Consider the following 55,782-nt stretch of genomic DNA (forward strand, 5'->3'; position numbering starts at 1 on the left):
ACAGAATGCTCCTCCGACCTGGTATCTCCCAAGATCGCGTCAAGTCGTGGACGCTTGCGACATCGCTGGTGCAGACTGATCCGGCAACGGCCTGGCTCCGCACGGTCCTTGGACGGCCGGCCGACGGCACGGGAACGCCACACCGACCTTTCCGCCCAGCGACGGAGGAGATTCCCCATGCCCCACCTCGACTTCGACCACGAGGACGTCGAGGCGAAGGCGCGCAGGAAGCCCTGGAAGCGGCGCGCCGACTTCCGCGAGGAGATCAAACCCGACGACATGGCCGACCTGGCGGTGGCGTACGCGCGCGCCGCGCCCGAAGCGCACCACGCGGGCGCCCTCGCGAAGCAGGCGACGGAGGTCGCGAGCGAGGCGGGCGAGCTGGACGGTTCCTCCCTGATCGCCCCCGAGAAGCGGATCGACGAGACGGCAGGGGCACTCCACGGCAACGGCGAAGGCATCGACGAAGCCGTCCGCCACATCGTGCAGAGCATGAACCGCGCCATCGACGCCGTCGACGCCGTGGACCGGGTCATCGACGAGTCCGGGATCGGCCTCGACACCACGCTGCGGAGACATCAGCAGGACGTCGTGACCGAGTGGAACGAGTGGCAGGAACTGCGCGAACGGGAAGTCGCCGCCGCGATCGCCGGCATCGATCCGACGGTGCTGCTCTTCCCCCAGCTGCGCCCTCTCACCCTCACGTACCGCGACGACAGCGTGACCCTCGCACCCCTGCCGACGCTGGGCGGCATCAGCACCGCCTTCGCCTGGGAGGACCTGCCCGACTCCCTCGCCGACCGCATCAGGAAGCGCCACATCGCCTCCGTCGCCGAGGCCGCCAAGGCGGCCGACGACCGGATCACGCACGAGCTGGAGGACTACCGCGCGGACCTGCTGCGCTACGCCCTCAGGCTCGGCGAGGAGGGCTACGACCTCGACGGCGGCCCGCTCGCGCTCTTCACCAGTCCCGAGATGGCCGATTTCGTGGCCGCCCGGCTGCACGAGGAACTCAGTGGGGAGAACCCGAGCGTGGACGCCGTCAAGATGTACACCGAGGGGCTGGCCGCGATCCTCGACGGCATCGTGGAACAGGACGGCAGCATCGTCCCCGGAGCGCAGCTGACCGACGGCCAGCGCTCCTACCTGTCCACGGTCCTCGGCGCGCTCACCGCCAAGGACTGGGAGACACTGGGCAGCTTCGAACCCCTGCCGTCCACGGCCGGTTTTCCGGTGGCGGTGACCCAGCACGAGGTGCTCGAACGGATCGCCAACGCGCTCAACGTCTTCACCGACCCGTCGCTCGGTGGCTACGACGTCTGGTTCGACGAGGGCCGGCAGAAGCTGCCCGAGAGCATACGGGACCTGCTGGCACTGACGTCGAACGCCCCGGCCGATCCGCTCATCAACCACATCGGGGCATGGAACGGCTTCGGTACCGTCATGTCGTACGCCGACGTCCGACCGCACGACTCGTGGGCGGAGCTGGTCGGCAGGGCGGCGCTTGAGGCGCAGCACGGGGCGATGGGCCAGTACCGCCAGTCCATCACCGCGAATCTCGTGCCCGCCACGGGAAGCGGCGATCTGCTGGGCATGGTGGCGCTCAACTCCGAGGTGAGCGCGCGCCTGATCAACGACGACGGCTTCCGCGCCGCTCTCCTGACCTCCTACTGGGAGGACAGCAAGGGGGTCGCCCGCTTGATCGACAGCGGCACGACCGTCCCGGCCGGCGTGGACTGGAACGACTGGGAGGCGAGGCAGTACATCGACGCGGCCTACCACTTCCTGGTCGACGCCGCCGAGCACCCCGACTACATCAACGGTGAGAGCAACAAGTTCAACACGGCGCGGTTCGACCACACCGCCTTCAAGTGGGCGCTCGGCGACACCATGCTCAACTACATGGACCTCATCTCCCAGGTGTCGGAGCACAACCAGCTCGGGGGGCAGGACATGAAGCTGTTCGGCACCGACTACGAGTACTCCTTCGACATCGGAAGGGACACGCGGAAGAAGCTGTTCTTGACCATGATCCGCGGAGGGGAGGACAGCTGGCTCTCCTTCACCGACGGCGTCACGGAGTGGGAGACGACCCGAGCGGCCGAGTCGTTCGAGCGGACCGACGGCAAGCTGAGGGAGACCGCCAACTTCGAGAACATCGGCAGTGTCGCGGGCTCGATCGCCGAGGTGCAGGGCATGGACGGTGTGAAGAGCGAGCGGCTGCAGCAGATGACCGCCATGCGAGGGATCGGTTCCGCGTTCGCCGTCACGTCCATGCTGATCTCGGGGCCACGGCCGATCGGTATCACCGCCAACCTGGCCACCTGGGGACTGCAGGACCTGGTCTACCGCCAGATGGGCGATCCGAACGAGGCCATCAACGAAGCGCAGTGGAAGCTGGACAACGACGGGGACATCCCGCTGCGCGTCGCCGTGGCGGACGGGGCGCTGCACGCCAACTTCCGCGGGGCCGACGACGAAGTGGAGCAGCTGACACGCGACATGATGCACGATCCGGTGCGGTACGGCTGGGACGACGCGGAGACGGCCGCCAAGGACATCGGCGGCGAGTACTTCGAGTCCTATGTCAACGCCATGGAGAGGGGCTACGACCTCTCGACGCACAACAAGGTCGAAGCGAAGTGAGGCACGTGCGCCGCCTGGGCGGGACGGCCTGACGACGGGGACGGGCAGGGGGTCCGGCCGTCCCCGTCACTCCCCGCGCCGCGGGTCGAGAGCGGCCGCCGTGCCGCACTCGCGTGCCCCTCCTCCGGCTCCCGGACCGTGCGGACGAACCGCGGTGCATGCCCCGTCCGGGAGCCGTGCGTACCCCCGCCCGATGTCGGCGGCGCACTCAGAGCGTTGCTCAAGCACACTTTCACTCCTCCCTCCCCGCATGGGCAAGTCCGCTTCTCCACTTGGCGTTTCTCATGTCGCACGGAAAGATGACGTGACACACATCGCTAGTGCAGACTGACTGCGCGACTGGAGTTCTCCGTGCAGCTGTCGGGCGAGCGGTCCGTGACGCCAGCGCATCACCCTGTGCCAGGCCGAGCGTCGAGGGAGACCTCCCATGCCCCATCTTGACTTCGACCACAAGGACGTCGAGGCCAAGGGCAGGAAGCCGTGGAAACAGCGCGCCGCGTTCCGTGCGGAGATCGAACCCGACGACATGGGCGACCTGGCGGCCCAGTACGTCCGTGCCGCACCCGGCGCGCACGACGCGGGTGATCTCGCCGAGCGCGCCACGGAGATGTCCGCCGGAGCGGGAGAGCTGGACGGCCGGTCCCTGATCGTGTCCGAAGAGCGGATCGACGAGACAGCCAGGGGGCTGCAGGGCAACGGCAACGGCATCGACGAGACGGTCCGGCTGATCCTGGAAAGCATGCACGAGGCCAACGACGCGCTCGACGCCGTCAACCTGGTCATCGACGAGCCCCTCATCGGCCTGGACGCCACTCTCCGTGCGCACCAGCGGGACGCGGTGACCGAATGGAACGAGTGGGTGGAGCTGAGACAGGACGCCGTCGCCGACCGGATGGCCGCCCTCCGCGGGAACCCCGGCACCCTCGGTCCACCGACGCCCCTCACCCTCTGGCGTCGCGGCGACCACGTCACCCTCTCCGCCCTGCCGACGCTGAACGGCGACCTCTACACATGGAGCCAACTGCCCGACTCCCTCGCCGAACGGATCAGGCAGCGGCACATCGCCGCCGTCGCCGAGGCCGCCGAAGCGGCGGACGACCGGATCACCCGCGAGAAGGACGACTACCGCGCGGCGATGATGCACAAAGCCCTTCGGCTGGGCGAGCAGGACTACGACCTGGACGCCGGCCCGTTCACCCTGTTCACCACCCCGGAGATGGGCGACTTCGCGGGCGCCCGGCTGCACGAGGAACTGGGCAGGCAGAACCCGGACATGCTCACCGTCAAGCTGTACACCGAGGGGCTCGCCGCGCTTCTCGACGGCATCGTCGAAGAGGACGGCGACCCCATCCCGTTCGCGGCACTGGATCCGGACCAGCGCGCCTACCTGACGGCGGCCCTCGGGTCGCTCACCACCGAGGACCTGACCGTGCTGGGACGATTCGCCTCCGTGCCCGGTGCGGGCCTCCCGGGGACGGTCGCGCTCCAGGACGAGGTCCTGGAACGGATCGCCAACGGGCTCAACGTGCTGACCGATCCGTCACTCGGCGGCTACTCGGTCTCGGACGACGCCGGATGGCGGAAACTGCCCCCCGGGGTCCGGGACGTACTGGCCCTGGCGGAGACCGACGACCCGGCGTTCATGTTCGTCGACCACCTCGGCGAGTGGAACGGCTTCGGCGCCCTGATGTCCCACGCGGACGTCCCGCCCTCCGACGCCTGGGCGAAGCGCCTCGCGAGGGCGGCGATGGACGCGCAGCTCATGTCGATGGACCAGTACCTGCAGTCCGACGTGACGACGCTCCAGGCCAACACGGGCAGCAGCGATCTCCTGGGCATGGTCGCGCTTAACTCCGAGGCGAGTGCCCGCCTCATCAAGGACGACGACTTCCGTGCCGACCTGCTGACCGCCTACTGGGAGGACAGCGTCGGGGTCGCCCGCTTCATCGACAGCGGCACGACCGTCCCGGACGGTGTGAGCTGGAACGAGCCGGAGGCGAGGCAGTACATCGACGCGGCCTTCCACTTCATGGTCGACGCCGCCGAGCGCCACGACGTCATCGTCGGCGACCACGACATGCTCAACACGGGGCGGTTCGACCACCGCGGACTCCAGTGGGCCCTCGGCGACACCATGCTCAACTACATGGACTTCATCTCGCAGATGTCGGAGGACAACCAGCTCGGGGCGAAGGACATGAAGCTCTTCGGCTTCGACTACGCGTACTCCTTCGACATGGCGGGGGACACCCGGCGGAAGCTGATCGAGATCATGCTCCACTCCGGCGAGGGGAGCTGGCTCAACTTCGCCGGAGGTGCCGCGGAGTGGCAGACCACCCGTGCGGCCGAATCGTTCGCCAGGACAGGCGGCGAGCTCACGGAGACGGCCAACTTCGAGAACATCGGCAGCATCGCGGGGTCGATCGCCCATGCGACGGGGATGGACGAGGTGGAGAGCGAGCGCCTGCAGCAGATGACCGCCATGCGCGGGATCGGCTCGGCCTTCGGCATCACGGCCATGATGGTGCAGCCACCGGCCTGGGGCGGTGCCCTCTTCAACCTGTCGACCTGGATGGCGCAGGACATCGTGTTCCGCGCGATGGGCGACCCCAACGAGCATGTGGTCGAAGCGCAGTGGAAGCTGGACAACGACGGGGACATCCCGCTGCGCGTCGCCGTGGCGGACGCGGCACTGCGCGCCAACTTCCGCGGGGCCGGCGATGAAGTGGACCAGCTGGCACGCGACATGATGCACGAGATAGCGGTCTACGGCTGGGACGACGCCGAGGCCGCCGCGAAGGACATCGGCGGCAAGTACTACGCGGCGTATGTCACCGCCATGGAGCGCGGCTACGACCTCGCGACGCACAACATCGTGAAGGCCGACTGAGCCGTGCGGGACACCCCATGAAGGTGGGGCCCGGTCGTCCGGGCCCCACCACCTGTCAGCGTGATCCCCGCTGCCGCGGGTCAGTAGCGCCCGCCGCGCAGCCTGCCGAGAAGGCGGCGTGCCTGCATGCGCCTCCTGGGGTCCGCGCTCGCGCGCCGCGCCGAACTCATCGTCCGCCGCCCCTGCGGCGAACGGCTGAACCGCTTGATACGGCTGATCAATCGGGACATGGTGTGCCTCCTCGCAGCCCGTTCCTGCCCTGGCCCTGCGGCTACCCCGGCCCGCGGATGCCATGCCGCCCGGGCGACGGCGCGGCCGCGGGCGAGGTGGCAGGAAAGCGACCGTGAATTGCCTTCGCAGACGGTTTGCGCTTCCGTCCATACGGGGCGGCCGTGCCGCGCCGACCAGCCTTTCTCATGATTCGGTCAACTCATGGACGGCACGATCGTCGCTGATGCAGACTGAGCGAGCAAATGGACCACTCCGTACGGTCGTTCGGCAGGCAGCCCCACTGACGGAGACCATCACCCCGCGGCCTCCGGCCGACCGACGAGGGAGTCTCCCATGATCGATCTGAGCTTCACCGTCCACGACGTGGTGGCCAGGGCGGGTGTGGACCCGTGGCAGGCGCGGGCGGACTTCGTCGAGAAGATCGACACGGAGCAGATCGCCGACCTGGCCGCCCAGTACACGCGCAGCGGGGAAGAGGCGAACGGCGCCGACGAGATGTCCCGGCGTGCGTCGGAGCACGCGGCCGAGGCGGGCGAGGCGGACGGTTCCCCGCTCGCCGACGGCGAGGAACGGTCCGGCGAGACGGCCAGGAACCTCCAGGACGGCGGCGAGGAGATGTACGACGTCGCCTACTGGATCAGGAGGAGCGCGGACGGCGCCGTCCGGGCCGTCGACGCGGTGAAATGGGTCATCGACGAGCCGCAGAACGGCCTGGACGCCATAGTGCGGGCACACGAGGCGGACGCGACGAGCGCCTGGCAGAAGCTGGAGCAGCAGCGGACGGACGCTGTCGCCGAGCAGGAGAAGAAGCGCGAGTCACGGCGCCAGACCATCACCCTGTCGGCCGGCGGGCACCTGGTGAAGCTCGAACCCCGGCACTACTCCACCGGCACCGTGTACCCGCACCTGAACCAGTCGGCCGCCGACGGCATCGTGGAGCAGCAGATCGCCGCCCTCGCCAGGGCGGCCCGCGCGGCATACACGCGGATCAAGGAGGTGATCGACGCCTACCACGCCGAACTGGCGCGCTACGCCGGTGAGCTGGGCAAGCGGGGGTACGACCTCGACGGGGGGTCGTTCAAGCTGTTCACGGACCCGGGGATGGCCGAGTTCCTGGGCAGGAAGCTGCACGAGGAGCTGTCGAGCGGCAGTGCGGACCCCAACATCGTCAAGTTGTACACCGAGGGACTGGCCGCCATCCTCGGCGGCATCGTGGACGGGAACGGCGTCCCCGGCGCACGCCTGACCGGGGACCAGCGCGACTACCTCTCCACGCTGCTGGGCGCGCTCACCATGAGTGATCTGGCCGCGCTGGGACGGTTCGAGCCGGGCACGGGTCTGGGCAACTCCTCGGCGGCGGGGGTGCAGAACGCGGTCATGGCGCGCGTCGCCGACGCGATCAACCTGCTCATGGACCCGGGCGCGGGCGGCTATGACGTCTCGGACAAGAACGGGATGAGCCACGTGCCCTCCGGTGTGCGGAGCATGCTGGAAGTCGCCAGGCACACCGACGGCCTGCATCCGCTCGTCGACTACCTGCCCGGCTGGGACGCCTTCGGCAAGCTCATGTCGCACGCGAGCGTCGTGCCCGGCGACTCCTGGGGGCGGTACGTCGCGGAGAACGCCCTGGACGTGCAGCAGGCCGTGATGAACCAGTACCTCAGATCCATCGTGCACAACGTCGAGCCGAGCACGGGGAGCAGCGATCTGCTCGGCATGGTCGCGCGCAACGGCGGGCTGAGCGCGGACCTCCTGAACGACGCCGACTTCTTCGACCGCCTCGCGGAGACCCGCTGGACGGACGCCACGGGGGCGGGCAAGCTGCTCACCAGCGGGACGACGATCCCACCGGGCATGAGCGCGAACAGTCCGGCCGCCAAGGAGTACATCGACGCCGCCTACCACGTCCTGACCTACTCCGCCGACCACCCCGATTTCATGCTCGGCAGGAGCGACAGGTTCACGGACGAGCAGTTCGACCACACCGCTCTGCGCGCCGCGCTGGGCGGCGTCATGGGCGACTACATGGATGCCATCTCCCAGGTCGGGACGGAGAACAGGCTCGGGTCGGACGACCGCGACCTGTTCGGCAAGAACTTCGCCTATTCGTTCGACATAGACATGTCCACGCGGAACACCCTCTTCGCCCTGATGCGGGCCGGGGACGAGACGACCTGGGGGAATTTCGTCGACGAGACCACACAGTGGGCACACCGGCGCGCCGCGGAGTCATTCGGCCGGACGGAGGGCGAGCTGACCGAGACCGCCGACTTCGAGTACATCGGCAGCGTCATGGGCTCGCTCGCCAACACGGAGGCCTTCCACGGCGCGCAGGACTTCGCCAAGCCGCAGTACACCGCCGAGCGGTCCATCGCCGCGGCGCTGGGCACCGCGGCCACCGCCCTGCGGTACGGGACGCCTGCCGGGGTCGCCACGAACGTCGTCGTCTTCGGCATAGGGCAGGTGGCCCACCACATGCTGTCGGACGAGAAGAAGGACCTCTTCTCCGAGCAGTGGGACGTCAACGAGTTCGGGCGCTCCCCGATGCTCATCACCCTCGCGGACGCGGTGGTGGAGTCCGACTTCCGTGGTGCGGGAACCAGTGTGCCCACCGACCGGCGCGAGAACCTGCACATGGAGCACGGCCTGGAGAACGCCAAACACGCGGCGGTCAACATCGGCGGCCGGTACGCGGAGCCCTACTTCCGCGCGGCCGAGCGCGCCTTCGACCGGGCCAGCCAGTACGAGTCCCTGAAAGACTGACCCGGGCGGACGGCGGCCGGACCGGGTGTGCCCGCGCGGGGGCCGGGCGGTGTGTCAGCCCATCGTGCGGTCGAGGTTGGTCGCGGCGCTGATGAGGGCCAGGTGGGTGAACGCCTGGGGGAAGTTGCCGAGGTGTTCGCCGGTGAGGCTGATCTGCTCCGCGTACTGGCCGACGTGGTTGGCGTAGGTGAACATCTTCTCCAGCGCCAGCCGCGCCTGGCCGATCCTGCCGGTGCGGGTCAGCGCCTCCACCCACCAGAAGGAGCAGATGGAGAACGTGCCCTCCGCGCCGCCGAGTCCGTCCGGCGCGAGGGCCGGGTCGTAGCGGAACACCAGCGTGTCGGCGACCAGTCCCTCCGTGATGGCCTCCAGCGTCGAGCGGAAGCGCGGGTCGGTCGGCGAGACCAGCTTGACCATCGGCATCAGCAGCAGCGACGCGTCCAGCAGCGGACGCCAGGAGCCGTCCTCGCTGTCGCGCAGGCGCTGGACGAACGCGCCGGTGTCCGGGTCCCAGCCGCGGTCCATGATCTGGCGGTAGATGCGGTCGCGGACCGCCATCCAGCGGCTGAGGTCGCCCGGCAGGCCGCGCTGGCGGGCCATCCGGACCATGCGCTCGACGGCGACCCAGGACATGACGCGCGAGTAGGTGTGGTCCTGCTTGCCCGCGCGGGTCTCCCAGATGCTCTCGTCCGGCTGGTCCCAGTGGCCGAGGAGCCATTCGAGGACGCCGCACAGGTCCGTCCAGCTGTCGTGCGAGATGCCGGTGCCGTACTTGTTGAACAGGTAGATGGAGTCGACGAGTTCGCCGTAGATGTCGAGCTGCAGCTGGCCGGCGGCGCTGTTGCCCGTGCGGACGGGGCGTGAGCCGCGGTAGCCGGCGAGGTGGTCCAGCTCCTCCTCGGGCAGGTCGGCGTGGCCGTCGATGGTGTACATCACGCGCAGCGGGCCGCCGTCCTCGCCCGCGCCGGTCTGCCGCAGGCAGCGGGTCAGCCAGCCGATGAACGCGCCCGCCTCGTTGGTGAAGCCCAGCCGCAGCAGCGCGTACAGGGAGAAGGCCGCGTCCCTGATCCAGACGTGGCGGTAGTCCCAGTTGCGCTCGCCGCCGAGGCGCTCCGGCAGGCCGAGGGTGGGGGCGGCCACGAGGGCGCCGCTCGGCTCGTGGGTGAGGAGTTTGAGGGTGAGCGCCGAGCGGTTCACCATCTCGCGCCAGCGCCCGGTGTAGCGCGACTGGCTCAGCCACTTGCGCCAGAACGCGACGGTCGCCTCGAACAGTTCCTCGGCGTCCTTCTCGTCCACGGCGGCCTCGGCGGGATCGCCCGCCGTGTCGAGCACGAACAGCGCCGACTGCCCCTCTCCCAGCGAGAACTCGCCCCAGGCGTCGGTGTCCCGCAGGTGCAGCGGGATGTCGCTGAGGAGGGTGAGGGTCTGGGAGTCGCCGACGAAGCGGAGGCCGCCGGGACGGGTCTCGACGCGGTGCCGGCCGCGCCCGTAGTCCATGCGCGGTGCGATCTCGACGCGCATGCGCATCCCGCCGCGCACGCTGACGACGCGGCGGACGAGCCGCTGGCGGTGGCCGGTGTCCCGCTCGCGCAGGACGGGCATGAAGTCCTGCACCTCCACCATGCCGTCCTCGGTGAGCATGCGGGTGATGAGGATGTTGGTGTCCGGGAAGTAGAACTGCTGCCGCGACGCCACGTCGCACTGGGGCGCGATCACCCAGTGGCCGCCCTTGTCCGGGTCGAGGAGCGCGCCGAAGACGCTGGGCGAGTCGAAGCGCGGCGCGCAGAACCAGTCGATCCTGCCGTCGGTGCCCACCAGGGCGGCGGTGCGCAGGTCGCCGATCACGCCGTGCTCGGCGATCGGCAGGTACGGGGGGTCGAGGGGCCTCACGCGTCCCCCACCGCCCAGCCGCGTCCGCCCGGCAGCCGCAGCGCCGCGTCGGGGCCCCACGAGCCGCGGGCGTACGGGAGCGGGTCGGGGCGGTGGCGCAGCACCGGGTCGCACACCTCCCACAGCCGCTCGATCTCGGCGGCACCGGTGAAGAGCGTCTGGTCGCCGCGCATCGCGTCGAGCAGGAGCTTCTCGTAGGCCTCCAGCGGGACCGCGCCGCCGAAGTCGTCGTCGGAGCGGAAGGTGAACGTGCCGCGTCCCAGGCGCAGTTCGGGTCCGGGGCGTTTGGCGCGGAGGTGGAGGGCGACGACGGGCTCGTCGCTGAGTTCGAGGGACAGCTCGTCGGGGCACTCGGGGCGTGGCGCGTCGCCGAAGAGGGCGTGCGGCGGGCTGTGGAAGCCGACCGTGACGACGCGTTCCGACCTGGCCATGTGCTTGCCGGTGCGCAGGAGGAAGGGGACGCCCTGCCAGCGCCAGTTGTCGACCCAGGCGCGCAGGGCGACGAAGGTCTCGACGTCCGAGTCGTCCGCGACGCCGTCCTCGTCGCGGTAGCCCTCGTACTGGCCGAAGACGGTCTCGGCCGGGTCGAACGGGCGCAGCGCGCGGTAGACCTTCAGCTTCTCGTCGCGCAGCTCCTCGGCGGCGATCCTGGCGGGCGGTTCGAGGGCGACGAAGCCGAGGATCTGGCACAGGTGGGTGGAGACCATGTCGCGGAAGGTGCCGGTGGACTCCATGAATCCGGCGCGGCCTTCGAGGCCGAGGTCCTCGGGGACGTCGATCTGGACGTAGGCGATGTGCTCGCGGTTCCAGACGGGCTCGAACACGCCGTTGGCGAAGCGGAGCGCGAGGAGGTTCTGCACCGCCTCCTTGCCGAGGAAGTGGTCGATGCGGAAGACCCGTTCCTCCGGGACGATCCCGGCGATGGCGGCGTCGAGGGAGCAGGCGCTGGCCAGGTCGCGGCCGAAGGGCTTCTCCATGATGAGGGAGGCGTCCTCGGCGATGCCGGTGGCGCCGAGCATGCGGACCATGTCCTCGGCGGTGGAGGGCGGCACGGAGAGGTAGAGCAGGGTGCGGCAGCGGTCCCCCGCCTCCCGGCGCGCGCGGCGCACGGCGGCGGCGAGGTCCTCGCCGTCGTCGGCCGAGGAGGCGACGAAGCCGATGTGCGGGGCGAAGGCGTCCCAGGCGGCCTGGTCCCAGGCGTCCGGGGCGTACTCGCGTACGGACGCGCCGAGGCGGTCGCGGAACTCCTCGTCGGTGCCGGGCGAGTGGCGGCCTGAGCCGATGACGCGGAAGCGGTCGGGCAGCATGCCCGCCCGGTGGAGGCGGAACAGGCCGGGGAACAGGTTGCGGCGTGCCAGGTCGCCGGTGGAGCCGAAGATGACCAGGACCTGGGGGTCGCCGGGGGCGGCTGGCGAGGAGTGATCGTCGGCGGTCATGGTGGGGTCGTCTCCCTCTCGTGCGCCGGGTGCTGACCTCACCTTGCGCGCCGCGGGGCCGTCGGCCAACGGAACCCGCCGGAGCGGGCGCCGGGGTCACCGGCTTGCCGCTCCGCAGGGGACGGGGGGTCAGCCTCGGGGGCGTGCCCAGTTGTCGCCGAGCCAGCCCTCGTGGCTGAGGAGCAGGGCGATCAGGGCGGCCGTCACACGCGGGTCCCACTCCCCCGCCACCTCGGTCAGCTCGAAGTCGCGGCCGCCCGACGCCCAGTCGAGGACGACGCCCTCCGCCGTGCGCCATTTGGTGCGGCGCGGCGGCCTGGCGACGTCGCCGCCGAGGAGCGCGGCGAGCAGCAGGAGGAGCTGGATCGGGGAGATGAGCCACCAGACCGTCCACCAGAAGGGGTTGCCCTTCCTGCCGGTGGCGGACCGGCCGTCCGCCGTCTCGACCGTCCAGCGGGCGCGGCGCAGGGCGGAGGCGGGGACGCGCGTGACGCGGGCGAGCGGTTCGCCGGCGGCGCCGAGCACCTCGTAGACGGCCTGGCCGTTCGGCCCGGCGGCGCGGGTGACGACGTCGGCGAGCTTCGCCGTGCGCTGCCGGTCCTGCCACAGGGTGAACGCGCGGACGCCGCGCTTCCATTCGCCTTTCGCGGCGGGCGGGGACCAGACCTCGGGGCAGGCGAGGACCTGGGCGGCGTACCGCCGCCGTGCCTCCCTGTCGGGTGCCACCCAGATGGCGTGGCGCACCCCGCCGTCCGGGGGCCCGGCGCCCCGCTTGTCCTTCTCCGCGCCATCCGCCGTCTGCAGCCACAGGATCTTTCCCACGCCTGGACCCTACTCGAACGCGCGCGCGGTTCTCCCCTGCATGTGTTCGACATGCTGTGGATGCCCTCCCGTCACGTCGCTGACGGTATGTTCGGGCACGGCGGCGGACCGGTACGCACGGGGGTGGACGGCGCCGGGCCGTCGTGCCCGCCGCACCGGCCGGTGCGGTGTCCCGTTCGACCGAGAGAGAGTCCATGCCGCCGACGATCCGCAGGGCCGTCATCCCTGCCGCCGGGCTCGGTTCGCGTCTGCTGCCGCTGACCAAGGCGACACCCAAGGAGATGCTGCCGGTCGGTGACAAGCCGGTGATCGAGCACACGGTGCGTGAGCTGGTGGCGTCCGGCGTCACGGACATCACCATCGTCGTCTCCGGGGGCAAGTCCCTGATCCAGGAACACTTCCGGCCCAACCCCGCCCTCGTCGAACGGCTGCGCGCCGACGGCAAGACGGCGTACGCGCGGGCCGTCGAGGAGGTCGCCGACCTGGCACGGGAGGGGCACATCACCTACCTCGACCAGCACGGCCCCTACGGCAACGGCACGCCCGTGCTCAACGCGGCCCGGCTGTCCGGGGACGAGCCGATGCTCGTCCTGTGGCCCGACGACGTGTTCGTCGCGGAGGTGCCCCGCGCGCAGCAGCTGATCCGCGCGTACGAGGCGACCGGCTGCCCCGTGCTGGCCCTGATGCCGATGGACCCCGGGGACTCGCGGCGCTACGGGGTGCCGATGGTGAAGGAAGACCTCGGTGACGGCCTGCTGCGGATCAGCGGGCTGGTCGAGAAGCCGGAGCCGGCCGCCGCGCCGTCCGCGTACGCCGCGATCGGCGGCTACGTCATCACGGCCGGGATCGTCGACGAGTTGCGGGAGCAGACGGCGCGCTGGTACGAGCACCGCGGCGGCGAGATCTACCTGACGGACGCGATCAACGCGTACGCGTCCGGCCGTGCCGTGTACGGGCAGGTGATCTCCGGGCGCTGGTACGACACGGGCAATCCGGCGGACTACCTCGTCGCGCAGATGGCCTCGGCGCTGGCGCATCCGGAGTACGGTCCCGTGCTGCGCCGCCTGGCGCGCGACCTGGACGGGACGGCAGTGTCGGAGGGCTGACGGTGCGGCGGGCGCGGAGCCGGCGGGTCCGGCCACGTGCCCGCCGCGCCGCCGCCGGTGGGCGGGGTTCCCCTTGACGGGGCGGTGGAGCGGGCCTAACTTCCCCTCAGCTTCTCGTTCATGCACGCGAATCATGTTCAGTCACGTGAACTTCCCGACACCGGAGGACACCTGATCATGCGCACGCGCACCCTCACCGCCACCTCGCTCGCCGGCCTGCTGCTGGCCGCGGGCGCCCCCTCCGTCAGCGCCGCCACCGCCGCCCCGTCCGCCGGGGCGGCGGCCGTCGTGGAGGTCGCTACCGCCGACGAGCTGGAGGACGCCCTCGCCTCGGCCGCGCCGGGCGACACCATCCGCCTCGCCCCCGGCACCTACCGGGGCAACTTCGACGCGACGGTGGACGGCACGGCGTCCGCGCCCATCACCCTGACGGGGCCCGCGACGGCGGTCCTCACCGCCGGAGGCGGCTACGGCCTGCACCTCGACGGCAGTTCCTGGTGGAACGTCAGCGGCGTCACCGTGACGGGCGGTCAGAAGGGCATCGTGCTCGACGACGCCGACCACGTGCACATCAGCGACGTCACCGTGCACGGCCTCGACATGGAGGCGGTCCACTTCCGCGACTCCAGCTCGGACGGCTCCCTCACCGGCTCGCGCGTCTACGACACCGGGCGGAACGGCCGCGGGATGGGCGAGGGCGTCTACGTGGGCAGCGCGGGCGGCACGGACGACCGCAGCGACCGCGTCCTGATCCAGGACAACGTCCTCGGCCCCGGCATCGGCGGCGAGAACATCGACATCAAGGAGGGCACCACCGGCACCCGGATCATCGGCAACACCTTCGACGGCAGCGGCCTCACCGGCGCCAACTACGACGACTCCTGGGTGGACATCAAGGGCAACGACGTCCTCGTCCAGGACAACACCGGCACCCGCACCACCAACGACGGCTTCCAGACCCACGAGGTGCAGGACGGCTGGGGCTGCGGCGCCGTCTTCCGGAACAACCACTCCGACCTCACCGGCGCCACCGGACCCGACCGCTACGCCATCAACGTCACCCACTACGACGCCGAGGACTGCCCGGTCACCATCGACGCCGACAACACCGTGACCGGCGGCAACGGGCTGGCCAACCCCGGCGTCCCGGTGGGCGGTCCGTCCGGGCCCACCGATCCGACCGACCCGACCGACCCGACCGACCCCGGGGACCCCGGCCCGCAGGGCGGCTGCACGGCGGCGCACCGCGTGACCGGCACCTGGTCCGGCGGTTTCAAGGCCGAGGTCACCGTCACCAACACCGGCGACGCCCCCATCGGCGGCTGGACCGTCGCCTGGGACCTCGGCACCGCCAGGATCGCGAGCCTGTGGAGCGGCGTCCACACGCTGGACGGCTCACGGATCACGGTCACCGACGCGTCGTGGAACGGCGCCCTCTCCCCCGGCGCGACCGCGGCCTTCGGCTACACGGCGGACGGCGCACCGCCCGGCGGCGCGGTCGGCGCCGTGTGCGCCGCCGGGTGAGACGCGTCCGTCCGCACCATCCCGCAGAGCTGCTCGACCTGCGGGTGCCACGGCCGGTCCGCCGGGCCGGTGAGCAGCAGGACCCGTTCGGCGCGGGGCGTGAGCGGGACCATGACGAGGCCGTCGCCCAGCATCGTGTGGGCGAGCGACGGCATGACGGCGACGCCGAGGCCCGCCTCGGCCATGCCCAGCAGCGTGGCGAGGGTGTGGACGCGCTGCGCGGGCCGGTAGGGGACGCCGGCCAGCGCGTGGAGCGCGGAGATCTGCGGCTCGCAGCCGCCCGAGGAGACGAGCAGCGGGTCGTCGGCGAGGTCGGCGAGGCGGACGGAGGGCTCGGCGGCGAGGGGGTGGTCGCGGCGGAGCACGGCGCGGAAGTCGTCGCGGGCGAGGGGGACGGCGCCGGGGTGGGGCCGTTCCGGGTCGATGAGGACGGCGGCGTCGACCGTTCCCGTGCGCAGCCAGTCGGCCAGTTCGGCGTCGTCCCCCTCGAAGAGGCGCACGTCGAGCGCGGGCAGGCGCGCCTTCCAGCGCCGCAGGAGGCCGGGGACGAGGCGGTGGGCCGCGGTGGGCGCCGCAGCCAGCCTGACGGTGCCCGTGGCGGCCTCCGCGTGCTCGCGGGAGACCCGTGCCTCCAGCGCGCGGGCCGCCGCCTGCACAGCGCGCGCGTACGGGAGCAGCGCCTCGCCGAACGCGGTGGGGGCGACGGCGGGGCCGCGCTGGAGCACCGGCGCGCGGACCTCGCGCTCCAGGGCGGCGACGGTGTGCGAGACCGCCGACTGGCTCATGCCGAGGTGGTCGGCGGCGGCGCTGAAGCCGCCGTGGTCGGCGACCGCGAGGAACACGTCCGCCTGGCGCAGCGTCACGGCCATGAGGTCAGCTCATCTCTCCATGAGAGTCATGTGTTTGCCACATAGGGCCAGCGTAGACCAGGCTCGGGGGCGTCGGAACGGAGCGTGCGGGACGTACGGGAGGAGCGCGGGGTGGGCCGGGGTGGCGGAACGGGGGCGACGGGCGCGGGGTATCTGGGGGCCGCGGCGGCGTGGAGCGCGAGCTTCCTGTTCATCAAGGTCGCCGTGGGGGTGCTGTCCCCCGGCCAGGTCGTCGTAGGGCGGCTCGTCCTCGGCGCCGCGACGCTCGCGGTGGTCATGGCCGTCACGGGGCGGCCATGGCCGCGCGGGCCGCGGGTGTGGGCCGAGCTGGCGGGCATGGGCGCGGTGCTGTGCGTCGTGCCGTTCCTGCTGTTCTCCTGGGCGGCGCGCGACCTGCCGTCGGGACTGTCCAGCATCTACAACGCGGCCACCCCTGTCGCGACGATGCTGGTGGCTCTCGCGCTGCTGCCGGAGGAGCGGCTCACGCGGGCGAAGACCGGGGCCTTCCTGACGGCGGCGGCGGGCGTCGTGCTGGTCGCCGCGCCGTGGAGCGCCGCCGGTGACCTGGGTGGCGGCCGGGCGCTGACGGCCCAGCTGGCGTGCCTCGGCGGAACCGTCTGCTACGGGCTCGGCTTCGTCTGCACCCGCCGGTTCCTGCGGCGCACGCCGTACGACGCCGTGACGGTGACCGCCGGGCAGATCGGCGCGGGCGCGCTGCTGTCGCTCGTCCTCGCGCCGTTCGCCGCGTGGGGGCCGGTGCGGCTCACCCCGGCCGCCGGTGCGGCGATGCTGGCGCTCGGCGCGGTCAGCACGGGCGTCGCGTACATCTGGTACGCGCGGGTGATCGACGCGTGGGGGGCCACGCTCGCGTCCACTGTGACGTATCTGACACCGGTGGGCGGCGTCGTGCTGGGCGTACTGGTGCTGCGGGAGGAACTGGCCTTGCGGGAAGTGGCCGGTGGGGTGGTCGTCGTCCTCGCCGTGCTGGTGGGGCAGGGGCGACTGCGGATGCCCGGGAGGCCGCGGAGTACACGTCCGGAGGACACCGGACACGTATCAGGCGGTATACCGGACGGTGCGGGACAAGAGGGGGAGGAGAGACAACGGCCGGTACGACGGAGGTGAGCGCGGTGGACCGCACCGACGGGCAGCGCGTGGTGGTGGGTGTCAACGGATCGCTGGGCAGTATGACGGCCCTGCACAGGGCGGCTGACGAGGCGCGCCGCCGTGGCGCGTCCCTGATGGCGGCGCTGGCGTGGACCGTGCCCCTCGGGGGGATGCGGCGGCCGGGCCCCGAAGCGCAGGCGGACGCGTTCCGGCTGGCGGCGCGCGACCAGCTGCGGGGGGCGCTGCGCGCGGCGTTCGGCGGGATGCGCATGGGGGTGCCGGTGGAGGCGGTGGTGATCGAGGGGCAGGTGGGCGAGGCGCTCGTCTCGCTCGCGGACCGGCCGGACGACCTGCTCGTCGTCGGCACGGGGCGGCGCGGGCTGTGGCGGCGGCTGACCGGCCCCTCGCCGTCGCGCTACTGCCTGGCGCACGCGGGCTGCCCGGTCCTCGCCGTGCCGCACGCGCCGCTGCACGACGACCTCGACGCGTTGCGGCAGCTCGGACGCCGTGGGGCCGGGCTCGGCGCGTTGCTGCCGGGGCCCCGTACGCCGCACTGAGGCGGCGCGGCCGGGCGGCCGCCCGAGGCATCCCGTGCGGCGCGGATTGACGGCCGCGCCCGACGCCTCTACAACCCTGGACGAGAGCGCTCTCACCCCTGAGACGTCCGGGTCCCCCCGGACCCGGACGTTTTCCTCCACCGTCCAGGAAGGCGTTCCCCCATGGCCTCATCCCGCACCGCTCCCCCGGGCGCCCGAAGACTCGGGCCGCGACCGGCGGCCAGGACCCTGCTGACGGCAGCGGCGGCGCTGATCGGCGTACTGGCCGCGCTGCTCGCCAGCCCGGCGAACGGCGCCGTGCCGTCCCGGCCCGGCTGGACGCTCCAGTGGAGCGACGACTTCACGGGCGCGGCCGGCTCCCTGCCGTCCGGCACGAACTGGCAGATCGACACCGGGCACGGCTACCCGGGCGGCCCCGGCAACTGGGGCACGGGCGAGATCCAGAACTACACCAACTCCACGAACAACCTCAGCCTCGACGGCGGCGGCAACCTGCGGATCACCCCGCTGCGCGACGGGGCGGGGAACTGGACGTCGGGCCGCATCGAGACGCGCAGGGCCGACTTCAAGGCACCGGCGGGCGGCGTGCTGCGCATCGAGTCCCGCCTCCAGATGCCGAACGTGACCGGGCAGGCCGCCCTCGGCTACTGGTCCGCGTTCTGGGCGCTCGGCGCGCCCTACCGGGGCAACTACTGGAACTGGCCGGCCATCGGCGAGTTCGACATCATGGAGAACGTCAACGGCATCAACTCGGTGTGGGGCGTGCTGCACTGCGGCGTCAACCCCGGCGGCCCCTGCAACGAGACGAACGGTCTCGGCGCGAGCCGCCCCTGCCCCGGCGCCACGTGCCAGTCGGCCTTCCACACGTACAGCTTCGAGTGGGACCGCTCCTCCACGCCCAACGCGCTGCGCTGGTACGTGGACGACCAGCTCTTCCACACCGTGACGCAGACCCAGGTGGGCGCCGCGACCTGGGCCAGCATGACCGATCACGCGGGGTACTTCATCCTGCTGAACGTCGCGATGGGCGGCGGCTTCCCCGACGGCGTCGCGGGCCACGCCACCCCGACCGCCGCGACCGTCCCCGGCCGCCCGATGGTCGTGGACTACGTGGCGGTGTGGACCCGGGGCGGCGGCGGTGGCCCCACCGACCCGCCGGACCCGCCCACCGGGGAATCGACGTTCTACCTGAGGTCGGGCGGCGCCCTGAACGCGGCGGCGGGCTCGGCCGGCTCGGCGACGGTGGCGTCGGCGGGCGGCGCGAACCACGACGGGACGCCGTCGCAGCCGCAGACCTTCACCGTGTCCAACGTGAGCGGCGCGTACACGGGCGCGGCGACGGTGTTCGACCTGTTCGCCGACTCGGGCACGACCGTGGGCAACGGGCAGCAGGTCCGGGTCTCGTACGACCGGACCGGTGACGGCAGTTGGGACCGCACCGAGACGTACCACTACTTCGCCACCGACCCGGTGCCCGGCTACGAGCACTACCGGCAGACGGCCGGGCTGCGTGCGTCCACCGGGAGCCACGGCGACCTGGTGAACGGGCGCGTACGCGTCGAGGTGTGGAACGCCATCGGCAACGGGACGAGCACCGTGGGCATCGGCAACCAGTCGGTGATCACCATCCCGTTCGACTGACCCGTCCGGCCGACCCGTTCGGCCGGCGGCGGCGCGAGCCGTGCCGCCGTCCCCTCGCCGGGGGCGGCGGCGCGGCGGGCGCGGGTCAGGAGCCGTTGACGAGGTCCATGTAGTAGTCCCAGTCCCAGTTCGGGCCGGGATCGGTGTGGTCGTTGCCCGGCACCTCGACGTGGCCGATGATGTGCTCGCGGTCCAGCGGGATGCCGTAGCGGTCGGCCAGGTGGCGCGTGAGGGCGGCGGACGAGCGGTACATCGCGTCGGTGAACCACGCCGGGTCGTCGACCCAGCCCTCGTGCTCGATGCCGATGCTGTACGCGTTGCCCGAGCGGGCGTGCCAGGCCGTGTCGGCGTCGCGGACCATCTGTGTGACGTCGCCGTCCGAGGAGCGGACGAGGTAGTGCGAGCTGACCTGCGACGCCGGGTTCTGGAACCAGCTGATCGACCCCGCGTACCAGCCCTGCATCACGTGGACGACGATGGCGCTGATCTGCTGCGTGCGGCCCGCCCGGTAGTTCTGCGCGCTGGCGGGGACCCAGTGCGCGGCGGGGTAGTCCGCGCTGAGCGGCCCTGGTGCGGCGTCGGCGTACGTGCCCAGGTCCGGGTCGACGGAGCGCGGGCCGACGGCGACGGTCTCGCCGCCGTCCACGCGGGCGCTGAGGCCGCTGCGCAGCAGGTCGTAGACGGCGTCGGCGTAGAGCCTCGCGGCGGTGGCGTCCTCCGCCGCTCCGCCGCCCCCGCCGCCGTATGCGGCGACGGCGGTGTACCAGGCGTCGAGGTCCTCGCGTTCCGACGGCTTCATCCCGGCCGCGTCGGCGGCGAGGCGCAGGAGGGCGGCGCCGCCGCGGATGTTGGCGGCCGTGTCGCCGCGCAGCAGTCCGGCGGGCAGGCCGGTCTCGGCGGCGGCCTCGTCGAGGGTGCGGCGGGTGGGGTTGTCGACCAGGTGCATGACGCCGTAGCCGTTGGCGTGGCTGGGCAGGCCGTCGTGGTCGTCGAGGCGGGTCTCGCCGTAGCCGACGGCGACGAGGAGGTCGCGCGGGACGTCGTACGCGGCGGCGGCCGAGGCGAACGCGTCGTTCACCGGTGTCGCCGACTCCTCGGCGGCGACGGGGGGCGCGGTGGCGAGGACGGTGGCGAGGACGGCGGTGGCCAGGGGGATCAGGCGCAGGCGTCGGCGTGGGGCGGATCGTCCGGACATGAGGCTCCGATCGGTGGAGGCGGATGCGTGGCGTCCCGGTGGGGCCGGGCGCGGCGCCGGGTCCACACTCGACGCTGCTACATGCCCATGTCAACGAGGCGGGCCGCACGGTCCGGCGCACCACGCCGATCGGCTCCGCCCGCGCCACCCTCCGGCATTTATTTCACAGGTGTAATACCTGTTAACGTGGACAGCATGCCCTCCGCCCTCACGACCCCCCGCCGCGCGCTCCTGCCGCCCCTGCCCGTACGGGCCTCCCTGCGCCTGGCACGGCCCTCGGACTCCTGGCACAAGCGGGCGTTCAGCGTCGTCGCGGCGGCGGGCGTCCCGCTGGCGGTGCTGCTCGCGGCGGGGCGCCTGGACCTGGCGGTGTACACGATGGCCGGTTCGCTGTGCGCCCTCTACGGGCACGACCTGCCGTACGCCGCCCGCGCCAGGACCGTGGCGTGGGTCGTGGCCGGGATGACGGCGGGGTCGGCCGCCGCGCTCGCCACCGCGTCGGCGACCGGCTCGGTGCCCGTGCTGATCGCGGTCGGCGCGCTGCTCGCCGCCGCGCAGAAGACGGTGTGCGACGCGGTGCGGATCGGGCCGCCGGGGGCCGTGATCCTGACGTTCATCAGCTCCGCCTGCCTCTTCTCCCCCCAGCCGCCCGGCCGCCTGCCGGAGCTGGCCGGGCTGACGGCCGGGGCCGGGGCGCTGGCCTGGCTGGTCACGCTCGCCCCGGCGCTCGTACGCCGCGACGGCCCGGAGCGGCGGGCCACCGCGCGGGCGCTGCTCGGCGCGGCGGACCTCGTCGCCGCCCGCACCCGCGGCGGCGCGGACACCGCCCGCGCGTCGCGGAGGGCCGCGGGCACCGACTCCGCCGCCTGGCACACGCTGCTGACCGCCCGCCCCGGCGACGGCGGACGGCACGCCCCGCTCCTGCGCCTGCTGCTGCACGGCGAGGCGGTCGCGGCCGACCCGTCCGCGGGCCCGGCCGACGCGGAACGGCTGCGCCACTGGGCACGGCTGCTGCGACGGCGCGGGCCCGTACCCGTGCCCCCGGACCCGGACGGGACGGCCGAGCGCCTGCTGCGCGTCGAGGCCGAACTCGCCGGGGCCGCCGGAGCCGCCGGGGAGGGGCGGGGGGCGGGCGCGCTGCGCGCCGCCCTCGCGCCCGGCTCGCTCCTGCTGCCCGTCGCGCTGCGCACGGCGCTGGGCTGCGCCATGGCGGGCGGCGCGGCGGCGGCACTCGGCGTGGGGCGTCCCTACTGGGCGATCGTCACCGCCGCCGCGCTCTACCAGGCCAACGTCACCCTGACCTGGAGCCGCGCCCTCCAGCGGACGCTGGGCAACCTGCTGGGCGTCCTGGTCTTCGCCGCCACGGTGCCGCTGGAGCACCAGGGGCCCGTCGCCCTGGCGTGCTGCTGCCTGGCCTTCGCCTTCGTGACCGAGGCGGTGATCACCCGCAACTACTGGGCGGGCAGCCTGTTCGTGACGCCGATGGCGCTGCTGATCTGCGAGTTCGGCACGCGGCAGGAGGCGGGCGGGCTGGTCGCGGACCGCGTGCTCGACACCCTGGCGGGCGCCGCCTTCGGTCTGCTCGCCGCCGCCGTCGTCACCAACCGGCGGGCCGGGGCGCGCGTCGGCCGGCTGGCCGGGCGCGCCGACGCCGCCGGGGCCGCGGTCGAACGGCTGATGGCCGCCCCGGACACCGCACCGGCCGCGCTGGAGGCCGCCAGGCGCGACCTCGCCGCCGCGCTGGCCGCGCTGCGCGCCGCGGCCGACACGGCGGGCGGCGAATGGGGGCACCGACCCGCCGCCGCGGCGGACGTGGCCCGCGCCGAGGCGGCGGGACACCGTACGCTCACGGCGGCGGTACGGCACCGCGTCCGCCAGGGACGGAACGGAGAGCACGCAGCACGATGAACGCCCCGAACGACGACACGGTCGCCGTGGTCGTGCGCCAGTGGCAGTCGGTCGCGCCCGGCATCGACACCGGGCCGATGGAACTGATCGGCCGCGTCAACCGCTGCGCCGCCCTCCTCCAGCAGGCCGAGGAGGCGCCGCTGCGGCGCGAGGGCCTGACGCGGGCCGAGTTCGACCTGCTGGGCGCGCTGCGCCGCACCGGGCACGACCTCAGTCCCGGCGAGCTGGTCAGGGAGACGTTCTCCTCCGGCGCGGCCGTCACCAAGCGGCTGCGGCGGCTCCAGGAGCGCGGCCTGCTGGAGCGGCGCGGCGACACCCGCGACCGGCGCGCCGCGCAGGTGCGGCTGACCGGCGCGGGCCGCGCCCTGGTGGACCGCCTGATGCCGGAGCAGCTCGCGTACGAGCGGTCGGTCATCGGCGGTCTCGGCGAGGACGAGCGGCGCGAACTCAGCGCGGGCCTCGCCCGGTTGCTCGGCCAGCTGGAGGGGCGGATCGGCCGCCCGGTCGAGGGCGGCCGCGGGGCGTGACCCGCGCGGCTCAGGAGCCGTCGCGGAGGCGGACCAGGGGGCCGTCCCAGGAGTGGTACGGGCGGTGTCCGCCGTGGCCGGGGGTGACGGCGGGGGGCGGTTCGGCGCGGACGGCCGCCGTCGCGGCGGCGGCGGCCGCGCTCGGGGTGCGGCCGTGCCGGATGGCGTTCCCCGCGCTCAGGCCGTGGCCGACCTCGCGCGCGAACCTGATCAGCGGTCGCAGCAGCGGACCCATGCGTCCCATCGGAACCTCCAACTATACTGGTCTGTGAAGTTGGCACGATGCTAGGTATACAGACCTGTGAAACGCAAGGGGTGCACGGTATGACCGCTGCCACGACGGGCGGAGGCCGGCGTCTGACACCGGGGGCGCGGCGGATCCTGGACGTCGCGTCCGAGCTGTTCTACCGGCGCGGCATCCACGCGGTCGGCGTGGACACGATCGCGGCCGAGTCGGGCGTCACCAAGCGGACGCTCTACGACCGCTTCGGCTCGAAGGACGGCCTGCTCGTGGCGTACCTGGAGACGCGCGACAGGCGCTGGCGCGAGCAGGTCGCGGCGCGCCTCGACGAGATCGGGGACGGCGACCGGGCGGCCCGCGTCCTGGCGCCGTTCGACGTGCTGCCCGTGTGGCTGGAGGGGTCGGAGCGCGGGTGCAGCTTCATCAACGCCTTCGCCGAGCTGCCCGAGCCTGAGCACCCGGGGCGGCAGGTGGTCGTGGCGGAGAAGAAGTGGCTGCGCGACCTGTTCCACCGGCTGCTGACCGAGGCGGGCGCGCCCCGCCCCGCCGACCTCGCCGTGCAGCTGCTCAGCCTGCACGAGGGCGCCGTCGTCAGCACCTCGATCGCCGGGGAGGCCCGGGCGGCGGCCGCCGCGCGCGCGGCGGCCGCGCTCCTGCTGGACGCGGCGCTGGCCGCCCGCTGACCCGGCGCGGGCGCCGGGCCCGACGGCCCCCGGACTTCTTTCTCTGTTGCAGAACGGTGACAACCCAGCCCATGGCTTCACGCTCCATGAGGTGTCGGGAGCAGTGCCGTTCGACAGAGAGAGGGCCTCCGTGCGCGACCACCAGGACAGACGAGCGGGGAAGCGGAGCCGCGTCGTGAGCCGCCGGGGTGTGCTCGCCCTGGGGGCGGCGGGGATCGTCGGCGGCGTGTACCCGACCGCGGTCTCGGCGCTCGGCCTCACGGACCGGTCGCGCTTCGGGGCGGCGGAGCCCGCGCCGGACACGGGCGGCGGGACGCCGGAGCCGGAGGAGCCCGGGGAGCCGGCGGAGGAGGCGCCGAGCCTGGAGCACCCCCGCCTCATCGGCGACGGCTCCACCGCCGACACCGGCCCCCAGCCGCACCAGCCCGAGGCGCGGCGGCTCGCGGCGGGGGAACGTCCGCCGCAGTTCGTCGTCGTCTCCTGGGACGGGGCGGGCGCGCTGGACGACGGCCTGTTCGACCGGTTCCGGGGCGTGGCCGGGGACATCGGCGCGTCGATGACGTTCTTCCTGTCCGGGCTCTACCTGCTGCCCGAGGCACGGCGCGACCGCTACGAGCCGCCGCGCAACCCCCGGGGCGCCTCGGACATCGGCTACCTGTCCGACGCCCACATACGGGACACGCTCGGCCAGCTGCGCGCGGCGTGGCTGGAGGGCCACGAGGTCGGCACGCACTTCAACGGCCACTTCCTCGGCGGCGACGGCTCGGTCGCCCACTGGAGCGCGGACGACTGGCGCAGCGAGATCGCCCAGGCGAAGGCGTTCGTCACCGAGTGGCGGACCAACACCGGGTTCGCCGACGACGTGCCGCCGCTGCCGTTCGACTACGAGCGCGAGCTGACGGGCGGCCGCACCCCCGGGCTGATGGGCCAGGAGGCGCTGCTGCCGGTGGCCGCCGAGCTGGGCTGGCGGTACGACGCCAGCTCCCCCGGCGGCCTCCAGCAGTGGCCGGCGCAGCGGGAGGGCCTGTGGGACCTGCCGCTGCAGTCGCTGCCGTTCCCCGGCCACGGCTTCGAGGTCCTGTCGATGGACTACAGCATGCTGGCCAACCAGTCGGGCGACACGACGCAGGGCGACCCCGCCCGTTTCGACACCTGGCGCGAGGAGGCGAGGGGGGCGCTCATGGGCGGATTCGAACGCGCCTACACTTCCAACCGCGCTCCGCTGTTCGTGGGCAACCACTTCGAGCAGTGGAACGGCGGCGTGTACATGGACGCCGTCGAGGAGGCACTGCGGGAGATGGCCGGCCGGGACGAGGTGCGCTTCGTCTCCTTCCGGCAGCTGTGCGACTGGCTGGACGCCCAGGACCCCGGCGTCCTGGCGAACCTGCGCGCCCTCGGGGTGGGGCAGGCCCCGCCGGGCGGCTGGGAGGCCGTGGTGACGGCGTGACACGGACGCTCCTCCCGGGCGCGGACGCGGGGGCGGTCCCCCGTACGCGGCGGCTCCCGGGCGCGGATGCAGGGGACGGACCGGCGGCGAGGGCGGAACGGGTGCGGGACGAGACCGTGGGCGAAGGCGGGACGGGTGCCGGGGAACGGGCCGCCGAGGCGTTGTTCGCGGGGTTCTACCCGCGGCTGGCGGGCTGGTGCCGGGGGCTGGTGGACTCGGACGAGGTGGCCCACGACATAGCGTCCGAGGCGTTCACCCGCCTGTGGTCCCGGTGGTCCGCGGTGGACCGGCCGGAGTCGTACCTGTTCAGCGTGGCCGCCAACCTGGTCAAGGACCACTGGCGCCGCCGGGACCGCGAGCGGCGCGCGGCCCGCGACCTGGACGCGGTGCGCGAGGACTCCCCCGCGGCCGACCAGGGCCTCGCCGTCCGCAGCCTCGTCGAGTCGCTGCCCGACCGGCAGCGGGTGACCGTACTCCTCCACTACTACGCCGGGCTGCCGGTGGACGAGATCGCGTCCGTCCTGCGCCGCCGTCCCGGCACCGTCAAGAGCGACCTGTACAAGGCCAGGCAACGGCTGCGGAGCGCGTTGAGGGGATTCCATGACATCACCACATGACCCGCACGACGACCCGCGCGCCGCGGCGGGCGGAGGGGAACCGTCCGGTCTGGACGGGCTGTTCGCGGCGCCCGTGACACCGCTGCCGCCGCCCGCCGGGACGTTCGCCGCCGTACGGCGCCGGGCCGCCGCGCGCCGGCGGCGCCGGGTGGTCGCGGCGGGCGCGGCCACGGCCGTGTGCGTGGCCGGGGCGACGGCCGTCGTCGCGCTGACGCGGCCCGGGGATCCGCCGCCGGTGAGCGCGCCGCCGGTGTCCCGCTCGTCCGCCCCGGTGGACGAGGACGCGTCGGAGCGCGGGAGTCCGTCCCGCGCGGAGGCGCCCTCAGGCACGGGCGAACCCTCCGTGGAGGCGAGCGGTACGGGCGGCCCGGCCTCGTCCGACCCGGCGCCCGAGCCGTCCGGCGGCGGCGGCCAGGAGACCGGGACCGCCCCCGGCGCGTCCGGCGTCTGCGGGAGCGACCAGCTGGACCTGTCCATCGCCGCGACCGAGGGCGCGGCGGGTTCGGTGTACCTGACGCTGCGCTTCACCAACACGGGGGACGCCGCCTGCACGATGACGGGCTTCCCCGGTGTCTCGCTGGTCGCGGGCGACGGCGGCGAGCAGATCGGGGCCCCGGCCGAACGGGCGGAGACGGACGGCGCGCCCGTGCCCGTCGCGCTGGCGCCGGACGGCTCCGCCGTGACGGACCTGCGGGTCACGCAGGCGGCGAACCACCCCGCCGAGGACTGCGACCCCACCCCGGCGCGCGGCCTGCGCGTCTACCCGCCGGACGAGCGGGCCGCGCTGTACCTGCCGGACGACGCGCTGACCGGCTGCGCCGACGAGGACGTGTCCCTCCTGTCCGTGGCGCCGGTGCGCGCGGAAGGCGGCGCCTGACCCCCGGGTACGCCGCGGGCCCCGTGACGCACCGTGTCGCGGGGCTCACGCGGCGCCCGCCGGGCCGCCCCGGGGTGTGAGCCGGCGCACATGACGGCCGTCACATACGAAGCGCCTTAGTGGTTTGCGACCGCACTTACTCGACTGACCCCGGGACAGACCCCCGGGACAGGGTCTTTCGGCTACGGCGATGGCTCGTAGGTCCCATGGTTGTCCGGTTTCCGAACACCTGCTGAGAATGGCCGCTCGTCCGCATCCGCGACGTTCACCGCCCTTCTCTGCGAACGAGGTACCCCTCCCATGACCGCGACCCGCACCACCGGCACGAGCCGGATGTGGACCCGCAGGGCCTCCATCGCCGGCGTCGTCACCGCCGGCGCCGCGGCCCTGACCGTAGCCCTCGTCCCGACCCAGGCGTCCGCCGCCACGGCACCGGCGCGCGTGGCGACCCAGACCGACGCACCGATGGCGTTCCTGAGCGCCGCGCCCGGCAAGAACGCCATCGCGGTCAGCGACACGCTCGGCGGCACGCAGCACATCGTCGACCTGGCCCCGCGCGAGGCCCCGGCGGCGAAGGCCCCGGAGACCGTCGCGGACGCGGCGCCGGAGAGCGCCCCCGAGGCCGCCGCCGAGGCACAGCCCGAGGCACCGGCGCAGGCACCGGCCGAGAGCCTGGCCCCCGAGGCGAAGCCGGAGGCCGCCGAGGTGACCTACCCGGACAACCTGGACGGGTGGATACGCGAGGCGATGGCCATCATGAAGGAGCACGGCATCCCCGGCTCCTACGAGGGCATCCACCGCAACATCATGCGCGAGTCCAGCGGCAACCCGAAGGCGATCAACCTCTGGGACATCAACGCGCAGAACGGCGTGCCGTCGAAGGGCCTGCTGCAGGTCATCCAGCCGACGTTCGACCGCTACCACGTCGAGGGCACCCCGTACGACTTGTACGACCCGGTCGCCAACATCGTCGCGGCCTGCAACTACGCCGCCGACCGCTACGGCTCGATGGACAACGTGTTCGGCGCCTACTGATCCCGGTTCACGCGGACAGCGCGCGCGGCACGGCAGCGGCGACGGGTTTCCGTCGCCGCTGCCGTGTCCTGCTGTGCTGTGCTTGCCGTGCTGTGCCTGCCCGTCAGTCCCGGGCGCCGTCCTCGGCGGCGATCCGCTCGGCGTCGGCGACGACCTCGCGCGCGAACTCCCCGGCCAGGCGCAGCAGCCGGGCCGACGCGGGCGGGGTGCCGCCGTCCCGGTGCGCGAGCGCCGCGTGGATCAGGGCGCGCCGGTGCGGGGGGAAGAGGTCGAGGCCGTGGCGCCCGCCCGCCTCCTTCGTCACGATCTCGCCCGTCGCGACCGTGCGGTGCAGGCGTAGCGGCCCGAGGGTGCCCGTGGTGATCTCGGCGCGGAGCAGCGAGGGGGTGGCGGGGGCCCTGCCGTCCAGGGCGCGGCGTGCCCAGGCGCCCCAGTGCTCACGGAGGTTGGTGAGCGTCCAGGAGCGGAGGCGTTCCGGCTCCGGGTCGAGGCCGAGGAGGTATGGGGCGCGGCCGCGCAGGGTGATGCCGCGTTCGGCCAGGACCTTCCAGACGGCCGGGTTGACGTCGGAGCCGTGGCCGGGTCTGAAGGTGCGGCCGACGTGGGAGGCGAGCGGCCGGATGCGGGTGACCGGCGCGGTGAGGTCGGCCGCGTCGACGTACGCCCCGTTCACCGTGCCGGGCACGGTCGGCCGCGCGCGCAGCAGCGCCGAGCCGGCCGGTACGGCGTTGCCCGCGACGTGCAGGGCGCGCAGGCGGCGCAGGTCGCGGGCGTCGAGGGGGCCGTCCGTCGCGGCGATGAAGTCCGTGTCGCTGCGGCCGGGGCGCCAGCCTCCGAGCGCGGCCGAGCCGACGAGCCAGAAGCCGGTGATCCGGCCGGGGAGGAGCAGTTCGGCGGCGGCCAGGTAGCGGTTCGCGATGCCGATCGCCCGGCGGCTCACCGGGCGGCGCCCGGGAGCGCGGTCCGGCGGCGGGGTGCGGCGCGGTGGGGGCGGGGTCGTCCGGTCATCCCGTCACCGTAGCCCGGCCGGTGGGGGTGCCCGGGTGCCGGGAGGCGGCGGCGGGGCGTGCGGCGGCCTGTGACATTGTCATGGCCGGACTGTTGCCCGCGATGGACCGGCGGGGCCGATCCGGCGCTGTCATGTCCGCGCCTGTCCGATAACTCCCCCTCTGGGACGGCGCGTTCCGCGGTCGCGCGCGCCGGGGGCGCACGACTTGCGGGGGTACGGTGCGCCGCTCGCGCCCCCTAGGGTGCCGTGCCGTGAACCCCACCACGCCCGCAGCCCTCGGCACCGTTCCGCCGGACGACGACGGGGAAGGGACCGGTTCCCCCGGCCTCACCCGCCGCGTCTTCCTCCAGGCGACCGCGACCGCAGGTGCCACCGCCGCCCTCGTCCCCGCCGTCACCGCGCCCGCGTCCGCCGCCACCCCGGCGGCGTCCCGTACGGCGCCGCTCACCTTCACCGCCGCCACCAACGGCGCCGCCACCCTCTCCCCCGCCGGGGACCGCCTCGTCGCGGAGGTGCAGGGCGTCCTGTGGTCCGTCCCGCGCGGCGGCGGCGCCGCCACGGCCCTCACCCCGTCCGACCTCGAACCGACCCGCCCGCACTTCGCACCCGACGGGCGGACCCTCGTGGTCACCGCCTACCGCGACGGCGGCTACCACCTGTTCACCCTGCGCGCGGACGGCTCGGAGCTGCGGCAGCGCACCGAGGGCCCGTGGGACGACCGGGGCCCCAGCTGGTCGCCCGACGGCACGCGGATCGCGTTCTCCTCCGAGCGCGGCGGCGACACGGTGGCGGGCGGCCCGTACCGCGTCTGGACCCTGGACGTGCGCTCGGGCGCGCTCACGCGGCTCACCGGACTGCCCGGCCAGGACGGGCCGTTCCAGGGCGGCGCCTGGGAGGACTTCGACCCCGCCTGGTCGCCGGACGGCCGGCGGGTGCTCTTCGTCCGCGCGGCGGTCGGCGCGCCCGGCGAGCTGCGCGCGCGGACCGTCGCGGCGGTGTCCGCGGACGGCACCGGCGCCGTCACCACCGAGCACTCCGACACGGGGACCGGGCAGATCATGGTGCCCGCGCTCTCCCCCGGCGGCAGGCTCGCGTACCTGCGCACCACGCCCCAGCCGGGCGCGTCGTGCACGCTCGTGGTGGACGGCGCGGCCGTGCCCGTCGAGGGGGACATCCACCCCGTCCCGGTGCGCTGGATCTCCGACGACTCGCTCCTGCTCACCGTGGACGGGCAGTTCCGCATCGTGCGCCCCGGGTCGCCCGGCGGCGGCGAGGAGATCCCGTTCACCGCGACGCTCCCCGTACGGCGCGACGACTACCGCCCCAAACGCCGCTCGCTGGACGACGGCGGCCGCCACTCCGTGCGCAGCCTGCACATGCCCGCGCTCTCGCCCGACGGACGTCAGGTCGTCTTCGCCGCGCTCAACGCCCTGTGGACCGCGCCCGTCGACGGCCGCTCCCGGCCGCGCCGCGTCCTGCGCGCGGACCCGACCCGTTACGTCCTCGCGCCGACCTGGACCCCTGACGGCGAGGGCCTGGTCTACGCGGACGACCGGGACGGCCTGTACGCCGTACGCCGCCGCGGCCTCCGCTCGGGCGAGGAGACCGTACTCGCCACCGGCGGACGCGTCTTCCCCGCCCTGTCCCCCGACGGGCGGCGGCTCGCGGCCCTGACGATGGCCGGGGACCTGGTCGTCCGGGATCTCGACGCCGGTACGGAGCGCACCCTGGCCGCGCCGCTGGCGGGCGGCGGCCTGCCGGGCCGCCCCAGCTGGTCGCCCGACGGCCGGTACGTCGCGCTGTGCGACCGGAACCGGATCAACCAGCGCTTCCGCGAGGGCTACAACCTGATCCGCGTCGTGGACACGGAGGACGGCACCGCCGTCCTCCACGCCGTCGCCCCGCACACGTCCCTGTCCGACCGCTACGACTCGGGCCCGGTGTGGTCCCCCGACGGCCGGTGGATGGCCGTCGTCGCCGAGTCCGCGCTGTGGCTGCTCCCGGTGGAGCCGGACGGGACACCCGCGGGTGAGGCGCGCAGGCTCACGTCCGAGGCGGCGGACCACCCGTCCTGGTCGGGCGACTCGCGCACGCTCCTCTACCTGTCGGCGGGCAGGCTCCGGCGGATCGGGGTGGACGGCGGGCGCCCCGTCACCGTGCCCGTGGACCTGTCCTACCGGCGCCCCCGCGCCGCCGACACGGTGGTGCACGCCGGGCGGCTGTGGGACGGCACGTCGGACGCGGTCCGGCGCGACGTGGACATCCTGGTGCGGGACGGCCGGATCGCGGCGGTCGAGCCGCACCGCGCCGGACGGCGGGCTGACCGGCACGTGGACGCCTCCCGCAGGACCGTTCTTCCTGGCCTGTGGGACGCGCACACCCACCCCTGGCAGTCCACGTACGGCGGGCGCCAGACGGCGCTGCAGCTCGCGTACGGCATCACGACCGCCGTCTCGCTCGGCGGGTTCGCCTACGAGCAGGCGCGGCTGCGGGAGGCGGTCGCCGCCGGGGAGCTGGCGGGCCCGCGGCTGCTGGCGACGGGCGAGCTGCTCGACGGCGGCCGCGTCGGCTACAGCATGGGGCGCGCGCACCGCACGCGGGAGGGGCTGCGGCGCTCGCTCGACAGGGCCGCCGGGCTCGACTGGGACTTCGTCAAGACGTACGTGCGGGCGCCGCTGTGGCTGATGAACGAGGCGACGGCGTACGCGCACGAGCGTCTGGGGGTCCGGGCGGGCAGCCACTACTGCGCGTCGGGCATCCACAGCGGGCAGGACCTGACGACGCATCTGCAGGCGACGCAGCGTGCGGAGTACGGGCACGCGACCTCGGGCACGGGGCGGTCAGGGCAGGACGTGGAGGAGATCTACACGGGCACGGACTTCCGGCTGATCGCCACCCCGTTCACGGCGCTGCCGCTGCTGGGGGCGGATCCGGGACTGGCGGACGATCCGCGGGTCGCCGTGCTGATGCCGCCGTGGGACGTGCCGCTGGTGCGCGACCAGGCGGGGCGTCCGCCGACGGACGCCGAACTGGCGGCGCTCGACCGGGAGACGGCGGTCTACCGGCGGCTGGTGGCCGGGGGCGGGCTGGTGGCGCTGGGGACGGACCAGCCGCTCGTGCCGGTGGGTCTGCACCTGCACCTGGCGCTGCGCGCGCTGCACCGGGCGGGGCTGTCCACGGCGGCGGTGCTGCGTTCGGCGACGTCGGTGCCGGCGCGGGTCTTCGGGCTGGACGAGCACCTGGGGACCGTGGAGGAGGGGAAGCTGGCCGATCTGACGGTGGTCGACGGCGATCCGTTCCAGGACTTCGCGTCGCTGGTCCGCACGGTCGCGGTCCTGCGGGGCGGGCACGTCTTCGAACAGGCCGCGCTGACGGGCGCGTTCGAGGGGGCCGTGCCGGAGGGTGCGGAGGGAGGGCCGTCGCCGCACGCGGAGACCTGGCGGGACGCCGGGCGCCGGATGCGGCGGGACGGCTGCTGTGACGGCGCTCTCTGACGAGGAGCGGGGCGTTACTTCTTCTTGCCGTGGTGGTCCACGTCGTTGATGCAGACGTTGCCCGCGGCCGGGTTGAGGAGGGCGATGATGTTGATGCTGTTGCCGCAGACGTTGATCGGGACGCTGACCGGGATCTGGACGACGTTGCCCGAGAGCACGCCGGGCGAACCGGCGGCCACGCCGTGGGCGTCCGCGTCGGCGGCGGCGGGGAGGGCCGTGCCCAGGACGGCGACGGCGGAGAGTGCGGCAGCGGTGAAGGCGGTGCGGATACGCATGGGAAAGGGGCTCCTTGCCGTGGGAGATCAGGGTGGGTGACCGGGGTCATCCGGGGTTCATCTGACCCCTGGAGGGCGTGCCGCGGCGGGCATTGGGCCGTCCGGGGGCGTGGCAGGGCGGGTCCGGCCACGCCCCCGGGCCGCGCCGGTGCCCGGCTAGCATCGGTGCATGGAACGCTCCGTCGTGCTGCACGTGGACGCGCCGCCGGGCGCGCCTTCCGTGCCCGCCTTGCTGCTCAGACCGTGGGAGGCGGCGGACGCGCCCGCCGTGCTGGACGCGTTCGGGGACCCGGCGATGCGCCGCTGGCTGGTCTCGCGGGTGGACGACGGGCCTGGCGCCGCCCGGTGGGTGGCGGAGCAGCGGCAGGGCTGGGCGGACGGCGGACGGCTGGCCTTCGCGGTGGTCGGCCGGGTGCCGGGCGCCGGGGACGGCGGTGACCGCGTGCTCGGCAACGTGGTGCTCAAGGGCGCGGTGCGCGGCGGGCGTTCGGCCGAGGTCGGGTACTGGACGGCGCCCGCCGCGCGGGGGCTGGGAGTGGCCACCCGCGCGGTCGGGGCGCTGACCGACTGGGCGTTCGCGACGTTCGGCCAGGACGGGCTCAGCCGCCTGGAGCTGCTGCACCAGGAGGACAACGCCGGATCGTGCGCCGTCGCCGCGAAGTGCGGCTACGCGCTGGACGCCGTCCTGCCCGCGTCACCTCCCGACTTTCCGCGGGACGGCCATCTGCACGTCAGACGCCGGGGTTGGTGAGCGGACCTGAGGGGCTCCCGCGCGAGCGCGGGCCAGGCCGCCGTCGCCGCGACCAGCAGGACCGCCCAGCCCCGGTGGACCGCGGTCCAGCGCGGGTCCTCCGGCCCGACGAACGGCGTGCGGCCCTCGGGCAGCAGCATGGCGACCGTGAACAGGGCGAGCAGGAGACCCGCGGCAGCGGTGCCGGGCTCCTCCGCGCCGCTGAACCGTACGCCGCCCGCCGCGAGGACGACGGCGAGCGCGACGAGCGCGGCGGCCTCCACCGACAGCGCCACCGGATGCGCGGCACGTCCGGCGGCGGCGCACGCCGCCCACCACAGGGCCGCGCAGGGCAGCACGGCGGCGAGCCTGACCGCCTGCCGCACGGTACGGCCCACGGGGAGGGTCCGCGCCGTGTGCCGCGCCGGGTCGTCCAGGACGAACGCCGCGCCGACGGCCTCGCACAGCGCGGCGATCCGCAGCAGCGCCAGGCGCGTCCCCGCCGCGTCCGTGAGCAGGGGCGCCGCCACCGCGAGCGCCAGGCCGAGCCCCCCGGCGGCGGCGAACAGCCGCCACGGGAGGCACCGCGCCTCGGCCCGCAGGAGCCCCCGGACAGTGGGCACACGGTGTCCTGTCGCCACGGTCCTCATACGCACGCCCACTCGCGGTCGGCGTCCGTCTCGGCGGGCGCGGGGACACCGAGCAGGCGTGCCGCGTCGTCGGTGGAGGCGCCAGGGGCCGTCAGTTCGGCCCAGTGCGCCCTGACGCGTTCGCCGACCCCGTCCGCCGGCAGGTCGAACAGCGCCCTGACGACGGCGGTCTCCCTGTCCCGGAGCGGAACGGCCGCTCCCGGCGCCTGGAGGACCGCCCCTCCCCCGAACTGCCGCTCTTGGCTGCTCTCGAACCGTGCCGGACCGTCCGGCACCGCGCTGACGGCCAGCCAGGCGATCACGACGGCGCGCGCGTCGCAGTACACCCCGGCCGTCGTCCCGTTGCGGACCACCACCTCCCGTGCCACTCCCGCGGCGAATTCCAGGTCGCGTACGCCGCCCCACGCGGTGCCGACCGTGACCTCCCCGGGCGACACCGCCGGTTCCTCTCCCCCGGACGATCCGGTCCCGACTTCCCCGGCAATCCGCTGACGTACCGTGAACGGGTGGTCGCCCAACGGAGTTCCCGACTCGGCGAAAACCTGCTCGACCACCCCGGCCCACTCGTCCGTCCAGGGCAGGAACTCGGGGAACGCGCAGTACGTCACCGGCCCGCGCCCGACGCATTCCTGCTGGTCGGCCGGGTCGTGCGCCGCGCGCTCCCGCGCCGCGACGAGGCCGTCGTCCGGCCCCATGACCTGTCCCGCACAGCCCGCCAGCGTGGCCGCCGAAGCCACTGCGGCCACGGCGGTGACCAGCCGGGTCCGCCCGCCGCCGACGCGGACCACCACCGCGCCCAGCACCGTGGCGAGCCCGGCGAGGTACAGCACGTGCCAGCCCGCGGGGCGTCCGACCAGCTCCGAGGGCAGCGCACCCGTGCCCTCGTCGAAGGCGATCGGCGCCAGCCAGCGCCCGCCGCCCGACGCGGTCGCCAGGCCCAGCAGCAGGGCCAGGACGCCGACCACGGCGAGGGGCGCCGCCAGTGGGGAGCGGACCGCCCGTCCGAGCGCCACCCCCGTCACCCCGAGCAGCGCGACGACCGCCGGTCCCGTGGCCAGTTCGGCGACCGAGGCGTGCCCCACCGCCCCCGGCCGCAGCGCCTCCCGCGCGAACTCCCCCGCGACCAGCGCCGCGACGACGAGGGCCGCCGGGAGCACGGACAGCAGATGCGCCGCCGTGCGCCGCCACACGGGCAGGACGAGGACGCCGAACTGGGCGTCCGTGCCGTGGCGCCGGGAGCGGGCGACGGCCGCGTTGGCGGCGAGCAGCACGGCGAGCCCGATCAGCGTGGGCCCGTACTGGGTCTCCCGGTCGGTCACTTGGAGCACCGGGTAGTCGCTGCCGGTCAGGGCCCGGCGCAGAAGCAGGGCCACGTGCCCGGTGAGGGCGAGGAGTACGAGCGGGTGGCGCAGGAGCCGGCGTGCCTCGACGGCGGCGAGGGCGAGCACGGGGCCGTACGGCCGGTGCGGGGCGGACGGCGTGTGCGGTACGGGTGCCGGGCGGCGGGCGAGGAGCGTCACGCGGGGACCTCCTGACTGTGCAGGGTCAGCAGGTAGCCGTCCTCCAGGGTGGGTTCGGCGGGGGACGCGCCGGGCGGGGGGTCGCCGAGGTTGCGGTAGGTGCCGACGCCGGTGCGCCATCCGGCCAGCGCGCCAGGGGCGCGGTCGCCGCCGGTCCAGACCCGTCCGGCGGCGCGTTGCCGCAGGTCGTCAGGCGGGCCGTCGAAGAGGACGCGCCCGGCGCCCAGGACGATCACGCGGTGGCAGAGCATCGCGACGTCCTCCGTCTGGTGGGTGGACAGGAGCACGGTCCGCGACTCGCCCGCCTCGGCGGTCAGTTCACGGAAGCGCATGCGCTTCTCCGGGTCGAGGCCGACGGTGGGCTCGTCCAGGACGAGGAATCCCGGGTCCCCGACGAGCGCGGCGGCCAGGGCCACGCGCTGCCGCATGCCGCCGGACAGCGCGCGGATGCGCCTGCCCCGCACGTCGCCGAGGCCCACCGCGTCGAGGACGCGCCTGACCTCCGCGTGCCGGGCGCGCCGGTCGGTGTGCTCCTTGAGGATGGCGACGTAGTCCACGAACTCGAAGGCGGTGAACGACAGGTGGAAGCCCGGGTTCTGCGGGAGGTAGCCGAGGACGCGGCGCGCCTCCGTGCGGCCGTGCGGGGTGGCGGGGTCGTGGCCCAGGATGCTGACCGTGCCCCGGTCGGGTGCCGCCGCGGTGGCAAGGACGCGCAGGAGCGTCGTCTTGCCCGCGCCGTTGGGCCCGAGGAGGCCGGTGACGCCGGGGCCGAGCCGCAGGGACACGTCGTCCAGGACGGTCCTGCGCCGGTGGGCGACGGTCAGCCCTGCCGCGGAGACGGCGGCGGAGACAGCGATGGGTGTGGCGGCGGTCATGGGAGCCTCCCGGCCCTGGGTCGGAGGTGGGGCACGGGCCGGCCCGCGCCGTCGAAGCGGTCGCGGGCGGCCACGAGCGCGCCCGTGGCGGCCAGCGCCGCCGCGGCGCCGGTGAGCTGTCCTGCCGCCGTGAGGGGGAACGGGTCGCCCTCGGCGAGGAGGCGCCCGGCCACCAGGGCGGCCACCCAGGCCGCACCGACGACGGCGGGCGCCGCCACCGGGCCGAGCCGGGGCATCAGCAGCAGCCCGAGCGACATCAGCGCCAGCGCGGCCGGGAGCCACCCGGCGGTGACCAGCGCCGCCGACGGCACCGCGAGGCTCGCCAGCAGCGCCGCCGGGACGGTGGTGAGCAGCACGGCCACAGCGCGGATCAGCAGCAGCCGGAACGTGTGCAGCGGCGCGACCACCGCCGTCTCGTACAGCGGGTCGATCCGGGGGCCGAACGAGACGGCGACCCCGGCGAGCGGCAGCAGCGGCGCCGTCGCCAGGAGCAGCAGCGGCGTGCCCGCCTGGCCCACGGCGGCGGCGAGGACCAGCGTCAGCGCGACGGCGGCCAGCCAGGAGCGGCGCATCACGGGGGTGGCGGCGAGGAGCCGGGCGGTGTGCTCGGGGACACCGCAGCGCACCAGCGCGGATTCGGCGGGTCCCGGGCGGGGGGCGTCCAGTTCGGCGTCGAGGCAGGCCCAGCCCCTGTCCGTGACGGCGGGGTCGGTGGCCCCGGCGAGGGCGGCGCGGCAGGGCGCGCAGGTCGTGAGGTGGGTGTCCACGGACCACAGGCGGGGGGCGTGCAGGGTGCCCGCCGCGTAGTCCCTGAGGTCGTCGGGTGTCGCGTGCCACGTCATGTGAGCTCCTCCCTGAGCTGCCTGCGGGCGCGCAGGGCGCGGGTCTTGACGGTGCCGGGCGGTATGCCGAGGAGGGCGGCGGCCTCGCGGGTGGTCAGGCCGTCGACGACGGTCGCCTGGAGGACGGCGCGCAGTTCCGGGGAGAGGCGGGCGAGCGATCCGGCGAGGTCGCCGTGCTCGACGCGGGCCAGGACGAGTTCCTCGGCGGACGCCGCGTCGCGGTGCCGCAGCCGGTGGAGTGCCTGCCGCAGGCGGCCGCGGGCCCCGTCGCCGCGCAGGCTGTCGACGAGGCGGCGGGCGGCGATGCGCCACAGCCAGGCGGCGGGGTCGCCGTCGTGCCGGTAGCGTGCCGTGCCGCGCCAGAGGGCGAGGAACGTCTCCTGCACGATGTCGTCCACGCGTGCCGGGTCGGCGCAGCGGCTGCGCAGGCGTGCGGCGAGCCAGGGCGCGTGGCGGCGGTAGACCTCCTCGAAGGCGCCGCGGTCCCCTTCCGCGGCGGCGCGCAGCAGCGCTCCGTCGTCGCCCGGGGGCGGGTGGTTCTTGTCTGTCACGTCCGGGGATCGCACGAGAGGGTCCGAACGGTTCACGCCGGGCGTGGACCGTCCTGCGGGGCGTGTGTCGTGTCCAGGTGGGCGGTGTCGCCGAACTGCGCGAGCCGCAGGTGCGATCCGTCGCCGGTCCAGCGGGAGACGGAGGCGTTGGGGACGATGGCCACCCCGCCGGGCGGTACGGAGGCGCCGATGCCGTCGATGGCGTAGCGCAGGCCGACGACCACGGCGTCGTGCGCGACGATCAGGACGCGCTGTCCCGGTGCGGCGGCGTCGAGTTCGGCGAGGAGGCCGCGGACGCGCAGGGCGACGTCGGCGAGGGATTCGCCGCCCGGCGGGCGGTAGAGCCAGTCGCCGAGGCGTTCCCTGCGGGCGGCCTCGGCGGGGGCGCGGGAGCGGATGGCGGCCGGGGTGTGCAGTTCGAAGACGCCCATCTCCCGGTCGCGCAGCCGCTCGTCGAGCAGGAGGGGCGCGCCGGGGGCGCGGCCGAGGCGGGCGGCCTCGCGGCGCATCAGCGCCCAGGTGTCCCGGGCGCGGCGGTACGGCGAGCAGAGCACGAGGTCGGGGCCGCCGCCGGTGCCGAGTCCGGCGAGCCAGGCGCCGAGCGCCGCCGCCTGGGCGACGCCCGCGGCGGCGAGCGGCACGTCGCCGTCGCCGCCGTCGAGCACGGCGTCGGTGACACCGTCGGCCTTGGCCCGTTCGAACACGGCGTTGGCCTCGCTGCGGCCGTGCCGGATCGCGGTCAGCTCCGCGAGGCGGTGCGGCACGGGCAGCGGCGCCGCCGTGCCGGGGACGTCCGCTTCTTCCGGCTCTACCGGCTCTTCCGGCTCATTCGCTCTGTGCGCCACAAGGCGTCATGCTCTCACCGCCGCCCCGGCGCCGGGCGTCAGTCCTTCCACGCGCCCGCCGCGGCGGCGTCCCTGGTGTACGCGGCGAACGAGCGCGGGGGGCGGCCGAGCGCCTCCTCGACACCGTGGACGACGGACGCGTTCCTGCCGTCCGTGATGAGGGCGAAGAGGTCGGCGAACTCGCCGGGCAGCCCGTGCTCCGCGAGCGCGGCGCGGTACTCCGCGTCGGTCACCGGGATGTAGGTGACGGTCCGGCCGATGGCCGCGGACAGCTGCGCCGCGACGTCGTGGAAGCCGAGCAGCTCGGGCCCGGACAGCTCGTACGTGCGGCCGGTGTGCCGGGGGTCGGTGAGCGCGGCGACCACGACGTCGGCGATGTCGTCGGCGTCCACGAACGGCTCCACGGCGTCGCCGACCGGCAGCGCCAGCTCGCCCGCCAGCACGGGGTCGCGGAAGAAGCTCTCGCTGAAGTTCTGCGCGAACCAGTTGGCCCGCACGACCGTCCAGTCGGCGCCGGACTGCTTCAGCCGCTCCTCGCTGCGCACCGCGCCCTCCTCGCCCCGCCCGGACAGCAGGACGAGGCGCCGCGCGCCCGCCGCGACGGCCGCCTCGGCGAAGGCGCCCACGGCCTCGTCGGCGCCGGGGAAGGCGAGGTCGGGGTAGTAGGTGACGTAGACGGCGCCGACGCCCTCCAGGACGGCGGGCCAGGTCTCCGGCTTCTCCCAGTCGAACGGCGGCAGGCCTCCGCGGGAGCCGATGCGGACGGGCAGGCCGCGGTCGGCCAGGCGGGAGGCGACGCGGCGTCCGGTCTTGCCGGTGCCGCCGACGACGAGGATGGGCTTCTCGGTGTGCTGTGCGTGCTCGGTGTTCGTCATGCCTTCAGCAAACCGTGGACGCCCGGCGGTGGGCCATGGCCGTTGCTCTCGGGCGCATAAGCGAACGTCTCGGCGCCCGGCACGGCGGGAACCCCGGGGCGGCCCGGCGGCGTCTAGAACACGTGTCCTTGATTACCAGTCAGGTGCAGAGGGGCCCCGTCGCCGGGCACATGATCGTGTGCGGTGACGACGTGCTGGCGGCCAGGCTCGCCTCTGAACTGCACCAGGTGTACCGGGAGCGCGTCACGCTCGTCGCGCCGCCCGCCCCCGCGCCCGGGGGCGTACCGGCGGCGTCGAGCCGTACGCGGATCTCCGCGCTGCTCGGCCGCGTCACGCCGCGCGGCCGGACGGCGCCGCTGCCGCCCGTGCCGAGCCAGTCGGGCTTCATACCGATCCCCATCAGGGAGATCGAGGCGGCCGAGGCGACGGAGGACGTGCTGCGGCAGGCGGGCGCGCAGGGGGCCGCCGCGCTGGCGGTGGTCTACGACGACGACGTGACCAACATCCGTGTCGCGCTCGCCGCCCGCAGGCTCAACCCCCGCCTGCGGCTGGTGATCCGGCTGTACAACCGCAAGCTCGGCCAGCACCTGTCCGACCTGCTGGACCAGGCGGCGGCCGTGGCGGCGGAGGCGCCGGGCGGCGCGGCGGTCGTGGACGCGACGACCACCGTGCTGTCCGACGCGGACACGGCCGCGCCCGCCCTCGCGGGCGCGGCGGTCGTCGGCACCCGCAAGGTCGTCCAGGCGGACGGGCTGCTCCTGCACGCGGTCGAGCGCACGCCGCCGAGCAGCGGCGAGCAGGCGCGCCCCGGGCTGTGCACGCTGGCCCTGCTGTCGTCCACGGCCGACGACCCGGGGGGCGCCGAGGGCACGGACGGCGGCGGCCCGCGCGACCCCCTGCTGCTGCCCGACGACGCGACGGTGGAGGCGGCGGCCGGGCGGCGCACGGTCGTGCTGGAGGCGATCACGCGCGCGCCGGCCCCGCCGAAGCTGCGCCGGACGGGGCGCGCCGCCGCGCTGCGGGACGTCGTGCCCTCCAAGCTGCTGTGGGCGGTCGGCGGGATCGCCACGTCGGTGGTGGCGCTGGCCGTCGCGCTGTCGTGGTCGACGGGGGACCATCCGCTGCACGCCGCGTACCTGACGCTGCTGGACCTGTTCGCGATCGGGGACCCCGCGACGGAGGAGCCCGTGCCGCGGCAGATCCTCCAGCTGGTGTCCGGGCTGGCGGGGCTCGCGCTGCTGCCGATCCTGGTGGCCGCCGGGCTCCAGGCGCTGGGCGCGTTCCGGGGGGCGTCCGCGCTGCGGCGGCCGCCGCGCGGCCTGTCGGGGCATGTGGTGCTGCTGGGGCTGGGGAAGATCGGCACACGTGTGCTGGAGCAACTGCGAAGCCTCGACATACCGGTGGTCTGCGTGGAGGAGGACCCGGAGGCGCGGGGCATTCCGCTGGCGAGGCGGCTGCGCGTCCCCGTGGTGCTTGGCGACGCGACGCAGGAGGGGCCGCTGGAGTCGGCGAAGATCCACCGCGCCCGCGCCCTGCTGTCGCTGACCAGCTCGGACGCCACCAATCTGGAGGCGGCGCTGTACGCGCGGACCGTGGCGCCGGACCTGGGCGTGGTGCTGCGGCTCTACGACGACGACTTCGCGACGGCCGTCTACCGCACCCTGCGCGCCGCGCACCCGGACGCCCTCACCCGCAGCAGGAGCGTGTCCACGCTGGCGGCCCCGGCGTTCGCGGGCGCGATGATGGGGCGCCATGTGCTGGGGGCGGTACCGGTCGAGCGGACGGTGCTGCTGTTCGCGGCGATCGAGGTGGCGGGGCAGCCGCGCTTCCGCGGGCGGACGGTCGCGGAGGTCAACAGGCCGGGCTCCTGGCGCATCATCGCGCTCGACACCGCGTCGCCGGACGAGCGGCGGCCCGACCTGGCCGCGTCGCGGACGGCCGGGCTGCTGTGGGACCTGCACCCGGGGTACGTGCTGCGAGCCGAGGACCGCGTGGTGCTGGCGGCGACCCGGCAGGGGTTCGCGGAGCTGCTCGGCCGCCGCTGACCGGGGGCGTCAGGCCGGGTCGGTAACCTGCCCCGCCCGGTCCCCCGGGGCCCAGACCCCGGCGGCGGTGCCCTCGCGCACGTGCCGCTCGTACGTGGCGACCTTGCCGCGGATGATCTCCAGGTGCGCGGCGAGTCCGGCCATCCGCGCCTCGACCTCCCTCTCGTGCGCGCGCAGCAGGGCCAGGCGCGCCTCCTCGTTCCCCGGGCCCGAGCGCACGAGTCCGGCGAACTCCCTGATGACGGCGATCGGCATGCCCGACTCGCGCAGCCGGTTGCACAGCTGGAGCCACTCGACGTCGGCCCGCCCGTAGACGCGCTGCCCGCCGCTCGTGCGGGCGACCGGGTGCAGGAAGAGGCCCTCCCGCTCGAAGAAGCGCAGGGCGTGGACGCTGAGCGCCGTCTCCTCCGCGACCTGCCCGATGGACAGCCGTTCGCCGTGCCTGGTCATGCGGCGATGGTAGGCGCTTGACCTCGCGTGCGGTCCAGCTCCTACGGTCCGCGCCATGACGACGGACACACATGTGAAGACGGGATTCGGCGCGTGGAGCACGGCGGCCGAGGTGCTCGCCGGGATCGACCTGACCGGGCGGACCGCGCTCGTGACGGGCGGCGCCTCGGGTCTTGGCCTGGAGACGGTACGGGCCCTGGCGGGCGCGGGGGCACGCGTCGTCGTCCCGGCCAGGCGGCCGGACGCGGCGGCGGTGGCGCTGGCGGGGATCGCCGGGACCGAGGTGGCGGGGATGGACCTCGCGGACCTGGGGAGCGTGCGGGCCTTCACGGACGCGTTCGTGGCCTCGGGGCGGATCCTCGACATCGTGGTGAACGGCGCGGGCGTCATGGCCTGCCCCGAGACGCGGGTCGGGCCCGGCTGGGAGGCGCACTTCGCGGTCAACCACCTGGGGCACTTCGCCCTGGTCGGCGGCCTGCGGCCCGCGCTGGCCCCGGGGCGCGCGCGGGTGGTGTCGGTGGCGTCCTCCGGCCACTTCCTCTCGCGCATCCGCTGGGACGACCCGCACTTCCGCGACGGCTACGACCGGTGGGCCGCCTACGGCCAGTCCAAGACGGCGAACGCGCTGTTCGCGCTGCACCTCGACACGCTGGGCGCGGCGGACGGCCTGCACGCGTACGCCGTCCACCCGGGCAGCATCCTGACGCCCCTCCAGCGGCACATCCCCCGGGACGAGCAGATCGCGCTCGGCTGGATGACGCCGGACGGCACGCCCGCCGACGGGTTCAAGTCGCCGGAGCAGGGCGCGGCGACGGCCGTGTGGGCGGCCACGTCGCCGCTGCTCGACGGGCACGGCGGCGCGTACTGCCAGGACTGCGGGCTCGCGCGTCCGGCGGAGAGCGACGACATGCTGGTGGGCGGGGTCAAGCCGTGGGTGCGGGACCGGGAGGCGGCGGCGCGCCTGTGGGCGCTGTCGGCGGGGCTGACGGGCGTGGACGCCTGGCGTCCGTGAGGCGGGGGGCCGCAGGGGCGAGCCGGACGCTCAGCTGGCTCCCCAGTTCGTGGAGGCCCAGGGCGCGCGCGACGCGGCGGGACGCCTCGGGCCTGGCGCGCCACTGGGGCAGCAGGCCGTCGGCCAGGGCCCGGGAGACGGCGGCGGAGCCGACCCGGCGGGCGAGGCCACGGCGGCGGGCGTCCGGGGCGACGAGCACCGACACGTGGGCTGTGCCGGCGGGCCAGATCGAGTGGCCCGCCGCCGCGACGATGCGGGGGCCGTCCCGCAGCACGGAGACGGGGGACGTCACCTCGTCGAGCCCGCTCTCGCCCGCGTCGTCGGCGCCGGACTCGGCCAGCAGCCGGGCGAGCCCCGGGTCGTCCGGCGGCACCGTCCCGGCCGCCGCGTCCGGGTCCGGCCGGAAGCCGGTGGGTGGCGCGTAGGCCAGCGCGGCGGGGCCGAGGACGTCGTCCACCGGAAGCGCGGCCCGTACGGCGTCGGGGTCGGTGAGCGCGGCGCCGGGGAGGGCGGGCAGGGCGCGGCGGACCGCCGTGGCGGTGTCCTCGTCGGGCACGGTGATCAAGGCCGTGTCGGCGAGGACGACGATGCCCGCCCAACCGGGTGGTGCGAGGCGGGAGTCCGGCGAGACGGCCACGGCGCGCCCGCCCGGTGCGGTGGGGAACGGCGGTGCGGGGGCGGCCAGTGCGGTCCACAGGCGGCGGGCGGCGGGCAGGGCGGTTGCTTCCATCGCCCGATCATGGCGCGTGGGCCCGCCGCCGCGCGCGCGGGTTTCCGGCTCAGGGCCGCGCGACGATCTTGACGGCCGTGACCACCATGACCGGGTGCGAGACGTAGTAGACGACGAAGGCGCCGGCGACGGTCGCCTCCCTGCGGTCGCGTTCCTTCCCGACCGGGCAGGAGCCGTGGCCGTAGGGGTCGCGGCCGAGGGTGGCGCTCATCTCGGACTCGAAGAGCGTGCGGGCGGGCGCCGACAGGGCGCGGCGCGCCTCGTCGGCCAGCGGGGCGAACTGCACCCGGTAACCGCTCACGCGGCGCCGGACCCGCGGTCGCGGTCGTCCAGGGGCACGCAGCCGGAGAGGTCGCCGATCTCCAGGCGTGCGAACTCCTCCTGGACCTCCGCGACCGCCTGCGGATGCGTCTCCAGCGCCCAGTGGGCCAGGACCCGGTGGAGCCGGTCGCCCGGGGTGCTGCCCACCACGGCGTCGAACTCGTGGCGCCGCTGCGCGGGGAGCGCGGCGCGGATGCCGTCGATGGTGGAGGGCAACTCGACCATGCCGTCCCCCACATAGGTGACCCAGGTCGCCTCCGACGTCTCGCCCATCCGCCGCCCTTCCGTGCCGCGCCCCCCGCGGATCCCGTCTGCCCGCATCCTTCCGCAGAAGGTGTCGCGGCCTCAAGACGTGGCGGGCTCCGGCTCCTCGGGGCCGTCGGCGTCTGGACCCGCCGCGGTGAGGTGTGCCGCGACTCCGGCGGTGGTGACGCCGAGTCCGGTGAGCGGGCCCGCGCCGTCCTCGAACTCAAGGGCGGCCAGCAGGAGATGATGCGTGCCGACGCGTTCGTCGCCTTGCCTGAGTGCCTGGCGGGTCGTCAGTTCCAGTGTCTTCTTGGCGCCCGCGTCGAAGGGCACCATCGCGGGGGCGCCGGGGTCGGGAGCGGGGAACGCGGGGGTGGCGGCCTCCCGTACCGCGTCGGCGGACACGCCCTGGGCCGCGAGGGCGGCGGCGGACGCCGAGTCCGGGTCGGCGACCAGGCCGACCAGCAGATGGGCGTGGGTGACGCGCGCGCTGTGCGCCGCCTGGGCGGCGTTGTGCGCGGCGACCACGGCGTTCTTGGCGCGGGTGGTGAAACGGGCGAAGCCGTCCTGGTCGCCGCCGCCCGCCTCGTCCTTCGGCTCCCTGGGGACGAAGCGCTTCTGCGCCGCCTGCCGGGTGACGCCCATGCTGCGTCCGATGTCGGTCCAGGAGGCGCCCGAGCGCCTGGCCTGGTCCACGAAGTGGCCGATCAGGTGGTCGGCCACCTCGCCGAGGTGGTCGGCGGCGACGACGGCGCCGGAGAGCTGGTCGAGGGCACCGGAGTGGCTCTGCTTGATGGCCTCGATCAGCTGGTCGAGGCTCACTGACGTGGTGAGGCGCGGTATCGCGGTCATGCGTCAACCCTAGGTTGACACCGACAGAGCGTCAACCCTTGGTTGACAGGCAAAAGTTGGCGGAATCAACCGCGCGGGGGCCCGACCCGTTCCGTGGAGGCGCCGAAGGGGAGGAACGTCCGCCGGTGCGCGAGCAGCCACGTGCCGCCGGTCCGGTGGAACTCGTCCTCGTAGTGGCCGACGTTCGCGGGCAGCCGGGGCGGGAGCATGCGGCCGTCGAAGCCGTCGACGCGGTACGTGGCCAGGTACGAGACGGCGGTCGCCGTGGACGGCGAGGTGACGGTGACGAGCACGTTCGTCATCAGGCGGCGGGAGAGGCGGTCGGCCGGGCGGCCCGCGAAGTAGGCGCGCAGCGCCTCCCGCCCCTCGACACGGCGGCCGTCCGCCTGCCACTCCCAGATCCCGCCGGGGGTGAACAGGTCGGCCACCGAGCCCGGTTCACCGAGGTCGAGCCGGTGGACGAACTCCAGGATCAGCCGCTCGCAGGCCCGTTCGGCGAGGAGGCGGTCCAGCGGGGACATGTCGTCGTCGGTCATACGGGCGTTGTACGGGGCACGCCGGAGCGCCCGCAACGGCTTTCCCCCGACGCCGTACCGCGAACGCCCCCTTTCTCGAACTCCCTTGCGGGCGGCGTGGCATGATGACCTTCCCCCCCGACCGGCAGCGTTCCTCACGCGGGAGAGCCATGTCTGAACGGAAGCCACCGGCCATCGACTCCTCGGTGCCGCACTCGGCTCGCATCTGGAACTACTGGCTCGGCGGCAAGGAGCATTACCAGGCCGACCGCGACATGGGCGACCAGATCATGAAGTACTTCCCGGAGATCGTGGAGAACGCGCGCGGCAACCGGTACTTCCTGTGCCGCGCCGTGCGCTTCCTGGCCGCCGACGCGGGCATCCGCCAGTTCCTCGACATCGGCACCGGCCTGCCCACCGAGGACAACACCCACGAGATCGCGCAGCGGATCGCGCCCGAGACGCGCGTCGTCTACGTGGACAACGACCCCCTGGTCCTGGCCCACGCCCGCGCGCTGCTGACCAGTTCGCCCGAAGGCGCCACCGACTACATCGACGCCGACGTGCACGACCCCGACGCCATCCTGGAGAAGGCCTCCGCCACCCTGGACCTCTCGCAGCCGGTGGCGCTGATGCTCCTCGGCATCCTCCAGTTCGTGCCCGACTCCGACGAGGCGTCCGCCATCGTCAGGCAGCTGCTGGACGCCCTGCCCGCGGGCAGCTACCTGGCCCTGTCGCACCCCACGAACGCGGTGCGCGGCGCCCGGATGGACGCGGCCGTGCAGCAGTGGAACGAGGGCGGCGGCTCGCCGACGCTGACGCTGCGCACCCCTGAGCAGGTGACCCGCTACTTCGACGGACTCGACCTGCTCGACCCCGGCGTGGGGTCCACCGCGCTGTGGCGCCCCGAGCTGTTCGACGCGGACTTCACCAGCCCGATCGACGACTTCGGCGGCGTGGCCGTCAAGCGCTGACACCGCCGGGCGGGCCGCCGTAATCCGGCTGCCCGCCCCGCGCGTCCTGTGCTCGACTGTGCCGATGCACCCGTCACCGCTCGGCCCGCCGCTCGACGTACGCCCCCTCTTCCCCGAAGAACGCGCCGCGCTCCTCGACCTGCTCGCCGCGCTGGCGCCCGCCGACTGGGCGCGCCCGACGGCCTGCCCCGGCTGGGACGTGCGGAACGTGACGGCGCACATCCTGCACGGCTACGTCCGCCGCCTCTCCCACGGGCGCGACGGGCACGAGGGCGGCCCCGCCCCCGCGACCGGCGAGGCGCTGCCCGCGTTCCTGACACGGGCGAACGGGGACTTCGTCGCCACCGCGCGGCAGTTCAGCCCGCGCCTGCTGCGGGACCTCATCGGGCACCTCGGCCCGCAGACCGACGCGTACTGGACGGGCATCGCGATGGCCGGTCCCGCCGGGGTGGACGTGTCCTGGGCGTCCACCGGGGCGCCGGCACCGGCGTGGCTGGACGTCGCGCGCGAGTACACGGAGCGCTGGACGCACCAGCAGCAGATCCGGGACGCGGTGCTGCGTCCCGGCGCGGACGGTCCGCGGCTGCTCGCGCCGGTCCTCGACACGTTCCTGCGGGCCCTGCCCCACACCCTGCGCGGCCTCGACGCGGCGGCGGGGACGGCGGTGCGGGTGACCGTGCCCGGCGACGCGGGCGGGCGGTGGACCGCCGTGCGGGGGCCGGAGCAGTGGGAGCTGCGCGACAGCGGGGAGCGGCCCGCCGCCGAGGTCGTCGTCGACGCGGACACGCTGTGGCGCCTGGCGACGCGCGGCGTGGAACCGGGCGAGGCCCTGCGAGCGGCCGGACTGCGGGGCGACCGGGCCCTCGGGGAGGCGGTGCTCGGCATCGTCGCGATCGTCCGCTGACGGCGCCGCGCGCGGCGGTCCCGATTTTTTTCCGCGCCACGGTAGAAAACGCGGTCCGCCGTTCGTCGTGGGGATGATGCGAGAGGAACGCGCCATGCACACGATGCCCGACCTGACCGACCTGACCGACCTGACCGCCCCCGACGATCTGCCGGACCTGTACGCCGCCGTCACCGGCGCCCGCGTGGACGTCACCGTCACGGTCCCCCTGCCGAGGGACCGCGTCTGGAGACTGATCACCGATGTCGGCCTGCACGGGGTGTGGAGCCCCGAGTGCTTCCACGCGTCCTGGCTGCCGGACACGCCGCGGCCCGTACGCCCCGGCGCGCGCTTCGCCGCGCGCAACCGCTATCCGGACGGCTCCGAGTCCCAGGTCGTCTGCCAGGTCACCGAGGCCGTCGCGCCGGTCGTCTTCGCCTGGGCGGTGCTGGACGGGCGCGGCGACGTGGCGCGGCCGTCCGCCCTGTGGCGCTACGAGCTGGGTCCCGCCGCCGGCGCGGGCCGCACCGAGGTGCGGCACTCGTTCGTCCACGGCCCCGGGGACAGCGGGGCACGCGCGGCGGCGCTGCGCGCCCCTGAGACACTCGCCGGGCGGCTCGCGGCGCTGCGGCACAACATGGAGCTGTCGCTCGCCGCGATGGCACGGACGGAGGAGTACCGGTGAAGTACCTGCTGATGATCTGCACGGACGAGGACTTCGACGCGCCGCAGGACGAGCTGGACCCGACCGCGTGGGTCGAGGAGATGGACCGCAGGGGCGTCCGGCTGTTCGGCGACGGGCTCAGGCCGCCCGGGGAGGCCACGACAGTGCGGGTGCGCGACGGCTCGGTGGTCCTCACCGACGGGCCGTTCACCGAGACGAAGGAGCAGATCGGCGGGATCGACGTCATCGAGTGCGCCGACCTGGACGAGGCGGTCGAGGTGGCCGCGCGGCATCCGATGGCGCGGTTCGGGATGATCGAGGTGAGGCCGTTCTGGTCGTGAGTCACGCCGCCGGGACGCCGGGGGCGGCGGTCCGCGAGGCCGTCGCCGCGGCGTGGGCGGCCGAGTGGAGCCGCGTCGTGGGCGCGCTGATCCGGCTCACGGGCGACTGGGACCTGGCGGAGGAGTCCGCCCAGGACGCCTTCGCCCGCGCCCTGGAACGGTGGCCGTCCGACGGCGTGCCCGAGCGCCCCGGCGCCTGGCTGATGACGACCGCGCGCAACCGCGCCGTGGACCGCCTGCGCCGGTCCGCCACGGAGGCGGCGAAGCTGCGCGAGGTGGGCGCCGAGGCGGAACGTGCGGGCGCGGCGGTGTCCCCCGGCGCCGACCTGGCGGCCAGGGACGACGGGGACGGCGGCGACGGCCTGGCGGACGACCGGCTGCGCCTGATCTTCACCTGCTGCCATCCCGCGCTGTCGCCGGAGGCCCGCGTGGCGCTCACGCTGCGTGCGGTCGCCGGGCTGGGCACGGCGGAGATCGCCCGCGCCTTCCTGGTCCCCGAGCGGACGATGGGGCAGCGCCTGTTCCGGGCGAAGAGCAAGATCCGGCACGCGGCCATCCCGTTCCGGGTGCCGCCGCCCGAGGCGCTGCCCGAGCGGCTGGACGGCGTGCTGAGCGTGCTGTACCTGCTGTTCAACGAGGGGTACGCGGCGACGGCGGGGCCCGCCGTGGTCAGGACGGGGCTGACGGCCGAGGCCGTCCGGCTGGCGCGCATGGTGGCCGGGCTGCTGCCCGGCGAGCCCGAGACGGGCGGGCTGCTGGCGCTGATGCTGCTCCAGGACGCGCGCGGCGCGGCCCGTACCGACGAGGCCGGGGACTTCGTGCCGCTCGCCGAGCAGGACAGGTCGCGCTGGGACGCCGCCCGCATCGCGGAAGGCCTGTCGGTGCTCGACGCGGCGCTGAGCCTGCGGCGCCCTGGGGCCTACCAGGTGCAGGCGGCCATCGCCGCCTGCCACGCGGCGGCGTCCGGCCCGGCGGACACCGACTGGCCGCAGATCGCCCTGCTGTACGGGCAGCTCGCCCGCTTCACACCGGGTCCCGTGGTGGAACTGAACCGCGCGGTGGCCGTCGCGATGGCCGAGGGCCCGGCCGCCGGTCTCGCGCTGCTCGCGCCGCTCACGGAGCAGGGGGCGCTCGCGGGCTACCACTTGCTGCCCGCGACCAGGGCGGACCTGCTGCGGCGGCTCGGCCGCCACGCCGAGGCGGCGACCGCCTACGGGGAGGCGCTCGCCCTCGCGACGTCGGACACCGACCGCCGCTACCTGGCCGCCCGGCTGGCGGCGGCCACGGAGTCGGCGGCCGGTGGCGGCGGGGCCCCGGCGGGCTGACGGCCCGCCGGACGGCGCCCCGCCCGGAGGACCGGTCAGACCTTCCGCCAGCGGGCCAGGGCCAGGGAGAAGGCACCGAACATCGCGAGCCCCACGGCGATCACCACGAGCAGCGCGGGCCCGGCGGGGGTCTCCGTGAAGCTGCGCAGGGTGTCGTCCAGTCCCTTGGTCTTGTCCGGGTCGTAGTCGGCCGCGGCCTGCACGGCGAACACACCGGCGACCGCGAAGGCCGCGCCGCGCGCCACCCCGCCGCCCACACCGAGGACGTCGACCACCTGACGCGTACGGCGGGTCATCTCCCCGCGCTTCAGGTGCTTGTGGTACTTGCGCATCACGGCGCGTATCGCGAGCGTCAGACCCGCCACGGCGACGCCGATGCCCACCGCGCCGACAAGCCACCGGCCGGCGGGCATGTCGAGCGCCTGGGCCGTGACGTCCTGCGACTGCTGGTCGCTCGACCCGCTGCCGCCCTCGCCCATCGCGAAGGAGAGGACCGTGTACGCGCCGAAGCTGTAGAAGACGAACCGCCCGAAGGACAGCAGGCGCTTGCCCGTCTTCTGCCCGTCGGCCCCGGAAGCGCCGAACAGCGCCTCGGACAGCCGCCACAGCGCCATCCCGACGAGCCCGATGCCGACGGCCCATATCAGGAAGCCGCCCAGCGGCTTCTCCGACAACTCGCGGAGGGCGCCGCCCTGATCGGCCTGCTCCTCCCCCGTGCCGAGAGCTATCTGGAGCGCCAGCAGCCCGATCAGCATGTAGATGACGCCGCGCGCGACAAGTCCCCAGCGTGCGGCGACATCCATGGCCGAGCTGTTGGCGGCCCGCCGGGCGCCCGCCCGGCCCCTCGCTCCGATTGCTGTGCCCATCGCTCTGCCTCCAGGTCGTGTCCCACTCGGCTGCCCCGGCCTCCCGAGCGGAAACGGGCCCCGGCGGCGCCGCGTTCCCGGCATCACGCATATTCACGTCGGAACACTGATGAAGTCGGCAAACGACACTCAAAGGCTTTTGATGGCCATCACGCGGTCGATTCCGGTCATCCGCCGGTTCCGTCCGGCCTTCCGGACCGGGAGGCGGACGTTGCGGAACATGCGGAAGCCGGGCGCACCCGCGAAGGGGTGCGCCCGGCTTCCGGCGCGTTCTAGGCGCGTACGAGCGGAGTGTCCACCAGGTGTTCGGCGAGGAACCACGACTCCAGCTCGCCCGTTCTGATGACCTCGGAGACGAGCAGGTCGTTCGTGCCGTCGTCGCCCATCTCGTCCGCGCGCTTCGCCGCGTCGTGGCAGTCGGTCAGGATCAGCTGGTGTGCCTCCAGCAGGCGCGAGAGCATCACCGGGACCTCCTCGACACCGTTCGGCGGGCGGGGGATCTTGGTGATCTCCGCCGTGTGCCGCGGGTCGCCGACGGCCACGCCGCCGAGCGTCTGGACACGCTCCGCGATGGTGTCCACCAGCTCCAGCTGCTCCCCCGCGTGCTTGTCGAGCAGCAGGTGGAGCGAGTAGAAGGTCGGGCCGCGCATCAGCCAGTGATACTTCTTGTACAGGCTGTAGAGGATCTGGCTGTCGCTGAGCACCTGGTTCAGCCGCTGGCAGGAGTACATCCGGGTGTCGTAGGACAGCGACATCGGCAGCTGCCTGACGGTGCCGAACTCCTGGATCACCTCGCCCTGCTGGTGCAGCCACGGCTGGCTGCTGCCGGCCGATTGGTTCTTGGATACGGACTTGAGCCTTGCCATGGACCGCCTCCTGTGTCTCCCGCCGTGCGCCGCGGACTCTCCCGCCACTCTAGGAAGGGGCGGGGTGATCGGCATCCGCGCCGCCGCCGGGCGGGTGGTGCCCGCCGTCCGGCCTCCGTGCCCACCGGATCTCGCCGTCCTGCACATAGGGGGTCGGTGCGAGGCCCACGGCCCGCGCGACGGCGGCCGAGGCGTGGTGGTCCGGGTGGATGTGGGCGACGAGGCGGTGGACCGACCGGTCCGCGAGCCAGCCGGCGAGCCCGCGCGCGGCCTCGGTGGCGATGCCCCGGCCCTGCCAGGGGGCGCCCACCACCCAGGCGATCTCGGCCACCGGGTCACGGCCCGTGACGGCCGGGTAGGTGACGGTGGCCTGCACGGTGCCGGTGAGCCGCCCCTCGTCACGCAGGCCGATCAGCCAGTTGCACCACGCGACCGCCGGATCGGGGGATCCGGCGGCCATGCGCGCGTACCGCGACCGCAGCGCCTCGGGGGTGGGCGGCGCGCCGCCCGTGAACCGGTAGAGGCCGGGGTCCGCGAGGACCCCGGCCATCTCGTCCGCGTGCTCGGCGCGCAGGGGGACCAGGACAAGGCGGTCGGTCCCTATGGGGCCGGGAAGCAGCGGTCCCGGCCGGGGCGCCGGGGTGCTCAGCGGCCGATCTTCGCGCGGGAGACGAGCGAGACGCCGATGGCGGCGAGAGCGATCTGGATCAGCCATTCGACCCAGTCCACACCATCGGTGTCGTTCACGTCGAGTCCCGCCGCGATGGCCGAGCCGATGAGGGCCGCGATGATACCGACGGCGATCGTCCAGAGGATGCCGATGCGCTGGCGTCCGGGCAGTACCAGACGGCCCAGGAGACCGATGATGAGACCGATGACGATCGCGCTGATAATGCCGGAGATTTCCATCATCACACCTTTGGTCCGTTGATCCAGGGGTTCCCTCCGGGTGCCCAGGTCTACGCCACTCACGCCCAGGAAACGTCACGCGGGAACGGCGCCCGTGTCGCCCCAGGTCGTGACCCGTATCTCGTCCCCCACCGCCACGCGCCCCGGGCGCACGACGGAGAACTTCGCGCCGAACGACACCCCGCCTCCCCCGCCCGTCCCCGCGCGCGCCTGCCGCCGGTAGCGGGCCAGGGTCCGCAGCGGCTCGGGGCCCGACCTGGCGCCGCTCGCCTGGTCGACCAGGGTGACGGCGCAGCGGACGGCGGCCTTGGTCCAGCCGAGCAGCGCCCCGCCGACGGCCGCCTCGCGCACGCGGTCCTCGGTATGGGGATCCGGCCAGCCGGTCACCACGATGTTGGGCCGGAAGCGGTCCATCGGCAGCGGCGGCCCGCCCGAGGCGGCGATCCGCGCGTTGAGGTCGTCGAGGCTGGCGACCGACAGCAGGTGGACGGCGGAGCTGTCGGCGTAGCCGGAGGTGCCGGGCGTCAGGCCGTCGGTGACACGGGCGTGGTCCGGCGGGACGCGGACGAGACGGCTCGGGGCGGCCAGCACCTCCGAGAACCAGGCGGCGGCGTCCGCGCCCTGGTCTACGGCGCCGTACGGCTTGCCGAAGAGGGTGACGGGCCGGACGGGTCCCGCCGCGGTCACCGGGATGTCGAGCGGGTCGAGCCCCGGCGCCTCCAGCGTCAGGCGGCTCCCGTCCTCGCTGACCCGCGGGCGTATCAGGGCCAGCCGGGGGTCGCCGCGCTGGCTGCGGAAGACGCCCGCCGTGTCGGTGACCATGAACGCGCGGTCGTGCGGCGCTCCCGCCGGGCCGAAGTGGGCGGCGCGAACGGTCACTCCCGCACAGCCCTTGACCGGATAGGACGTCACTGCTTCAACACGGGGCACGGCGGCGAGCATACAAGCGCCCTGGCTACGATGATGCGGCCATGGACAGCGCACCGGATTTCCGCAGTTTCGTCGCCATCGGGGACTCGTTCACCGAGGGCATGTCGGACCTCATGCCGGACGGCACCTACCGCGGCTGGGCCGATCTGCTCGCCCAGCGTTTCGCGCAGCGCCGCGCCGGTTTCATGTACGGGAACCTCGCGGTGCGGGGCAAGCTGATGCGGCAGATCGCGGAGGAGCAGGTGCCCGCCGCGGCGGCGATGGGCGCGGACCTGGTGACCCTCGTCGGCGGCCTGAACGACGTGCTGCGGCCCCGCTGCGACATCGACCAGGTGTGCGGCCTGCTGCGGCAGTCGGTCGAGCAGCTGGCGCCCGCGTGCAAGCAGCTGGTGCTCATGCGCAGCCCGGCGCGGCGCGGGCCGGTCCTGGAGCGCTACCGGACGCGGCTCGACCGGCTGTTCGCGTACGTCGACGGGCTGGCCGCCGAGCACGGCGCGATCGTCGTGGACCTGTACGCCTCCGCGTCGCTCGGCGACCCCAGGCTGTGGGCCGACGACCGCCTGCACCTGACGGCGGAGGGGCACCGGCGGGTGGCGGAGGCCGTGTGGCAGCGGCTGGGGTACGAGAGCGACGCCGTGTGGGACACCCCGCTGCCGGTGGCCCTGCCCCCGCGCTGGTACGCGCGGCGCGCCGCCGACGCGCGGTTCGCCAGGGAGCACCTGCTGCCGTGGATCGGGCGGCGCCTGACCGGCCGGTCCTCCGGGGACGGGCGGGCGCCGAAGCGTCCCGACCTCGCCCCGCCGCTGGGTGAGGAGTAGCCCGTAGAATCCCGTGGCGTGACTGACAAGCCCCGCATTCCGAACGTCCTGGCCGCCCGCTACGCCTCCCTGGACCTGGCCGGGCTCTGGTCCCCCGAGCACAAGGTGGTGCTGGAGCGCCGCCTGTGGCTGGCGGTGCTGCGGGCGCTCGACGAGCTGGGCGTCCCGGTGCCCGCGGGCGCGGTCGCGGACTACGAGCGCGTGCTGGAGCGGGTGGACCTCGCGTCGATCGCGGAGCGCGAGCGGGTCACGCGGCACGACGTGAAGGCGCGCATCGAGGAGTTCAACGCGCTGGCGGGGCACGAGCAGGTGCACAAGGGCATGACGTCCCGCGATCTGACGGAGAACGTCGAGCAGCTCCAGATCCGGCTGTCCCTGGAGCTGGTGCGCGACCGCACGGTGGCCCTGCTCGCGCGGCTCGGGCACCTGGCGGCCGAGTACGGCGAGGTGGTGATGGCGGGCCGCTCGCACAATGTCCCGGCGCAGGCCACCACGCTGGGGAAGCGTTTCGCCACGGCGGCCGACGAGCTGCTGGTGGCGTTCGGGCGCCTGGAGGACCTGCTGGCCCGCTACCCGCTGCGCGGCGTGAAGGGCCCGGTCGGCACGTCCCAGGACATGCTGGACCTGCTGGGCGGCGACGAGCGCAAGCTGGCCGAGCTGGAGGGCAGGATCGCGGGCCACCTGGGCTTCGGCCAGGTCCTCACCTCGGTCGGGCAGGTCTACCCGCGCTCGCTGGACTTCGAGGTGACCACGGCGCTGGTGCAGCTGGCGGCGGCGCCGTCGTCGCTGGCCAAGACCATCCGGCTGATGGCGGGGCAGGAGCTGGTCACCGAGGGGTTCCAGCCGGGCCAGGTCGGCTCGTCGGCGATGCCGCACAAGATGAACACCCGGTCGTGCGAGCGGGTCAACGGCCTCGCGGTCGTCCTGCGCGGCTACGCGTCGATGACCGGGGAGCTGTCCGGCGACCAGTGGAACGAGGGCGACGTGTCCTGTTCCGTGGTGCGGCGGGTGGCGCTGCCCGACGCGTTCTTCGCGTTCGACGGGCTGGTGGAGACGTTCCTGACGGTGCTGGACGAGTTCGGCGCGTTCCGGCCCGTGGTCGCGCGCGAGCTGGACCGCTACCTGCCGTTCCTCGCCACCACGAAGGTGCTGATGGCCGCGGTGCGCGCCGGTGTCGGCCGGGAGACGGCGCACGAGGCGATCAAGGAGCACGCGGTCGCGTCCGCGCTGGCGCTGCGGGAGGGCGCCGAGCGCAACGAGCTGCTCGACCGGCTCGCGGCGGACGAGCGCGTACCGCTCGACCGGGCGGGGCTCGACGCGCTGATGGACGACCGGCTGTCGTTCACCGGCGCGGCGG

53 protein-coding genes and 1 pseudogene (1 of these 54 only partly in view) are annotated in these 55,782 nt (G+C 74.3%); 27 read left to right on the forward strand and 27 right to left on the reverse strand.

Annotated features, from left to right (window positions below; all coding sequences use genetic code 11):
* Positions 1–177 precede the first annotated feature (177 nt).
* Positions 178–2,646, forward strand: a complete 2,469-nt coding sequence (locus ACIBPC_RS25170) for a hypothetical protein (RefSeq protein WP_398847735.1) — start codon at positions 178–180, stop codon at positions 2,644–2,646.
* Positions 2,647–3,073: 427 nt separating this feature from the next.
* Positions 3,074–5,536 (forward strand): hypothetical protein, encoded by a 2,463-nt coding sequence (locus tag ACIBPC_RS25175; protein WP_398847737.1) that lies wholly within the window; start codon positions 3,074–3,076, stop codon positions 5,534–5,536.
* Positions 5,537–5,616: 80 nt separating this feature from the next.
* Here ACIBPC_RS25175 and ACIBPC_RS25180 read toward each other — a convergent pair whose 3' ends face one another.
* The gene (locus tag ACIBPC_RS25180) at positions 5,617–5,766 is read right to left on the reverse strand and encodes a hypothetical protein (protein WP_362967147.1); all 150 of its coding nucleotides are present in this window, start codon (positions 5,764–5,766) and stop codon (positions 5,617–5,619) included.
* Positions 5,767–6,100: 334 nt separating this feature from the next.
* Between ACIBPC_RS25180 and ACIBPC_RS25185 the strand changes: the two genes are divergently transcribed.
* Positions 6,101–8,530, forward strand: a complete 2,430-nt coding sequence (locus ACIBPC_RS25185; protein WP_398847739.1) for a hypothetical protein — start codon at positions 6,101–6,103, stop codon at positions 8,528–8,530.
* A gap of 54 nt (positions 8,531–8,584) precedes the next feature.
* On the opposite strand, the gene ACIBPC_RS25190 is transcribed toward ACIBPC_RS25185, so the two are convergent.
* From ACIBPC_RS25190 to ACIBPC_RS25200, 3 genes are all read right to left on the reverse strand, one after another.
* Positions 8,585–10,420, reverse strand: coding sequence for a glycoside hydrolase family 15 protein (locus ACIBPC_RS25190; protein WP_398847741.1), 1,836 nt, complete (start codon positions 10,418–10,420; stop codon positions 8,585–8,587).
* On the reverse strand, positions 10,417–11,856 hold the full coding sequence (zwf, locus tag ACIBPC_RS25195; RefSeq protein ID WP_398847743.1) for a glucose-6-phosphate dehydrogenase: 1,440 nt from the start codon (positions 11,854–11,856) through the stop codon (positions 10,417–10,419). The genes ACIBPC_RS25190 and zwf overlap by 4 nt, the downstream gene beginning before the upstream one ends.
* Before the next feature lie 129 nt (positions 11,857–11,985).
* A complete protein-coding gene (locus tag ACIBPC_RS25200) occupies positions 11,986–12,678 on the reverse strand; it encodes a hypothetical protein (protein WP_362967155.1) in 693 nt (230 codons plus the stop codon).
* Between the two features lie 194 nt (positions 12,679–12,872).
* On the opposite strand from ACIBPC_RS25200, the gene ACIBPC_RS25205 reads away from it, so the two are divergent.
* From ACIBPC_RS25205 to ACIBPC_RS25215, 3 genes and pseudogenes are all read left to right on the forward strand, one after another.
* Positions 12,873–13,784: a UTP--glucose-1-phosphate uridylyltransferase gene (locus ACIBPC_RS25205; protein WP_398847744.1), complete on the forward strand. Its 912-nt coding sequence runs from the start codon at positions 12,873–12,875 to the stop codon at positions 13,782–13,784.
* Positions 13,785–13,961: 177 nt separating this feature from the next.
* Positions 13,962–14,933, forward strand: a pseudogene (locus ACIBPC_RS25210) (right-handed parallel beta-helix repeat-containing protein); the annotation flags it as partial.
* Between the two features lie 99 nt (positions 14,934–15,032).
* Positions 15,033–15,308: a cellulose binding domain-containing protein gene (locus ACIBPC_RS25215; RefSeq protein ID WP_398848047.1), complete on the forward strand. Its 276-nt coding sequence runs from the start codon at positions 15,033–15,035 to the stop codon at positions 15,306–15,308.
* Here the strand turns inward: ACIBPC_RS25215 and ACIBPC_RS25220 are convergent.
* Positions 15,248–16,177, reverse strand: a complete 930-nt coding sequence (locus ACIBPC_RS25220) for a LysR family transcriptional regulator (protein WP_398847746.1) — start codon at positions 16,175–16,177, stop codon at positions 15,248–15,250. The two genes, ACIBPC_RS25215 and ACIBPC_RS25220, sit on opposite strands and share 61 nt — an antisense overlap.
* An 84-nt stretch (positions 16,178–16,261) precedes the next feature.
* Between ACIBPC_RS25220 and ACIBPC_RS25225 the strand changes: the two genes are divergently transcribed.
* The 3 genes from ACIBPC_RS25225 to ACIBPC_RS25235 all read left to right on the forward strand — a co-directional run bounded on the left by ACIBPC_RS25225 (position 16,262) and on the right by ACIBPC_RS25235 (position 19,482).
* Entirely contained in the window at positions 16,262–17,302 is a 1,041-nt protein-coding gene (locus tag ACIBPC_RS25225; protein WP_398847748.1) for a DMT family transporter, read from the forward strand.
* Positions 17,303–17,307: 5 nt separating this feature from the next.
* On the forward strand, positions 17,308–17,841 hold the full coding sequence (locus ACIBPC_RS25230; protein WP_398847750.1) for a universal stress protein: 534 nt from the start codon (positions 17,308–17,310) through the stop codon (positions 17,839–17,841).
* A gap of 162 nt (positions 17,842–18,003) precedes the next feature.
* Positions 18,004–19,482 carry a glycoside hydrolase family 16 protein gene (locus ACIBPC_RS25235; RefSeq protein ID WP_398847752.1) on the forward strand — a complete coding sequence of 493 codons (1,479 nt, stop codon included), beginning with the start codon at positions 18,004–18,006 and terminating at the stop codon, positions 19,480–19,482.
* 85 nt (positions 19,483–19,567) lie between these two features.
* On the opposite strand, the gene ACIBPC_RS25240 is transcribed toward ACIBPC_RS25235, so the two are convergent.
* Positions 19,568–20,677 carry an N-acetylmuramoyl-L-alanine amidase gene (locus tag ACIBPC_RS25240; RefSeq protein ID WP_398847754.1) on the reverse strand — a complete coding sequence of 370 codons (1,110 nt, stop codon included), beginning with the start codon at positions 20,675–20,677 and terminating at the stop codon, positions 19,568–19,570.
* A 195-nt stretch (positions 20,678–20,872) separates the two neighbouring features.
* On the opposite strand from ACIBPC_RS25240, the gene ACIBPC_RS25245 reads away from it, so the two are divergent.
* Together ACIBPC_RS25245 and ACIBPC_RS25250 are read left to right on the forward strand one after the other, a co-directional pair.
* On the forward strand, positions 20,873–22,585 hold the full coding sequence (locus tag ACIBPC_RS25245) for an FUSC family protein (RefSeq protein WP_398847756.1): 1,713 nt from the start codon (positions 20,873–20,875) through the stop codon (positions 22,583–22,585).
* The gene (locus tag ACIBPC_RS25250; protein WP_398847757.1) at positions 22,582–23,112 is read left to right on the forward strand and encodes a MarR family winged helix-turn-helix transcriptional regulator; all 531 of its coding nucleotides are present in this window, start codon (positions 22,582–22,584) and stop codon (positions 23,110–23,112) included. Before ACIBPC_RS25245 ends, ACIBPC_RS25250 begins: the two co-directional genes overlap by 4 nt.
* A gap of 10 nt (positions 23,113–23,122) precedes the next feature.
* On the opposite strand, the gene ACIBPC_RS25255 is transcribed toward ACIBPC_RS25250, so the two are convergent.
* Positions 23,123–23,356 carry a hypothetical protein gene (locus ACIBPC_RS25255; protein WP_362967171.1) on the reverse strand — a complete coding sequence of 78 codons (234 nt, stop codon included), beginning with the start codon at positions 23,354–23,356 and terminating at the stop codon, positions 23,123–23,125.
* 80 nt (positions 23,357–23,436) lie between these two features.
* Between ACIBPC_RS25255 and ACIBPC_RS25260 the strand changes: the two genes are divergently transcribed.
* From ACIBPC_RS25260 to ACIBPC_RS25280, 5 genes are all read left to right on the forward strand, one after another.
* Complete coding sequence (locus tag ACIBPC_RS25260; RefSeq protein WP_398847759.1) at positions 23,437–24,036, forward strand: TetR/AcrR family transcriptional regulator; 600 nt, start codon at positions 23,437–23,439, stop codon at positions 24,034–24,036.
* Between the two features lie 175 nt (positions 24,037–24,211).
* Positions 24,212–25,483 (forward strand): hypothetical protein, encoded by a 1,272-nt coding sequence (locus tag ACIBPC_RS25265; RefSeq protein ID WP_398847761.1) that lies wholly within the window; start codon positions 24,212–24,214, stop codon positions 25,481–25,483.
* 116 nt (positions 25,484–25,599) lie between these two features.
* Complete coding sequence (locus tag ACIBPC_RS25270) at positions 25,600–26,100, forward strand: sigma-70 family RNA polymerase sigma factor (protein ID WP_362967185.1); 501 nt, start codon at positions 25,600–25,602, stop codon at positions 26,098–26,100.
* A complete protein-coding gene (locus tag ACIBPC_RS25275; RefSeq protein WP_398847763.1) occupies positions 26,084–26,977 on the forward strand; it encodes a DUF4232 domain-containing protein in 894 nt (297 codons plus the stop codon). Before ACIBPC_RS25270 ends, ACIBPC_RS25275 begins: the two co-directional genes overlap by 17 nt.
* A 300-nt stretch (positions 26,978–27,277) precedes the next feature.
* Complete coding sequence (locus ACIBPC_RS25280) at positions 27,278–28,012, forward strand: transglycosylase SLT domain-containing protein (RefSeq protein WP_398847765.1); 735 nt, start codon at positions 27,278–27,280, stop codon at positions 28,010–28,012.
* A gap of 103 nt (positions 28,013–28,115) precedes the next feature.
* Here the strand turns inward: ACIBPC_RS25280 and ACIBPC_RS25285 are convergent, their stop codons facing one another.
* A complete protein-coding gene (locus tag ACIBPC_RS25285; RefSeq protein ID WP_398847767.1) occupies positions 28,116–28,952 on the reverse strand; it encodes a hypothetical protein in 837 nt (278 codons plus the stop codon).
* A gap of 320 nt (positions 28,953–29,272) precedes the next feature.
* Between ACIBPC_RS25285 and ACIBPC_RS25290 the strand changes: the two genes are divergently transcribed.
* Positions 29,273–32,515: an amidohydrolase family protein gene (locus ACIBPC_RS25290; RefSeq protein WP_398847768.1), complete on the forward strand. Its 3,243-nt coding sequence runs from the start codon at positions 29,273–29,275 to the stop codon at positions 32,513–32,515.
* A 14-nt stretch (positions 32,516–32,529) separates the two neighbouring features.
* Here ACIBPC_RS25290 and ACIBPC_RS25295 read toward each other — a convergent pair whose 3' ends face one another.
* Positions 32,530–32,790 (reverse strand): chaplin, encoded by a 261-nt coding sequence (locus ACIBPC_RS25295; RefSeq protein ID WP_398847770.1) that lies wholly within the window; start codon positions 32,788–32,790, stop codon positions 32,530–32,532.
* 169 nt (positions 32,791–32,959) lie between these two features.
* Between ACIBPC_RS25295 and ACIBPC_RS25300 the strand changes: the two genes are divergently transcribed.
* Positions 32,960–33,541, forward strand: a complete 582-nt coding sequence (locus tag ACIBPC_RS25300) for a GNAT family N-acetyltransferase (RefSeq protein ID WP_398847772.1) — start codon at positions 32,960–32,962, stop codon at positions 33,539–33,541.
* Here ACIBPC_RS25300 and ACIBPC_RS25305 read toward each other — a convergent pair.
* The 7 genes from ACIBPC_RS25305 to ACIBPC_RS25335 form a co-directional block, all read right to left on the reverse strand.
* Positions 33,457–34,143, reverse strand: a complete 687-nt coding sequence (locus tag ACIBPC_RS25305) for an ABC transporter (protein ID WP_398847773.1) — start codon at positions 34,141–34,143, stop codon at positions 33,457–33,459. The genes ACIBPC_RS25300 and ACIBPC_RS25305 overlap by 85 nt on opposite strands.
* 23 nt (positions 34,144–34,166) lie before the next feature.
* The gene (locus tag ACIBPC_RS25310; RefSeq protein ID WP_398847775.1) at positions 34,167–35,690 is read right to left on the reverse strand and encodes an ABC transporter permease; all 1,524 of its coding nucleotides are present in this window, start codon (positions 35,688–35,690) and stop codon (positions 34,167–34,169) included.
* Positions 35,687–36,565: an ABC transporter ATP-binding protein gene (locus ACIBPC_RS25315; RefSeq protein ID WP_398847777.1), complete on the reverse strand. Its 879-nt coding sequence runs from the start codon at positions 36,563–36,565 to the stop codon at positions 35,687–35,689. The genes ACIBPC_RS25310 and ACIBPC_RS25315 overlap by 4 nt, the downstream gene beginning before the upstream one ends.
* On the reverse strand, positions 36,562–37,407 hold the full coding sequence (locus ACIBPC_RS25320; RefSeq protein WP_398847779.1) for a zf-HC2 domain-containing protein: 846 nt from the start codon (positions 37,405–37,407) through the stop codon (positions 36,562–36,564). The genes ACIBPC_RS25315 and ACIBPC_RS25320 overlap by 4 nt, the downstream gene beginning before the upstream one ends.
* Positions 37,404–37,958 carry an RNA polymerase sigma factor gene (locus ACIBPC_RS25325; RefSeq protein WP_362967899.1) on the reverse strand — a complete coding sequence of 185 codons (555 nt, stop codon included), beginning with the start codon at positions 37,956–37,958 and terminating at the stop codon, positions 37,404–37,406. The genes ACIBPC_RS25320 and ACIBPC_RS25325 overlap by 4 nt, the downstream gene beginning before the upstream one ends.
* A 32-nt stretch (positions 37,959–37,990) precedes the next feature.
* A complete protein-coding gene (locus ACIBPC_RS25330) occupies positions 37,991–38,728 on the reverse strand; it encodes a histidine phosphatase family protein (protein WP_398848049.1) in 738 nt (245 codons plus the stop codon).
* A 113-nt stretch (positions 38,729–38,841) separates the two neighbouring features.
* Positions 38,842–39,678: an NmrA family NAD(P)-binding protein gene (locus tag ACIBPC_RS25335; RefSeq protein WP_398847781.1), complete on the reverse strand. Its 837-nt coding sequence runs from the start codon at positions 39,676–39,678 to the stop codon at positions 38,842–38,844.
* Positions 39,679–39,848: 170 nt separating this feature from the next.
* Between ACIBPC_RS25335 and ACIBPC_RS25340 the strand changes: the two genes are divergently transcribed.
* Positions 39,849–41,723: an NAD-binding protein gene (locus ACIBPC_RS25340; RefSeq protein WP_362967967.1), complete on the forward strand. Its 1,875-nt coding sequence runs from the start codon at positions 39,849–39,851 to the stop codon at positions 41,721–41,723.
* Positions 41,724–41,732: 9 nt separating this feature from the next.
* Here the strand turns inward: ACIBPC_RS25340 and ACIBPC_RS25345 are convergent, their stop codons facing one another.
* The gene (locus ACIBPC_RS25345; protein ID WP_398847783.1) at positions 41,733–42,173 is read right to left on the reverse strand and encodes a MerR family transcriptional regulator; all 441 of its coding nucleotides are present in this window, start codon (positions 42,171–42,173) and stop codon (positions 41,733–41,735) included.
* Positions 42,174–42,228: 55 nt separating this feature from the next.
* Between ACIBPC_RS25345 and ACIBPC_RS25350 the strand changes: the two genes are divergently transcribed.
* A complete protein-coding gene (locus ACIBPC_RS25350) occupies positions 42,229–43,185 on the forward strand; it encodes an oxidoreductase (RefSeq protein WP_398847784.1) in 957 nt (318 codons plus the stop codon).
* Here the strand turns inward: ACIBPC_RS25350 and ACIBPC_RS25355 are convergent.
* The 5 genes from ACIBPC_RS25355 to ACIBPC_RS25375 form a co-directional block, all read right to left on the reverse strand.
* Positions 43,097–43,915, reverse strand: coding sequence for a GNAT family N-acetyltransferase (locus tag ACIBPC_RS25355; protein WP_398847786.1), 819 nt, complete (start codon positions 43,913–43,915; stop codon positions 43,097–43,099). The genes ACIBPC_RS25350 and ACIBPC_RS25355 overlap by 89 nt on opposite strands.
* Before the next feature lie 49 nt (positions 43,916–43,964).
* Positions 43,965–44,216 carry a hypothetical protein gene (locus tag ACIBPC_RS25360; protein WP_398847787.1) on the reverse strand — a complete coding sequence of 84 codons (252 nt, stop codon included), beginning with the start codon at positions 44,214–44,216 and terminating at the stop codon, positions 43,965–43,967.
* Positions 44,213–44,509: a hypothetical protein gene (locus ACIBPC_RS25365; RefSeq protein ID WP_362967911.1), complete on the reverse strand. Its 297-nt coding sequence runs from the start codon at positions 44,507–44,509 to the stop codon at positions 44,213–44,215. Before ACIBPC_RS25365 ends, ACIBPC_RS25360 begins: the two co-directional genes overlap by 4 nt.
* A gap of 72 nt (positions 44,510–44,581) precedes the next feature.
* On the reverse strand, positions 44,582–45,334 hold the full coding sequence (locus ACIBPC_RS25370) for a Clp protease N-terminal domain-containing protein (RefSeq protein WP_398847789.1): 753 nt from the start codon (positions 45,332–45,334) through the stop codon (positions 44,582–44,584).
* Positions 45,335–45,399: 65 nt separating this feature from the next.
* The gene (locus tag ACIBPC_RS25375; RefSeq protein WP_398847791.1) at positions 45,400–45,870 is read right to left on the reverse strand and encodes a nuclear transport factor 2 family protein; all 471 of its coding nucleotides are present in this window, start codon (positions 45,868–45,870) and stop codon (positions 45,400–45,402) included.
* 149 nt (positions 45,871–46,019) lie between these two features.
* On the opposite strand from ACIBPC_RS25375, the gene ACIBPC_RS25380 reads away from it, so the two are divergent.
* The 5 genes from ACIBPC_RS25380 (at position 46,020) to ACIBPC_RS25400 (ending at position 50,036) form a co-directional block, all read left to right on the forward strand.
* Entirely contained in the window at positions 46,020–46,823 is an 804-nt protein-coding gene (locus ACIBPC_RS25380; RefSeq protein ID WP_362967917.1) for an SAM-dependent methyltransferase, read from the forward strand.
* Between the two features lie 64 nt (positions 46,824–46,887).
* Complete coding sequence (locus ACIBPC_RS25385; protein ID WP_398847793.1) at positions 46,888–47,727, forward strand: maleylpyruvate isomerase family mycothiol-dependent enzyme; 840 nt, start codon at positions 46,888–46,890, stop codon at positions 47,725–47,727.
* 94 nt (positions 47,728–47,821) lie between these two features.
* Positions 47,822–48,391 (forward strand): SRPBCC family protein, encoded by a 570-nt coding sequence (locus tag ACIBPC_RS25390; RefSeq protein WP_398847795.1) that lies wholly within the window; start codon positions 47,822–47,824, stop codon positions 48,389–48,391.
* Positions 48,388–48,711 carry a YciI family protein gene (locus tag ACIBPC_RS25395; protein WP_398847797.1) on the forward strand — a complete coding sequence of 108 codons (324 nt, stop codon included), beginning with the start codon at positions 48,388–48,390 and terminating at the stop codon, positions 48,709–48,711. Before ACIBPC_RS25390 ends, ACIBPC_RS25395 begins: the two co-directional genes overlap by 4 nt.
* On the forward strand, positions 48,708–50,036 hold the full coding sequence (locus tag ACIBPC_RS25400) for an RNA polymerase sigma factor (RefSeq protein ID WP_398847799.1): 1,329 nt from the start codon (positions 48,708–48,710) through the stop codon (positions 50,034–50,036). The genes ACIBPC_RS25395 and ACIBPC_RS25400 overlap by 4 nt, the downstream gene beginning before the upstream one ends.
* Positions 50,037–50,071: 35 nt before the next feature.
* Here ACIBPC_RS25400 and ACIBPC_RS25405 read toward each other — a convergent pair whose 3' ends face one another.
* The 5 genes from ACIBPC_RS25405 to ACIBPC_RS25425 form a co-directional block, all read right to left on the reverse strand.
* On the reverse strand, positions 50,072–50,902 hold the full coding sequence (locus ACIBPC_RS25405; protein WP_398847800.1) for a DUF1206 domain-containing protein: 831 nt from the start codon (positions 50,900–50,902) through the stop codon (positions 50,072–50,074).
* A 272-nt stretch (positions 50,903–51,174) separates the two neighbouring features.
* Complete coding sequence (locus ACIBPC_RS25410) at positions 51,175–51,768, reverse strand: DNA starvation/stationary phase protection protein (protein ID WP_362967929.1); 594 nt, start codon at positions 51,766–51,768, stop codon at positions 51,175–51,177.
* 49 nt (positions 51,769–51,817) lie between these two features.
* Complete coding sequence (locus tag ACIBPC_RS25415; RefSeq protein WP_398848052.1) at positions 51,818–52,417, reverse strand: GNAT family N-acetyltransferase; 600 nt, start codon at positions 52,415–52,417, stop codon at positions 51,818–51,820.
* A complete protein-coding gene (locus ACIBPC_RS25420; RefSeq protein WP_362967971.1) occupies positions 52,414–52,677 on the reverse strand; it encodes a GlsB/YeaQ/YmgE family stress response membrane protein in 264 nt (87 codons plus the stop codon). The genes ACIBPC_RS25415 and ACIBPC_RS25420 overlap by 4 nt, the downstream gene beginning before the upstream one ends.
* A gap of 75 nt (positions 52,678–52,752) precedes the next feature.
* A complete protein-coding gene (locus ACIBPC_RS25425; protein WP_398847802.1) occupies positions 52,753–53,619 on the reverse strand; it encodes an MOSC domain-containing protein in 867 nt (288 codons plus the stop codon).
* A gap of 29 nt (positions 53,620–53,648) precedes the next feature.
* Between ACIBPC_RS25425 and ACIBPC_RS25430 the strand changes: the two genes are divergently transcribed.
* Complete coding sequence (locus ACIBPC_RS25430) at positions 53,649–54,425, forward strand: SGNH/GDSL hydrolase family protein (protein ID WP_362967933.1); 777 nt, start codon at positions 53,649–53,651, stop codon at positions 54,423–54,425.
* 18 nt (positions 54,426–54,443) lie between these two features.
* Positions 54,444–55,782, forward strand: the 5' portion of a protein-coding gene (purB, locus tag ACIBPC_RS25435) for an adenylosuccinate lyase (RefSeq protein ID WP_398847804.1). Its footprint extends 92 nt past the window's final position; only the first 1,339 of its 1,431 coding nucleotides appear in the window; its start codon is at positions 54,444–54,446; its stop codon lies beyond the right edge, outside the window.

This window comes from Streptomyces sp. NPDC049879 (genome assembly GCF_044461265.1).
In the GTDB taxonomy this organism is placed as follows: domain Bacteria; phylum Actinomycetota; class Actinomycetes; order Streptomycetales; family Streptomycetaceae; genus Streptomyces.

Bases quoted from the DNA above. Each gene is read 5' to 3' on its own strand.
- ACIBPC_RS25170 (WP_398847735.1), top strand. From the start codon at position 178: ATGCCCCACCTCGACTTCGACCACGAGGACGTCGAGGCGAAGGCGCGC.
- ACIBPC_RS25175 (WP_398847737.1), top strand. From the start codon at position 3,074: ATGCCCCATCTTGACTTCGACCACAAGGACGTCGAGGCCAAGGGCAGG.
- ACIBPC_RS25180 (WP_362967147.1), bottom strand. From the start codon at position 5,766: ATGTCCCGATTGATCAGCCGTATCAAGCGGTTCAGCCGTTCGCCGCAG.
- ACIBPC_RS25185 (WP_398847739.1), top strand. From the start codon at position 6,101: ATGATCGATCTGAGCTTCACCGTCCACGACGTGGTGGCCAGGGCGGGT.
- zwf (WP_398847743.1), bottom strand. From the start codon at position 11,856: ATGACCGCCGACGATCACTCCTCGCCAGCCGCCCCCGGCGACCCCCAG.
- ACIBPC_RS25205 (WP_398847744.1), top strand. From the start codon at position 12,873: ATGCCGCCGACGATCCGCAGGGCCGTCATCCCTGCCGCCGGGCTCGGT.
- ACIBPC_RS25220 (WP_398847746.1), bottom strand. From the start codon at position 16,177: ATGGCCGTGACGCTGCGCCAGGCGGACGTGTTCCTCGCGGTCGCCGAC.
- ACIBPC_RS25235 (WP_398847752.1), top strand. From the start codon at position 18,004: ATGGCCTCATCCCGCACCGCTCCCCCGGGCGCCCGAAGACTCGGGCCG.
- ACIBPC_RS25240 (WP_398847754.1), bottom strand. From the start codon at position 20,677: ATGTCCGGACGATCCGCCCCACGCCGACGCCTGCGCCTGATCCCCCTG.
- ACIBPC_RS25245 (WP_398847756.1), top strand. From the start codon at position 20,873: ATGCCCTCCGCCCTCACGACCCCCCGCCGCGCGCTCCTGCCGCCCCTG.
- ACIBPC_RS25250 (WP_398847757.1), top strand. From the start codon at position 22,582: ATGAACGCCCCGAACGACGACACGGTCGCCGTGGTCGTGCGCCAGTGG.
- ACIBPC_RS25255 (WP_362967171.1), bottom strand. From the start codon at position 23,356: ATGGGACGCATGGGTCCGCTGCTGCGACCGCTGATCAGGTTCGCGCGC.
- ACIBPC_RS25260 (WP_398847759.1), top strand. From the start codon at position 23,437: ATGACCGCTGCCACGACGGGCGGAGGCCGGCGTCTGACACCGGGGGCG.
- ACIBPC_RS25275 (WP_398847763.1), top strand. From the start codon at position 26,084: ATGACATCACCACATGACCCGCACGACGACCCGCGCGCCGCGGCGGGC.
- ACIBPC_RS25280 (WP_398847765.1), top strand. From the start codon at position 27,278: ATGACCGCGACCCGCACCACCGGCACGAGCCGGATGTGGACCCGCAGG.
- ACIBPC_RS25295 (WP_398847770.1), bottom strand. From the start codon at position 32,790: ATGCGTATCCGCACCGCCTTCACCGCTGCCGCACTCTCCGCCGTCGCC.
- ACIBPC_RS25300 (WP_398847772.1), top strand. From the start codon at position 32,960: ATGGAACGCTCCGTCGTGCTGCACGTGGACGCGCCGCCGGGCGCGCCT.
- ACIBPC_RS25315 (WP_398847777.1), bottom strand. From the start codon at position 36,565: ATGACCGCCGCCACACCCATCGCTGTCTCCGCCGCCGTCTCCGCGGCA.
- ACIBPC_RS25320 (WP_398847779.1), bottom strand. From the start codon at position 37,407: ATGACGTGGCACGCGACACCCGACGACCTCAGGGACTACGCGGCGGGC.
- ACIBPC_RS25335 (WP_398847781.1), bottom strand. From the start codon at position 39,678: ATGACGAACACCGAGCACGCACAGCACACCGAGAAGCCCATCCTCGTC.
- ACIBPC_RS25340 (WP_362967967.1), top strand. From the start codon at position 39,849: ATGATCGTGTGCGGTGACGACGTGCTGGCGGCCAGGCTCGCCTCTGAA.
- ACIBPC_RS25345 (WP_398847783.1), bottom strand. From the start codon at position 42,173: ATGACCAGGCACGGCGAACGGCTGTCCATCGGGCAGGTCGCGGAGGAG.
- ACIBPC_RS25350 (WP_398847784.1), top strand. From the start codon at position 42,229: ATGACGACGGACACACATGTGAAGACGGGATTCGGCGCGTGGAGCACG.
- ACIBPC_RS25355 (WP_398847786.1), bottom strand. From the start codon at position 43,915: ATGGAAGCAACCGCCCTGCCCGCCGCCCGCCGCCTGTGGACCGCACTG.
- ACIBPC_RS25365 (WP_362967911.1), bottom strand. From the start codon at position 44,509: ATGGGCGAGACGTCGGAGGCGACCTGGGTCACCTATGTGGGGGACGGC.
- ACIBPC_RS25370 (WP_398847789.1), bottom strand. From the start codon at position 45,334: ATGACCGCGATACCGCGCCTCACCACGTCAGTGAGCCTCGACCAGCTG.
- ACIBPC_RS25375 (WP_398847791.1), bottom strand. From the start codon at position 45,870: ATGACCGACGACGACATGTCCCCGCTGGACCGCCTCCTCGCCGAACGG.
- ACIBPC_RS25380 (WP_362967917.1), top strand. From the start codon at position 46,020: ATGTCTGAACGGAAGCCACCGGCCATCGACTCCTCGGTGCCGCACTCG.
- ACIBPC_RS25385 (WP_398847793.1), top strand. From the start codon at position 46,888: ATGCACCCGTCACCGCTCGGCCCGCCGCTCGACGTACGCCCCCTCTTC.
- ACIBPC_RS25390 (WP_398847795.1), top strand. From the start codon at position 47,822: ATGCACACGATGCCCGACCTGACCGACCTGACCGACCTGACCGCCCCC.
- ACIBPC_RS25405 (WP_398847800.1), bottom strand. From the start codon at position 50,902: ATGGGCACAGCAATCGGAGCGAGGGGCCGGGCGGGCGCCCGGCGGGCC.
- ACIBPC_RS25410 (WP_362967929.1), bottom strand. From the start codon at position 51,768: ATGGCAAGGCTCAAGTCCGTATCCAAGAACCAATCGGCCGGCAGCAGC.
- ACIBPC_RS25420 (WP_362967971.1), bottom strand. From the start codon at position 52,677: ATGGAAATCTCCGGCATTATCAGCGCGATCGTCATCGGTCTCATCATC.
- ACIBPC_RS25425 (WP_398847802.1), bottom strand. From the start codon at position 53,619: ATGCTCGCCGCCGTGCCCCGTGTTGAAGCAGTGACGTCCTATCCGGTC.
- ACIBPC_RS25430 (WP_362967933.1), top strand. From the start codon at position 53,649: ATGGACAGCGCACCGGATTTCCGCAGTTTCGTCGCCATCGGGGACTCG.